The 57671-nt window shown below is 31.2% G+C and carries 53 protein-coding genes (1 of these 53 running past the window's edge); 42 read left to right on the top strand and 11 right to left on the bottom strand.

Annotation, left to right across the window (positions count from 1 at the left end; all coding sequences use genetic code 11):
* From AACQ14_RS04085 to AACQ14_RS04065, 5 genes are all read left to right on the top strand, one after another.
* Window positions 1-146 carry the final stretch of a SufB/SufD family protein gene (locus tag AACQ14_RS04085; RefSeq protein ID WP_339362298.1) on the top strand. 808 nt of this gene lie to the left of the window's left edge, so only the last 146 of its 954 coding nucleotides appear in the window; the start codon falls outside the window, past its left edge; it ends in the stop codon at window positions 144-146.
* A 74-nt stretch (window positions 147-220) separates the two neighbouring features.
* The gene (locus AACQ14_RS04080; RefSeq protein ID WP_339362297.1) at window positions 221-673 is read left to right on the top strand and encodes a Fur family transcriptional regulator; all 453 of its coding nucleotides are present in this window, start codon (window positions 221-223) and stop codon (window positions 671-673) included.
* A 145-nt stretch (window positions 674-818) separates the two neighbouring features.
* Entirely contained in the window at window positions 819-1277 is a 459-nt protein-coding gene (locus tag AACQ14_RS04075) for a hypothetical protein (protein WP_339362296.1), read from the top strand.
* Between the two features lie 85 nt (window positions 1278-1362).
* On the top strand, window positions 1363-1824 hold the full coding sequence (locus AACQ14_RS04070; RefSeq protein WP_339362295.1) for an FUSC family protein: 462 nt from the start codon (window positions 1363-1365) through the stop codon (window positions 1822-1824).
* Window positions 1825-2090: 266 nt separating this feature from the next.
* The gene (locus tag AACQ14_RS04065) at window positions 2091-3722 is read left to right on the top strand and encodes a lamin tail domain-containing protein (RefSeq protein ID WP_339362294.1); all 1632 of its coding nucleotides are present in this window, start codon (window positions 2091-2093) and stop codon (window positions 3720-3722) included.
* Between the two features lie 142 nt (window positions 3723-3864).
* Here the strand turns inward: AACQ14_RS04065 and AACQ14_RS04060 are convergent, their stop codons facing one another.
* Both AACQ14_RS04060 and AACQ14_RS04055 read right to left on the bottom strand, forming a co-directional pair.
* Window positions 3865-4218, bottom strand: a complete 354-nt coding sequence (locus tag AACQ14_RS04060) for a DUF134 domain-containing protein (RefSeq protein ID WP_339362293.1) — start codon at window positions 4216-4218, stop codon at window positions 3865-3867.
* 31 nt (window positions 4219-4249) lie between these two features.
* Window positions 4250-4450 carry a DUF5320 domain-containing protein gene (locus AACQ14_RS04055; RefSeq protein ID WP_339362292.1) on the bottom strand — a complete coding sequence of 67 codons (201 nt, stop codon included), beginning with the start codon at window positions 4448-4450 and terminating at the stop codon, window positions 4250-4252.
* Between the two features lie 179 nt (window positions 4451-4629).
* Between AACQ14_RS04055 and AACQ14_RS04050 the strand changes: the two genes are divergently transcribed.
* Together AACQ14_RS04050 and AACQ14_RS04045 are read left to right on the top strand one after the other, a co-directional pair.
* Window positions 4630-4947 (top strand): DUF6951 family protein, encoded by a 318-nt coding sequence (locus AACQ14_RS04050; protein WP_339362291.1) that lies wholly within the window; start codon window positions 4630-4632, stop codon window positions 4945-4947.
* A gap of 70 nt (window positions 4948-5017) precedes the next feature.
* Window positions 5018-5776, top strand: coding sequence for a transposase (locus AACQ14_RS04045; protein WP_339362290.1), 759 nt, complete (start codon window positions 5018-5020; stop codon window positions 5774-5776).
* A 78-nt stretch (window positions 5777-5854) separates the two neighbouring features.
* Here AACQ14_RS04045 and AACQ14_RS04040 read toward each other — a convergent pair whose 3' ends face one another.
* Window positions 5855-6760: a DUF362 domain-containing protein gene (locus tag AACQ14_RS04040; protein ID WP_339362289.1), complete on the bottom strand. Its 906-nt coding sequence runs from the start codon at window positions 6758-6760 to the stop codon at window positions 5855-5857.
* A gap of 218 nt (window positions 6761-6978) precedes the next feature.
* Window positions 6979-7971 carry a diaminopimelate dehydrogenase gene (locus tag AACQ14_RS04035; protein WP_339362288.1) on the bottom strand — a complete coding sequence of 331 codons (993 nt, stop codon included), beginning with the start codon at window positions 7969-7971 and terminating at the stop codon, window positions 6979-6981.
* 442 nt (window positions 7972-8413) lie between these two features.
* Here AACQ14_RS04035 and AACQ14_RS04030 point away from each other — a divergent pair, with 442 nt between their 5' ends.
* The 4 genes from AACQ14_RS04030 (at window position 8414) to AACQ14_RS04015 (ending at window position 12970) form a co-directional block, all read left to right on the top strand.
* Entirely contained in the window at window positions 8414-8905 is a 492-nt protein-coding gene (locus AACQ14_RS04030; RefSeq protein WP_339362287.1) for a flavin reductase family protein, read from the top strand.
* A 298-nt stretch (window positions 8906-9203) separates the two neighbouring features.
* Window positions 9204-10817, top strand: coding sequence for a hypothetical protein (locus AACQ14_RS04025; protein ID WP_339362286.1), 1614 nt, complete (start codon window positions 9204-9206; stop codon window positions 10815-10817).
* 150 nt (window positions 10818-10967) lie between these two features.
* The gene (locus AACQ14_RS04020; protein ID WP_339362285.1) at window positions 10968-11840 is read left to right on the top strand and encodes an AraC family transcriptional regulator; all 873 of its coding nucleotides are present in this window, start codon (window positions 10968-10970) and stop codon (window positions 11838-11840) included.
* 80 nt (window positions 11841-11920) lie between these two features.
* On the top strand, window positions 11921-12970 hold the full coding sequence (locus AACQ14_RS04015) for a uroporphyrinogen decarboxylase family protein (protein WP_339362284.1): 1050 nt from the start codon (window positions 11921-11923) through the stop codon (window positions 12968-12970).
* A 59-nt stretch (window positions 12971-13029) separates the two neighbouring features.
* On the opposite strand, the gene AACQ14_RS04010 is transcribed toward AACQ14_RS04015, so the two are convergent.
* Entirely contained in the window at window positions 13030-14031 is a 1002-nt protein-coding gene (locus tag AACQ14_RS04010; RefSeq protein ID WP_339362283.1) for a LacI family DNA-binding transcriptional regulator, read from the bottom strand.
* Window positions 14032-14311: 280 nt separating this feature from the next.
* Between AACQ14_RS04010 and AACQ14_RS04005 the strand changes: the two genes are divergently transcribed.
* From AACQ14_RS04005 to AACQ14_RS03975, 7 genes are read left to right on the top strand one after another with little or no spacing between them, the layout of a single operon-like run.
* Entirely contained in the window at window positions 14312-16723 is a 2412-nt protein-coding gene (locus AACQ14_RS04005) for a glycyl radical protein (protein WP_339362282.1), read from the top strand.
* 24 nt (window positions 16724-16747) lie between these two features.
* The gene (locus AACQ14_RS04000) at window positions 16748-17656 is read left to right on the top strand and encodes a glycyl-radical enzyme activating protein (RefSeq protein ID WP_339362281.1); all 909 of its coding nucleotides are present in this window, start codon (window positions 16748-16750) and stop codon (window positions 17654-17656) included.
* A gap of 24 nt (window positions 17657-17680) precedes the next feature.
* Window positions 17681-19153 (top strand): rhamnulokinase, encoded by a 1473-nt coding sequence (locus tag AACQ14_RS03995; RefSeq protein ID WP_339362280.1) that lies wholly within the window; start codon window positions 17681-17683, stop codon window positions 19151-19153.
* 15 nt (window positions 19154-19168) lie between these two features.
* Window positions 19169-20674: a sugar ABC transporter ATP-binding protein gene (locus tag AACQ14_RS03990; RefSeq protein WP_339362279.1), complete on the top strand. Its 1506-nt coding sequence runs from the start codon at window positions 19169-19171 to the stop codon at window positions 20672-20674.
* Window positions 20664-21638, top strand: a complete 975-nt coding sequence (locus tag AACQ14_RS03985) for an ABC transporter permease (protein WP_339362278.1) — start codon at window positions 20664-20666, stop codon at window positions 21636-21638. The genes AACQ14_RS03990 and AACQ14_RS03985 overlap by 11 nt, the downstream gene beginning before the upstream one ends.
* A 36-nt stretch (window positions 21639-21674) precedes the next feature.
* The gene (locus AACQ14_RS03980; RefSeq protein ID WP_339362277.1) at window positions 21675-22685 is read left to right on the top strand and encodes a sugar ABC transporter substrate-binding protein; all 1011 of its coding nucleotides are present in this window, start codon (window positions 21675-21677) and stop codon (window positions 22683-22685) included.
* 28 nt (window positions 22686-22713) lie between these two features.
* Complete coding sequence (locus AACQ14_RS03975) at window positions 22714-23361, top strand: class II aldolase/adducin family protein (RefSeq protein ID WP_339362276.1); 648 nt, start codon at window positions 22714-22716, stop codon at window positions 23359-23361.
* A gap of 23 nt (window positions 23362-23384) precedes the next feature.
* On the opposite strand, the gene AACQ14_RS03970 is transcribed toward AACQ14_RS03975, so the two are convergent.
* Window positions 23385-23846 carry a ferritin family protein gene (locus AACQ14_RS03970; protein ID WP_339362275.1) on the bottom strand — a complete coding sequence of 154 codons (462 nt, stop codon included), beginning with the start codon at window positions 23844-23846 and terminating at the stop codon, window positions 23385-23387.
* 172 nt (window positions 23847-24018) lie between these two features.
* Between AACQ14_RS03970 and hpt the strand changes: the two genes are divergently transcribed.
* The 3 genes from hpt to surE all read left to right on the top strand — a co-directional run bounded on the left by hpt (window position 24019) and on the right by surE (window position 27308).
* Window positions 24019-24555: a hypoxanthine phosphoribosyltransferase gene (hpt, locus tag AACQ14_RS03965; RefSeq protein ID WP_339362274.1), complete on the top strand. Its 537-nt coding sequence runs from the start codon at window positions 24019-24021 to the stop codon at window positions 24553-24555.
* A 122-nt stretch (window positions 24556-24677) separates the two neighbouring features.
* Window positions 24678-26465, top strand: coding sequence for a M3 family oligoendopeptidase (locus AACQ14_RS03960; RefSeq protein ID WP_339362273.1), 1788 nt, complete (start codon window positions 24678-24680; stop codon window positions 26463-26465).
* A 90-nt stretch (window positions 26466-26555) separates the two neighbouring features.
* Window positions 26556-27308, top strand: coding sequence for a 5'/3'-nucleotidase SurE (gene surE / locus AACQ14_RS03955; protein ID WP_339362272.1), 753 nt, complete (start codon window positions 26556-26558; stop codon window positions 27306-27308).
* A gap of 105 nt (window positions 27309-27413) precedes the next feature.
* Here surE and AACQ14_RS03950 read toward each other — a convergent pair whose 3' ends face one another.
* The 5 genes from AACQ14_RS03950 to AACQ14_RS03930 form a co-directional block, all read right to left on the bottom strand.
* Window positions 27414-28022 (bottom strand): DUF2680 domain-containing protein, encoded by a 609-nt coding sequence (locus AACQ14_RS03950; RefSeq protein WP_339362271.1) that lies wholly within the window; start codon window positions 28020-28022, stop codon window positions 27414-27416.
* A 156-nt stretch (window positions 28023-28178) separates the two neighbouring features.
* Entirely contained in the window at window positions 28179-29003 is an 825-nt protein-coding gene (locus tag AACQ14_RS03945; protein ID WP_339362270.1) for a sensor histidine kinase, read from the bottom strand.
* 290 nt (window positions 29004-29293) lie between these two features.
* On the bottom strand, window positions 29294-29965 hold the full coding sequence (locus AACQ14_RS03940; RefSeq protein ID WP_339362269.1) for a response regulator transcription factor: 672 nt from the start codon (window positions 29963-29965) through the stop codon (window positions 29294-29296).
* Between the two features lie 292 nt (window positions 29966-30257).
* Window positions 30258-30764 carry a DUF5698 domain-containing protein gene (locus AACQ14_RS03935; RefSeq protein WP_339362268.1) on the bottom strand — a complete coding sequence of 169 codons (507 nt, stop codon included), beginning with the start codon at window positions 30762-30764 and terminating at the stop codon, window positions 30258-30260.
* A gap of 69 nt (window positions 30765-30833) precedes the next feature.
* A complete protein-coding gene (locus AACQ14_RS03930) occupies window positions 30834-31163 on the bottom strand; it encodes a hypothetical protein (RefSeq protein WP_339362267.1) in 330 nt (109 codons plus the stop codon).
* 273 nt (window positions 31164-31436) lie between these two features.
* Here AACQ14_RS03930 and AACQ14_RS03925 point away from each other — a divergent pair, with 273 nt between their 5' ends.
* The 21 genes from AACQ14_RS03925 to AACQ14_RS03825 all read left to right on the top strand — a co-directional run bounded on the left by AACQ14_RS03925 (window position 31437) and on the right by AACQ14_RS03825 (window position 57278).
* The gene (locus AACQ14_RS03925) at window positions 31437-31802 is read left to right on the top strand and encodes a YccF domain-containing protein (protein WP_339362266.1); all 366 of its coding nucleotides are present in this window, start codon (window positions 31437-31439) and stop codon (window positions 31800-31802) included.
* Window positions 31803-31911: 109 nt separating this feature from the next.
* The gene (locus AACQ14_RS03920) at window positions 31912-32742 is read left to right on the top strand and encodes a YitT family protein (protein ID WP_339362265.1); all 831 of its coding nucleotides are present in this window, start codon (window positions 31912-31914) and stop codon (window positions 32740-32742) included.
* Between the two features lie 353 nt (window positions 32743-33095).
* Window positions 33096-34148 carry an NCS2 family permease gene (locus tag AACQ14_RS03915; protein WP_339362264.1) on the top strand — a complete coding sequence of 351 codons (1053 nt, stop codon included), beginning with the start codon at window positions 33096-33098 and terminating at the stop codon, window positions 34146-34148.
* A gap of 69 nt (window positions 34149-34217) precedes the next feature.
* Complete coding sequence (locus tag AACQ14_RS03910) at window positions 34218-34772, top strand: phosphoribosyltransferase family protein (protein ID WP_339362263.1); 555 nt, start codon at window positions 34218-34220, stop codon at window positions 34770-34772.
* A gap of 479 nt (window positions 34773-35251) precedes the next feature.
* Window positions 35252-36445: a CdaR family transcriptional regulator gene (locus tag AACQ14_RS03905; protein ID WP_339362262.1), complete on the top strand. Its 1194-nt coding sequence runs from the start codon at window positions 35252-35254 to the stop codon at window positions 36443-36445.
* A gap of 178 nt (window positions 36446-36623) precedes the next feature.
* A complete protein-coding gene (locus AACQ14_RS03900; protein WP_339362261.1) occupies window positions 36624-37763 on the top strand; it encodes a glycerate kinase family protein in 1140 nt (379 codons plus the stop codon).
* A 100-nt stretch (window positions 37764-37863) separates the two neighbouring features.
* The gene (locus AACQ14_RS03895) at window positions 37864-39222 is read left to right on the top strand and encodes a GntP family permease (RefSeq protein ID WP_339362260.1); all 1359 of its coding nucleotides are present in this window, start codon (window positions 37864-37866) and stop codon (window positions 39220-39222) included.
* A gap of 429 nt (window positions 39223-39651) precedes the next feature.
* On the top strand, window positions 39652-41379 hold the full coding sequence (gene abc-f, locus AACQ14_RS03890) for a ribosomal protection-like ABC-F family protein (protein WP_339362259.1): 1728 nt from the start codon (window positions 39652-39654) through the stop codon (window positions 41377-41379).
* A gap of 110 nt (window positions 41380-41489) precedes the next feature.
* On the top strand, window positions 41490-42248 hold the full coding sequence (locus AACQ14_RS03885; RefSeq protein WP_339362258.1) for an AzlC family ABC transporter permease: 759 nt from the start codon (window positions 41490-41492) through the stop codon (window positions 42246-42248).
* A complete protein-coding gene (locus AACQ14_RS03880) occupies window positions 42249-42557 on the top strand; it encodes an AzlD domain-containing protein (protein ID WP_339362257.1) in 309 nt (102 codons plus the stop codon).
* Window positions 42558-42634: 77 nt separating this feature from the next.
* Window positions 42635-43393 carry a nitroreductase family protein gene (locus AACQ14_RS03875; protein ID WP_339362256.1) on the top strand — a complete coding sequence of 253 codons (759 nt, stop codon included), beginning with the start codon at window positions 42635-42637 and terminating at the stop codon, window positions 43391-43393.
* Window positions 43394-43700: 307 nt separating this feature from the next.
* A complete protein-coding gene (locus tag AACQ14_RS03870) occupies window positions 43701-44237 on the top strand; it encodes a DUF5698 domain-containing protein (protein WP_339362255.1) in 537 nt (178 codons plus the stop codon).
* 256 nt (window positions 44238-44493) lie between these two features.
* Window positions 44494-45579 (top strand): aspartate-semialdehyde dehydrogenase, encoded by a 1086-nt coding sequence (gene asd, locus AACQ14_RS03865; RefSeq protein ID WP_339362254.1) that lies wholly within the window; start codon window positions 44494-44496, stop codon window positions 45577-45579.
* 234 nt (window positions 45580-45813) lie between these two features.
* Window positions 45814-46488 (top strand): SIMPL domain-containing protein, encoded by a 675-nt coding sequence (locus AACQ14_RS03860; protein WP_339362253.1) that lies wholly within the window; start codon window positions 45814-45816, stop codon window positions 46486-46488.
* Window positions 46489-46857: 369 nt separating this feature from the next.
* Window positions 46858-48750 carry a GxGYxYP domain-containing protein gene (locus tag AACQ14_RS03855; protein ID WP_339362252.1) on the top strand — a complete coding sequence of 631 codons (1893 nt, stop codon included), beginning with the start codon at window positions 46858-46860 and terminating at the stop codon, window positions 48748-48750.
* A gap of 151 nt (window positions 48751-48901) precedes the next feature.
* Window positions 48902-49903, top strand: a complete 1002-nt coding sequence (locus AACQ14_RS03850; RefSeq protein WP_339362251.1) for a LacI family DNA-binding transcriptional regulator — start codon at window positions 48902-48904, stop codon at window positions 49901-49903.
* Window positions 49904-49949: 46 nt separating this feature from the next.
* Window positions 49950-51263, top strand: coding sequence for a sugar ABC transporter substrate-binding protein (locus AACQ14_RS03845; protein ID WP_339362250.1), 1314 nt, complete (start codon window positions 49950-49952; stop codon window positions 51261-51263).
* Between the two features lie 111 nt (window positions 51264-51374).
* On the top strand, window positions 51375-52301 hold the full coding sequence (locus AACQ14_RS03840; RefSeq protein WP_339362249.1) for a carbohydrate ABC transporter permease: 927 nt from the start codon (window positions 51375-51377) through the stop codon (window positions 52299-52301).
* A complete protein-coding gene (locus AACQ14_RS03835) occupies window positions 52294-53130 on the top strand; it encodes a carbohydrate ABC transporter permease (RefSeq protein ID WP_339362248.1) in 837 nt (278 codons plus the stop codon). Before AACQ14_RS03840 ends, AACQ14_RS03835 begins: the two co-directional genes overlap by 8 nt.
* A 66-nt stretch (window positions 53131-53196) precedes the next feature.
* Complete coding sequence (locus AACQ14_RS03830; RefSeq protein WP_339362247.1) at window positions 53197-56202, top strand: alpha-mannosidase; 3006 nt, start codon at window positions 53197-53199, stop codon at window positions 56200-56202.
* Between the two features lie 269 nt (window positions 56203-56471).
* Window positions 56472-57278 (top strand): VanW family protein, encoded by an 807-nt coding sequence (locus tag AACQ14_RS03825; protein ID WP_339362246.1) that lies wholly within the window; start codon window positions 56472-56474, stop codon window positions 57276-57278.
* The last annotated feature ends 393 nt before the right edge of the window (window positions 57279-57671 follow it).

Here is a 57671-nt window from a genome sequence, read left to right as displayed (position 1 = left end):
AAATATCAGAAGATATTCTTAACTATCTAAGAAGTAGAGGATTAACAGAAGATCAAGCTATAGATTTAGTTGTAACAGGTTTCTTAGGTGAGGAAGAAGAAATAGTTATTGATGGAAGTAATATTCAATCAAAACAGTATATGTAATAGATTAAAATAACCATATATAAGGTTGATTTAACATAAAATAAAATAGTGATAATGAAAATGGAGGGGTTTATATGAGTACTGAAGTAAATCCTATTATGAATAATTTAATAGAAAAAATGGATATAAGATTGACATATCAGAGAAAAATAATATTGAATACTCTGATTGACAATGTAGGAAAACATCTTTCCGCAAATGAAATCTATACTTTAATAAAAGATAAAGAAAACATAATAGGAATGGCTACAATATATAGGACTATTGATATGTTATTAAAAAAAGGTGTTGTGATAAAACACGATTTCGGAGATAGTGCGGCTAAATACGAAATAGAGATAGAGAACACTAGAAATCATCATCATCTCATATGTAAAAAATGCGGTAAAGTTATTGAAGCTTCAGGATTGATAAAGGACGACTTTTATGAGAGATTATTGAAAGAGAAGGGTTTTCAGTGTACAGAATACAAATTAAAAATATTTGGCTATTGTGATAAATGCAGAGTTAGTGCAAAAGCTAATTAATAATATCCTAGGAGATTATTCAATCATAGAATTATCTCCTTTTTTTATCTTGTTTTCTTATGTTAATTTTTATGGGTAATATTAAAAGCCAATGTAAATATGTCGATATATTACATATAAATATTTATTGAGGGAGTGTTAGATAATGGGTGTAGAGGCTATCAATGGAATAAAGGACAGAAAGTTTGCAAAAGCAGGTTATGAGCGTAGAATACAAGCCATAAAAAGGGTAAATAGAGTACGCAATGAGAAATTTAAAACAACTGTGGAAAATGAAATAAAAAGAATAATTCCTAATGTTAATGTTCATATCGGTAATATACCATATGGTAATAAAGCTCTAAAATGTTTTGCTCTTGGATGTGTGGCACAAGGTAATATAAAAAATATATCAGTTGAACAATGTGTCTTAGATAAGATGGAGGATAATAAGGAGTTTAAATATAGAGTCTTCAAAAACCTAACTAAGCAATTTGATGAATTTGTACCTAGTGCTGGGGATATAAAAGTATTAGCACAGGGTACAATAATAAACGAAGATGGGAGTGTTGATGGCTGGATATTAGGTAGCCCTAACATATTATATGTAAATTTATTGACGTAATACATAATAAAATATATAATAACAAAAGATTGAGATTTTGTTAGTGAGAATTATTTTTTATGTTTGACGGAAAGGTTATCTAGATATGATGAAAATAGGTTCACGCAATATAAAAACTGCTATATCGGTTTTTATATGCATAAGTATCTTTCAATTATTAAACAGGCCATATCCCTTTTATGCATGTATAGCTGCAGTTATATGTATGAAAAATTCTATTCAGAATTCTTTTGTTGTAGGGAAGAATAGAATGATTGGTACGACTATTGGTGGAGTCATTGGGCTTATTCTGTCTCTTGTTTTTGGAAACTATTCAATAGTAGTTGGTCTGGGAGTTGTAGTAGTCATCTACCTATGTAATCTTTGTAAGCAAAGTGATTCTATAGTTATCGCTTGTATAGTATTTATAGCAATTATGACTAATCTAAAAGGTACTCCATCTCATATATATGCAGTTAATAGAGTGATTGATACCTTCATAGGTATAATAGTATCCATAATTGTAAATGTATTTCCCAAAATAAAAGATATCAGGAAAAAGGCATAAACTTATGTCAAATAATTATCAAAATTGACAGAAAATATTCTCTGTGATATTATTAAGATATAAATTAGAAACATCTAATTATATCTTTTTTTGCTTTTCATATACATATTTCTATACTGAATATTTTCTGAATTAATATTCTAAAGTACCCCTATTAGTCACATTTTATTATTAAAATTATATACTTACTTTAACATCTATGGACATACTATCTTTAGTAGATAACAGAATAAATATTATATGTTTATAACTAAGGAGGTTATTTTATGATGAAAAAAAGTATCAGACTAATGCTTATATTGGTATTTACTATGCCCCTTTTACTATTCAATACCGATAATTATGCTGCAACAAGTGGAGAGATAGTCATTAATGAAATCTGCTGGATGGGAACAACAACCAGTGCTTATGATGAATGGATTGAACTCTATAACAATACAAACACAAACATTAATCTCAATGGATGGACACTAAATGCAGTTGATGGAACTCCTTCCATTAACTTATCAGGTACTATTCCTGCAAAATCCTATTATTTATTAGAAAGGACAGACAATACTTCAATTCCTAATATCAACGCTGATTTAATCTATACTGGTTCATTAGAGAATACAAGTGAAACTCTACAATTAAAAGATAATAATGGAAATGTAATTGATAGTGTTAACAGCTGGTATGCAGGCAATAATGGCACAAAAGCTACAATGGAAAGAATAAACTCCAATATAGGTGGTACGGTCTCAACTAATTGGAATAGTTCAACTCTTGCATATCAATGTGGATATGGTACTCCAAAAGCTTTGAATTCCAATTCTTCTAGTGGTTCAGGCTCTTGGACTCCTGGCAACTTGGAAATACATCATATAAATATAGGACAAGGAAATGCAACACTGATAGTAGGACCTACTGGAAGGTCAATGTTAGTTGATGTAGGGGAATCCTATTGGAATAGTAATGCGGATGCTTCGGTTGTGGGTCCATATGTAGAGAGTGTGTTAGGTACAAAATACATAGACTATATTTTGATAACTCATTTTCATTGTGACCATATAGGTTATATTGGTTACGGTGGATTATGGAACCTAGTAGAACAGCAGGATTTTGTTATTGGTCAAATGATACATAGAGACTATAACAATTATCTGGGTCAAACAAGCAATACATTCAGAAATTGGAAAACTTATTTAGAGGGAACAGGTAAGAACAAATTAAATCCTGTTATAGCAGTGGAAGGAACTAATTTAATTGATTTGGGTAGTGGAGTAACAGTTGATATAATAACATGTGATGGTAATGGAGCAATACTGCAAGGAGACTTCAGTAATGATGCATATCCACCTTCTGAAAATGATTATAGTATTGGACTTAAACTAAGCTACGGAGATTTTGATGAATGGATAGGTGGAGATTTAGATGGAGAGTTTTGTACCAGTAATTATGGATACTCATATCATGACATTGAACTAAGTGTGGCAAAAGAAGTAGGGGATGTTGATGTATATTTGGTTAATCATCATGGTAGTGACCATTCAAGTAATGCTACTTTTGTTAATCAGCTTGACCCAGAAGTTTCTATTGTTTCAGTAGGGGATAGTAATACATATGGTCATCCTAGACAATGTGTCATGGACCTTATATTAGCAACTAGTGATGTCTATTTAACAGAAAGAGGAGATGTCAATACTAATATTGGAAATGGTATTGTAAGTGGAAATGTAGTCATTAAGACTTCAGACGGTATTAATTATACTGTTAACAATAGTAATTATGTAGCTACTAATCCTAATAGAGTGGATAGTGATGGAGATGGATACTATAATGAAGTTGACCCTGATGATGGCGATAATACAATAATGCCACAACCTAAGGGAGGATTAGATCCAGTATATCAACCATAGTTTAAGTAAAAATTACTTACATAATAAGAAGTTTTTTAACTTTAATATAAAGGAAGATAGACTATGTTTAGATATATGTACCTAGTCTATCTTCCAAAACTTGTAGTCATTCCCAAAATGTATTATCCAGATTCCTTTAAAATTAATTATCTTGATTATTATCTTGGAAATGTCTATGGCAGTGACCTTTTCCGCCTGGGTGGTCAAAATCTTCAGTTTCAATAATTATACGTTTTCCATTAACAATACTATCAGCTATTTTTCCTCTAGCTTCTTTGTATATTCTCTGAAAAGTTGAACGTCCAATACCCATTAGTTCTGCACATGCAGATTGATCAAGATTTTTTAAATCCATCAATCTAATACTTTCATATTCTTCAATTTTAAGATTGATGATTTCCTTATTGCAGTTAGGACCATGAGGTCCAAAACTCTGAAACTGTGGTCTACAGCCTATTCTTCTTCTTTTTCTTGGTCTAGGAATATTAATCACCACCTAATAAGTTATTTCTAGAAAACATAGACTACTAATTATTATCGTTATCTGTTGAATTGTTAAAGAAACGTCCTCTGTTTCTTCTTCTTAAGAATAGTCTATCACATCTTTTTCTATTAAAACCTATTCCGTTACCACCAATATTCTTACTTTTACCATCGTTGCATCTTCCTAAACCTCTTCCAGTTAGTGGTCCATTACCTTGTGGACCTGTTCCATCCATTCTTGGCATAATTATCGCTCCTTTCATTTTGTAATGGGCATATGCTCATAATCAAATTATAACACGTTTTGGGCATATGTCAATAACTAAATTAAAATAATTATATAAATAACAAATATTTGATAGAAATATATCTGTATAGAAACTATAATTAATGAATAACCATAAAAGCAGAGGAGGATAATATATTGGCAAATGTAAGAGTAAAACCAGGAATATGTGGCTTTGATACAACTATCCACATCAAATCAGAAGATATGCAGAATGTAAATATTATTATTGAAACAGAATGTCCTAATTTTAAAAATGTGAGTGAAGAGCTTATGGGAGTAGATGGTTTTGGTGAAGTTTTTGGAACATTTGGTGAATCTAAGGTATTTGACCTGTCTAAAAAATACTGTAAGCATCCATCATGTCCAATACCAACTGCAATATTAAAAGGTATTGAAGTTGAATGTGGGTTAGCTTTGCCCCAAAAAGTAGAAATGGATATTACTAAGGAGTAAGTATATGACTAGGGGACGTTTCTTTTGACACATTACAGTAAATATGATATATTTGTTATGGTGATGTCAAATGGCGAGACAAAGAAGAGAAAGAAGCAAGTCAGGTATATATCACATTATGTTACGTGGAATAGACAAGCGTAATATCTTTTTAGATGATGAAGACAGAGAGAAATTCTTATATACGTTACTGAAAGCCAAACAATCAGGAGGATTTTCTTTATACGCTTATTGTCTTATGGATAATCATGTACATCTATTAATCAAAGAGAATGAAGAGATAGGTAATAGTATTAAAAGAATAACAGTAAGTTATGTCCAGTGGCATAACAATAAGTATGGTAGATCAGGACATTTATTTGAAAACAGGTATAAAAGTGAGGTAGTAGAAAGTGAAAATTATCTCTTGAAGGTTGCGAGATACATACATCAAAATCCTGTGAAAGCAAATATTATAAAATCGCCTTCTGTATATATTTGGAGCAGTTACAACAAATATATTGATAAGTATTACGGTGATAATGTACAATTAGATACAGACAACATACTTAATTACTTTAATAACATAGAAAAATTTGAAGAATATATGATTAAACCTAATACTGATGAATGTCTTGAGTATTATAACAAAACAAAGTTAACTGATAATGAATTAAAGGACCAGTTAGAAGTAAAATATGATATAAAAGACATTAATAATATATCTAAAAGTAATCGAGATAAGATGATATTTCAGATTAGAAAAGAAACTGGTGCCAGTATCAGGCAGTTAAGCAGAGTATTAGGATTAGGCAGAGGAATAATTGAAAATGCAACAAAGATAGGATAATTAAAAAGGACTAGTACAAGATAGCTGAAGCTATTAGGTGTAAGTCCTTTATTTTTTTCACAGTATGGTTTAATCCTTTTATTTGCTATCTATAGCTATTGTTTCGCCATAAACAGTCTTGCTGAAGTGCTGCTCAGCACTAACTAAATCCAGGCCAGTCATATTCATTTGTTTTAGATCAGTCACTCCAATTTTTAGTCTATCGCATTTATCTAAGTACTGAACTGCCTCAGTTTTAAAACCTAAGAATCTAGCACCGATAGTATCTACAGAAACAGGATCTGTTCCACAGACAACAAGCTCAGTATGTCTAGGAACTCCACCAGTTGGACCTGTTCCAATCATTGTAGGGTTACAGCTTAAGATTGATATATCTATAGGAACAGCTTCTGCCATGGCTGTTATGAAGCTGTGAATATTATCATGTATTCCAAGAGCTTTTTTAGGGTAACCATGGATTTCTGCTGGGGGCCATGCTAGTGCAATGTTTTTTATACATGCTGACATTGTAGCTGATTCATGATGCTTAAGCTGTGTGAAAGAAATAAGAACTGTAGCTTCATTTATTATTTGATTAATTTTTGTTGAGGAAGGTCTTTCATTATTAAGACTTATAGTAGTATATGGACCATAATTCAAATCAACAAACTCTACACCTTCGCTTTGGATTATTTGATCATAGCCAACCTTTTTCATCACATCCCCAGTAGCTTGACCACCAGAGCCTGTTGCAATAATAATTTTTTTTGGATTAGAGCCTTTGACATATTGTATAATAGTTCTAAGACTTTCTCCTCCAACAACAACTCCTGATGCAGGATTAGGTTTATCTAGGTTAACCCAATTAGGTGTTATAACAACAACATCATTATTATTAATCAATTGATTGGCAGTAATATTATTAAGCCCTTCTGTTATAGCCTGACTTTCATTTGCATTACGAGTTATTGAAACATCTGAAGACATTCTTTTTCTTTGACGCATATAATCACCCTTTTACATAAAGTTTAGATTATTATTTGCGCCTTTGATGGTATTTATTCACAAGTATACAAGTTATTGTAAATAAATGTATTTTATTCATAATAAAATATATGATAGTAAAAAAAATACTGTAATCAATTAATGAAGATTACAGTATTTCTATAAAAAGACATTATTATATAATATTAAAACAAGTACTATTTTTATGCTCTATAGAATTATAGTAGTTGTTTTCTTAATTCTTCACCAGATTTAGGTGATAAGTAAGCTAGTGGAATATCAAAAACAGTTTTTGCTCCAATAGCCCCTTCGTTACTCAATCTATGAATAGCACGTGCATAAGCAACTAAAACGCTTCCAGTAAGTTCAGGATTACTATCTAATTTTAATGAGAATTCAATGATTTGATTATGCTTGTTATCTTCTCCAGTTTTACCACTGCGTATTACAAATCCACCATGAGGCATTTCTGAATGGTTAGCTTTCAATTCTTCTTCACTAATGAAAGTAACATTAGTATCATAATCAGAAAAATAGTTGGGCATTGTTTTAATCTCATTTTCTATCTTAGCTTTGTCAGCACCTTCTTTTGCTACAACATAGCAGTCTCTAATATGTTTTTCACGAGTAGTAAGTTCAGGATTCTCACCAGATCGAACTTTCTCTAAAGCACTATCAATAGGAATAGTGTATTGAACTGCACCTTGTACACCGTCTATTCTTCTGATTGCATCAGAATGACCTTGGCTAACACCACGACCCCAAAAAGTATAATCATTACCTTCAGGTAGAACACACTGGGATAATAATCTGTTCATTGAGAATAAACCTGGATCCCATCCAACAGAAATAATACTTAAATTATTATTTGATTTTGCGGCTTCATCAACTGCTTCAAAGTATTCAGGAATCTTAGCATGAGTGTCAAAACTATCAACTGTATTGAATATCTTTGCAAACTGAGGACCTTGTACAGGAAGATCTGTAGCTGAACCACCACAAAGAATTAATACATCAATATCATTTTTATATTGCTCTGCATCAGCAATAGATAATACTTTTACACTACTATCAGCAACTTCTATAGTTTTTGGGTCTCTTCTTGTAAAAATAGCAGCCAATTGCATATCTGGATTCTGTTTAATTGCAAATTCAACGCCTCTTCCTAGATTTCCGTATCCAACAATACCAATTTTAATTATGTTTTTCATATGTACCTCCTTGATTTATGTAAATTATTTATATAAACGTAGCAGACTTGATTGCTTGTGACATATGATGCTTCACTAAAAAAATGCAACATAGTCATTTTTCTTCTATAAAAAATTATACAATGATAAACTATAAAAGTAAATAAAAAATTTTATTTCCTGCAATTATTTCAATTATCAAATTAGTAAAATTTAAATAATGACATCCAATATCAATTATTAATTGGTATTATTTAACTAGTAAATCTGCCAAAAATATAATAATATTGTAACTAATATAACGAAGTTAAATAACTAGCTACCTATTTGAATAAATCTAGCTTATATAATATGAGAAATTATGGATAAAATACAAATTGACAATAAATATCTTAAGGAGTAACATTATAGTTAAAGTAAAATAATATTTACGCATTTTAATTAGAAAAGGAGTTATTATAATATGAAGAAAAAACAATTCATAACAAAATCCAGTTTACAACCTGCACCTAAGGTATTAGTATCTTGTAGAGATAAAGATGGTAAAGATAATGCTCTTGCTGTTGCTTATTGTGGTAATTGCAGCTATGATCCACCAATGGTTATGGTTGGAATTGTTCCATCAAGATATTCATACCAAATGGTAAAAGATACTAAATGTTTTGTTGTAAACTTACCAACAAAAGATTATCAGAAAGAATTTGATTATTTAGGCAGCGTAAGTGCAAGAGACGAAGATAAATTAGCTAAGATGAATATAAAAACAGCTGATGCCAGCAAAGTTAATGCACCTATATTAGTAGATTGTCCAGTAAATATTGAATGTACTGTTGTTGATTCAATAATGACAGGTTCACATGAAATGTTCATAGGAAAAATTGAAAATATTAATGCAGATGAAAACATTGTAAATGAAGATGGAAGTATAGACTATTCCAAGTTGGATTTAATTTAATACATATTCTATAAAAAAAGCACCTATAAGTTTGGATAAGATTATTATGATATTTTACCAAATTGGTGCTTTTTTATTTTAGGTAAATATTGTTAATATATAAAAATTATATTATTAATTTAAAGTAATTTATAAAAATAATCTTAGAAAATGTTTTGTTTTGTATATAAATGACACAATATTAATAAAATATTGTAATTATCTAACTGTTATGCTAAAATCAATTAAAGAGATCTCTTTATAATTTAAAAATTGAAACCTTTCACAGGTTATTTTTATGGAATAAAAGGAGGAAATAATGAAAAACTTACAAAAGATTGCTTCAACTGTATTATGTATTATATTAGTATTAGCACCTTTTAGTAACATAGCGTTCGCAGAGAGTGATAACGAGCCAATATACTTTACACTAGACCAAGCAAGTAATCAATTTATTGAAAAAAGTAGTTACAATGCACCAAAAAGTATAGCGTTACCTGGTACATATGAAACATTTTATATTGATAATAAAGCTAACAAATTAAAGATAATCAGTGCTACTTTGAATGAAGAAGAAACTAATAGTTTGCCATACACTGGATTGAAAAGAATAAAATCCATGGCAAATGGGCAGACAAGCACTACAACTCAAAATAGTATATACCAAAAAACTGTTGCTATGTCTAAAGCTAAATCATCAAATAATGCTTTTTCTTTTGGATTAGGTCTAAGTTCCGCAAATAATGATAAAATCACTAGTGCTATACAAAATGTATTAAAGTCCTTTACAGCTTTTAGTTTTTCAGCAGATTTCTCATTTGATAGAAGATATACTATAACTAATAAGAATACACGTGTGAATAAAGTAGAAAGTCAATATACAAAAAGTTACACTGTTCCTAATCTGCCTAATTTCAAAGGCTGTAACTCAGCCGATTTCTACACTTTCACTAATTATTATGTATACGATGTAGTAGCAGAAATTATTGTAGATGGAGCAACAAGTAATGAACATATAGGATATACCTCAGTATATAACACATATAAACATAAACGACCACATAGTTCAATTTATACTTGTGGATACTGTGGTAAAGAGATTCGTGGATGTGATATGCGTTTACCTTTTATAGAAGACCCTCCAGAAGAATATGATAATGAAATAGTACATGTTAATCTTGCAAATGGACATTCAGGACATTGTGGAAGAAATATGTGGGATTTAGTAGTTAGAGATGGTTATTATAAAAAATATGATCCTAATTGCAATACCATTGTTAATTACAAGTTCTATTGGCCTGTAGTAGAGGGAGTAGTTGTTCCTTGGAAAGTTGACGGTCCAAACGATTTTATTCTTAATAAGCCTGTTCATCTAGTTCCAAGTGGTATTGAAGAAATAATATATCAGGATAATAAATATTATAAATTCGTTGTAACTGAAAGTCCTCTTAAAAATGCTTATGATTCAATTTCATTACCAGGAGAACAGTTGGGAGACCCAGTATTACCAGGATCCACTCAAACTGTAAAAATAGCAAGAGATGTGACTGTAAGTTCAACAACGGAAAAGACGAAAATAACTAATAAGAAAATGTCCACTTCTTTGCTAGCAAAATTCAAGAACTTCATATCATTAAGTGCTGGTTATAAGAGAAATAAACAGTATATTGACACTTCAAGTGTTAATGAAACAGAGATAGAATCTTATAGTGAAACCAATAAATATGTGTTGCCAAGTTGGTTTTCAGAAAATGGTTATGAAGGAACAAGGATACATCTTACAAAAGATACCATGTCATATGAAGTCACTGGAGAAATAATTCCTATTAACTCAGATGGTACACTAGATACTGCTAATAAAGGTATATTGACATATACACAAAAGAAAGAATTCCCAAGAATATACGCTAATCCCTTTGATGTTGCACCATAATAATTGTGAAAAGAGTAAAATCCAGCTTATGGCTGGATTTTACTCTTTTCAGATTAGCTGGCATAATGTATCATATTAATAGAAACCATTTCACAAGGAAGTTGGAAAGTATTAAAAATAATATATATATTGTTTGAGGAGAATCATATCATGAAACCTTACAAAGAAAATTTGATTTCACCAGAATTACCTTTTCCAGTAGAAATATTTATCCAAGACAATGAAAAATCAAATATTATTGTTAAGCCTCATTGGCATGATTGTATTGAAATACTATACATGATTCAAGGTACAGCATTGCAACAGATAAATGATAGGGTTTTAAAAGTTAATGTTAATGATATAATTCTATTAAATAATGGAGATATTCATGGTACATGGTGTGCTGCGGAGGATAAGACTAAAATATTAGTTGTAAAGTTCTTACCTGAAATGATAAGTAACATATCTAATATTTACGAATCCAAATATATAATTACCTTTTTACAAAGCTCGAATAAGTATAAAGATGATTCTACAAGAGTATTTCAAAGTACGGATGAATTAATTGATTTATTTATGGGGGCATATAACGAATTCATTAATAAAAAAATCGGATATGAGATATTTATAAAGGGATATATTTATCAAATGATTGCCATATTGATAAGAAATGATAATATAAGATTATTCCAACCAACTATCAAAGAAAATGAATTAATAGAAATTAATCCTTTGCTCAAATATATTGAACTCCATTACAAAGAGAATATAACGTTGGAAGAAGCCGCATCTATGGTTAATAAAAGTTATTATCATTTCTCTCGATTCTTCAAAAAAGCTACTGGGAGGAATTATAAAGAATACATTGATTTTGTTAGGGTATGTGAGGCTGAGAAGCTTTTGCTTTCGAAAGATATGAATATATCTCAAATCGCTTATGAAGTAGGGTATAATAATGTATCTAGTTTCAACCGTGTATATAAACGGATTAGAGGATATTCACCTAGTAAAATAAAAAAAGCAAAAACTGCAAAGAATTAAGCAAAAAGTAGATATATTTTAATCGCCTGTTGAGTTAATCTATAGTTAGGAACTATAGATTAAAATGGGAGGTAATCAATATGAGTAAGTTCGTTCCAGATTATAATAATATATTGAATGCAGCAAATAATGTTAAGCCTGCAAGAATGCCACTATATGAGCATATTATTTCAGATGAAAGAATGGAAAAGATTCTTAATAAAGAATTTGTTGAATTACTAAATGGAAATATAGCTGATAAAAGAGAATATATGAGAAACTACACAAATTTCTTCAAAGAAATGGGATATGATACAGTATCCATGGAAAGATGTATAGGACAGATAATGCCTGGTAGTGGTGCATTAGGAAACCACCAGCCTGGTGTTATTAAGACAAGAGATGATTTTAATAAATATCCTTGGGGAGAAATACCAGATTTATTTTTTGATGCTTTTTCAGATGATTTTAAGTTGTTGAGAGAAGAAATGCCACAAGGTATGAAAGCAATAGGGGGACCAGGTAACGGAGTTTTTGAATGTGTTCAAGATCTAGTGGGATATACTGAATTATGTTATATCTCAATTGACGACCCAGAACTCTATAAGGACTTGTTTAGTACAGTTGGTAAGACTATGTTTGCCATATGGGAAAGATTTTTGAAAGAGTTTGGAGATATCTATGCTGTATGTAGATTTGGTGATGATTTAGGATTCAAAAGTCAAACTTTAATATCTGCAGATGATATCAGAAATAATATAATACCTCAATATCAAAAGATAATTGCAGCAGTTCATTCTTATAATAAACCTTTTTTACTACATTCATGTGGACAAATCTTTGACGTTATGGATGATCTTATTAATGTAGCAAAAATCAATGCTAAACATTCCAATGAAGATCAGATAGCTCCATTCTCAGTTTGGGTAGAGAAATATGGAGATATAATTGGTAATTTTGGCGGGGTAGATACAGATGTCTTATGCCGCTGTAGTGAACAAGAAATAAGAAAGTATGTTAAAAATGTTATCAATTATTCAGTAGACCATAAAGGATTTGCTCTAGGTTCTGGAAACTCAATTCCAAGCTACGTACCTATTGAAGGGTATTTGGCAATGGTAGAGACTGCAAGAGTATGCAGAGGAGAATAAGATTAATATAAATAGAATCTGTTTAGCTGTAAGTGAAGTATAGCTAAACAGATTCTATTTTATTCTAAATCAATCTTCTTACAAGATTCTCCGATTACAATTGAAACATCAATTATATCATGAACCGGACTAGATGGTTTTGAAGTTATAGCTTTGAATAATGACTTAGCTATTTTTTTTATGTTTTGTTCAATGGTTGTAATTCTTGGATAGAAATATGGTGAAACAATCCCGTCAAAACCAACAACTGATAAATCATCTGGAACAGAAATATTTAGTTTATAGGCTTCCATAATAAGTCCTTTTGCTATTTGGTCATTAGCACATACAATTGCGGTTGGCTTTTCATTAAGTGACCAAAAATAATTAAGTGCTTTAACTCCAGTTTCATAATTGAAGTGACCAGTAAAGATATAATCTTCATTAATATGTATATCATGAGATTCTAATGATTTGATATAACTGTTCTTACGCTCCGTTGCTGTCTGAAATTCATCCATAGCACCAGCAAAAGCAATTTTTCTATGATTAAGATTATATAAATAATCAATTAACATCCTAATACCCTTCACATTATCTGAACGTACAGTTGAAAATTTGGTATCTGCTGATCTATCCAAACATGCAATAGTCTGCTGACTGTCAGATGAATAAAGATCATAATTAACTCCTTCAGTAAGTATTATTCCTGAAGTGCGTATGCTTTTACAATAATTCAGATACTCTCGTTCTTTATCAATATTATTCTCAGTATCACAGATTAATAGAGTATATTTGTTTTTGAAGGCAATATTATTAAGTTTTTTTACTAAAGATGTAAAAAAAGGATTTTCCATATCATATACAAAAATGGCTATTGAATTTGAAGTTTTGGAAAATAGATTTTTTGCCATCTGATTTGGAACATAATTATATTCTTCAATAACTGCCATTACTTTTTTCCTAACTGCTTCAGATGTAGAATCAGGCGAATTGATAACCCTTGAAACAGTTGCTGTTGAAACACCTGCTATTTTTGCTATGTCTCTAATACCGAAATATTTCTTTTCATTACTACTCAATTTAATCATCATCCCTATTAATTTCTTGTTATGTAACAAGTTTACTATAAAAATAGTGATAATGCAAGTCGATTTGAGGAATTTTGAATTATTGATAATAATTACAATTAAAATAGAATTATTCAGTATATCATTAGTCTAAATGCATAAAATATTTAGGTGTCAATAAAATAATATGTGATAATACACAATAAACTGTTGACAATACATTTGAATGAGCATATAATAATAATTGTAACAAGTTACATTAACACAAAATACATATTAAGGTGCTGATTATATGAATGATAGAATAACAAAGTTGAGAAAAAGATTATTTGACACTCAGCCAAAGATTTGTTCTGAGCGATGTGTTATTTTTACTGATTCAATGAAACAATCTGAAGGATTGCCTATTGCCATAAGAAGAGCAGATGCATTCTATGAGGTATTGGATAAGATGTCAATTGTTATATCAGATGATGAAATCATTGTAGGTAATCAAGCCAAATGGCCCAAATCATCACCAATCTATCCAGAATATTCATATGAATGGTTGATAGAAGAGTTTAGTGGTAATCCATATTATTTTAATGAAAGACCTGGAGACAAATTCTATTATGAAGAGAAAACAAAACAAGAGATTCTTACATGTATTGATTATTGGAAAGGTAAATCATTATATGAGAATTTGAGGAAAACTCTTCATAGGGAGATAAATGAAGCTTGGGATGCAGGTATAATTGATGACACTTGGGTATCGGCGGCAGGATTAGGTAATGTCATTGTAGATTATAATTTGGTTTTGAAAAAAGGTCTAAAAGATGTGATAGCAAGGATTGAGAAAAGAATATCTGAGTTAGACCTGAAAGAACCTGGAAATGTAAAGAAAAAGTGGTTTTTGGAAGGGGCTTTAAAAGGAAACCAAGCAGTAGTTAATTTTTCTAATCGAATTGCTGATCAATGTGAGATGAAAGCAAATAAGATAGAAGATGACAATCGGAAAAAAGAATTATTAAAATTAGCAAATATATGTAGAAATGTTCCTTTAAATCCAGCAAAAACTTTTCATGAAGCAGTTCAAAGTATTTATTTAATATTACTGGCAGTACATCTAGAATCAAATGGTCATGCTATTTCCTTAGGCAGATTCGATCAATATGTTTATCCGTTTTATAAAAATGATATAGAAAAAGGTACATTGACAAGAGAAGAAGGATTAGAAATTATTGAAGCATTTTTTATCAAATGTAATGAGCTTAATAAACTTCGTTCATGGCCAGACTCAGAATTTTTTCTAGGATATCAAATGTTCATTAATTTAGCTATAGGAGGTCAGACAGTAGATGGCGAAGATGCAGTAAATGACGTTTCATATCTATGTGTTGAGGCATGTCAAGATGTGAAATTATTTACACCTTCTATTTCAGTAAAATGGTTTGATAAGACCAGTGACGAATTTATGCTAAAAGCTTTGGAAGCGGTTATGGTACATCAAGGAGGTCAGCCAGCATTTTACAATGATAAGGCATTTATGAGGACATTAGAAAATATGGGTATAGCAAAAGAAGATTTGGTAGATTGGTCGCCAGATGGTTGTATCGAAGCTTCAATACCTGGTAAATGGGATTTTGCTGCAAAAGGACCTTGGTTAAATGTTGAAAAAATATTAGAAATAACATTGAACAATGGTGTTGATCCAAAAACAGGAAAATTGTTTAAGAAAACTACTAAGGACATTAGAGACTGTGAATCAGCAGAAGAAATATTTAATGAATATATACAAATGCTTAAGTTTTTTATGGACCTTCAGGTAATTACTGAACATATCAACGATGAGATTCACGTACTTAATGATATTAACGCATTCAGAGCTTCTCTAGTTGAAGATTGTATTGGCAGGGGATTAGATCTTGTTGAAGGTGGTTCACTATATTCGGCAGATGGAGGACCAACAGCAGGAACCATTAGTGCTGGTGATGCCTTAGCAGCAATTGATACTATTGTTTTTGACAAAAAATTAATTACTATAGAACAGTTATTATATGCACTTAAAACTAATTTTGAAGATAATGACACTACACCAAAAGGAGAAGAAATAAGATTAATGTTAAAAAATAAAGCTCCTAAATTCGGTAATGATGATGATATTGTTGACAATTGGGTAGTTAAATTAGAAGACTTCATAGGCTCTTCATACAGAAATGATTATAAAAGTTCAAAATATGGAAAAGGACCTGTACCTTGCTGTTATTCATATAGTCAGAGTCCTGTTACTGGAAACATTGCTTTTGGAAGGTGTATAGGAGCAACTCCTGATGGAAGGAAGAGCGGAGAACCAGTCAATAATGGAATATCTCCTGCTAATGGTTCTGAAAAAAATGGTGCAACAGCAGCATGTAATTCAATAGCTAAGCTGCCTAGTATATGGTTCCAAAAAGGTGCAATATTCAATATGAGACTTACCAAATCAGCACTTGCAACAAAAGAAAATAGACAACGAATCATTGATATGGTAAAAGTACTATTTAATAACTACGGACAGCAGATTCAATTTAATGTGGTTAATGGTGAGATATACAAAGAAGCAATGAAAAATCCAGAAAAATATAATGACCTAATGGTAAGAGTATCTGGTTATAGTGCGCTGTTTACTACATTAGTACCGGAAGTTCAGTTGGATGTTATTAATAGAACGGAATTAGAAATATAATGTTAAGTTATGGAGCTGAAATATATGGAGACGGCAAGAGTTTTTAATATTGAAAGATTTGCAACAGAAGATGGTAAAGGTATTAGAACAGTAGTCTTTCTAAAAGGCTGTGAGTTAAGGTGTAAATGGTGTGCTAATCCTGAATCCCAAGAATTTAGAAGAGAAATATTGTTTAAAAAAGCTCCATGTACTAATTGTGGCAAATGCATAGAAATATGTAATCAAAAAGCTATAGATTTGAGAGAAGGGTTTGGTTTCATAACTAATGCTAGTCTATGCAATTACTGTGAAAGATGCGTTGATTATTGTGTCAATAATGCAAGATGTGTAGTTGGTTTAGATATGAGTGTTGATGAAGTAATTAAGGAAGTTCTAAAAGATATAGAGTACTATAAGATGTCAGGTGGTGGTATTACTTTCAGCGGAGGAGAACCATTATTCTATAGTAGATTCATAAAAGAGTGCAGCAAAATATTAAAAGAATATAATATCACCACTTTAGTAGAAACTTGTGGATATATAGATAACAAGAATATAAGAGAAATATGTAATTATGCTGATTACATTTTCTATGATATCAAACATATGAATAGTGAGAAACATAAGGAATTAACAGGTAAAGATAATAAGCTTATCATAAATAATCTAATATGGCTATCAAATAATTATAAAGGCAAATTATCTGTAAGATATCCTTATATTCCAGGATGTAATGATGATACTGATTCAATAAAACAGTTTTTAGATTTTATCAGGACATTAGATAATATTGAAGAAGTTGTTTTCTTACCTTATCACAGATTAGGAATGCCAAAGTATGAAGGATTAGGAAGAAAATACGAAATGGGTGATATGAAGTCATTAACCACAAGTGATCTACAGTGTATTAGTTATATGTTCGAAGATTATGATTTCCGTGTTAAAATCTTATAACATAAAAATACAAGGGAGGTTAATATGAATACTATCAAAAATATTATTTCGTTAGATTGTGGTAATTCTTCTTATAGAGTTGTTCTTGGTAAATACGATGGTAATAAAATTACAACTGAAGTTATTGCACAAGAGTCCAATGGTATGAACAAAGTACAGGATTATTATTATTGGGATTTACATAAAATATTCGATTTTTTTATAAAAAGTTTAAAAGAAGTGCTTAAAAAAGTAGATAAAATTGATTCTATTGGCGTTTGTACTTGGGGTGTAGATTTTGCATTGTACGATAAAGATAGAAATATGCTAAGTAATCCATTAAGTTATAGAAATACCATCGGTGAAAAATCATTGAACAATCTTTCTCAAGATGAAAAGGATAAAATGTTTTATGACACTGGTATACTATGTGACAAAATTAATTCCGTATTCATGCTAAGTGGAATAAAAGAAAAAATGCCAGATATTTTTGAGAAAGCTGATAAACTGCTTATGATACCAGATATTCTTAACTATATGTTGACAGGAGTAATGATAAATGAACCTAGCGAGTTAAGTACAACACAATTATTTAGTTCTATTACAAAAGATATCAGCTTGGAAGTATGTAATAAATTCGGTATCCCAAAAGAGTTGTTTAATAAAATAGGTGTACATGGTGATACTATAGGTAATTTACTTCCTTCAATTAGGGATGAGTTAGGTATTGATTATGATATTCCAGTTATTCTTGTACCTTCCCATGATACTGCTTCTGCAGTTGTTGCAATACCGTCAATGGAAGATAATTTTGCATTCATAAGTTCAGGTACTTGGTCATTGATAGGTGCAGAATTAGATGAACCGGTAGTTGCAAAAGAAGTGTTGGAAAGTAACTTGACCAATGAATTAGGCGCATTCAATAAGATTACCATATTGAAGAATAGTGCAGGAATGTTTATTATTCAGAGAATAAAAAAAGAATATGATGAAATTACAAAAAGAGATAATTCTTGGGAAGAAATAAATAACATTGCGGATATGTACAAAGGTGAAGTGCCACTTATTAATATTAATAATATCAGATTCTTTAATCCAGAGCATATGGGTAATGAAATACATAATTATTTGGTAGAAACAAACCAGTATAATGGTGAGTTAAATTGGAGTGTTGTAATAAAAGCAGTTCAGGAATCAATGGCTTGTTGTTATGCTCACACGATAGATAGTCTTGAAAAAGTAATAGGAAAAGAGTTCAAAGAGATATTTATTGTAGGAGGCGGCTCCAAAAATAATGTGGTAAATGAATTAACTGCAAAAAGAACTGGTAAAATAATTATTGCTTGTAGTAAAGAAAGTACATCTCTTGGCAATATTGTTGTTCAAATCAAGCATTTTGAAAAAGAAATATCTTTAAAGGATATGAGAGATATTGTTAAAAAATCTATTGATTTAGAAGAATATCAAGTTGAGATTGAAGATAACAGTATAGTGGATAGGTATTCTAAATTAGTATAAAGTGAGGAGTATGGTATGAACGAGAATATACTTGAAATGAAAAGTATCTCAAAAAGCTTTTATGGTGTAAAAGTATTAAACGATGCCAGGCTTGAAGTAAGACCAGGTGAAGTTCATGTTTTATTGGGAGAGAATGGAGCAGGGAAATCTACTCTTATCAAGATATTATCAGCTGCCTACAAAAAAGAATGTGGAATAATTAAATTAAACGGGGAATGTGTTGAATTTCGTTCTCCCAAAGAGGCAATTGATAATGGGATAAGTGTTATTTATCAAGAATTTAATTTGAATCCTTGCGTACCTATTTACGAGAACATATATATTGGTAAAGAATTTACCAAGAATGGGTTAATTGATAAGAAAAAAGCAATAAAAGAATCAAAAAAATATATGGATTTGATAGGATTGAAAGTTGATCCCACCACATTAGTATCTGAACTAAGTGTAGCACAAAAACAAATGGTTGAGATTGCAAAAGCTATATCCAATGACGTTAAGATTCTTGTCCTTGATGAACCTACTGCTGCAATTACTGATAAAGAGACTGCTAAGTTATTTGAAATCATAAATGAATTAAAAGCAGAAGGTGTTGGAATCGTTTATATATCCCATAGGATGAGTGAACTGTTTGAAATAGGTGATAGATGTACAGTTATGCGTGATGGTGAATATGTTTCAACTGTTAATCTTAAAGAAACTGACTGTGATGAATTAACAAAATTGATGGTAGGTAGAAAAGTAAGTTTTGAAAAGATTGAAAATAAACACCTTAAAGAAGATGAAGTTGTTTTGGAAGTGAAAAATCTTTATTACAAAGATTTGATAAAAGATGTTAGTTTGACACTTAGAAAAGGCGAAATCTTAGGAATTGCTGGGCTTGTTGGTGCAGGGCGAACCGAACTAGCCAAATGTATTATTGGGGCTTACAAAACTAAAAGAGGAAGTATAACTTTGAAGGGTAAAACCTTGAAAGGGAACAGCATAAAAGAATCCATAGATAGTGGAATGGTTTATCTTAGTGAAGATAGAAAAGACGAGGGATTAATTCTAATGCATACAGTATTAGATAATGTAGCATTACCTAATCTTAAAAAAGTAGGTGGAGTTCTATTAAGTAACGACAAAATGAAACAAGTTACAAAAGAATTTATCAGCAGATTGAAGATAAAAACTAATGGTCCTTTCAGTAAAGTAGAAAATTTATCAGGAGGGAATCAACAGAAGGTAGTAATAGCGAAATGGTTATATTCCGATTCTGATATATATATTTTTGATGAACCTACAAGAGGAATTGATGTTGGTGCACGTGATGAAATATATGAAATAATGAGACAGTTACTTGAAAAAGGTGCTTCAATAATCATGATCTCATCAGACCTAGTAGAAGTTTTGAAAATGTGTGACTCTGTAGCGGTAATGAGAGAAGGAGAGATTGCTGCTGTTTTACCAAATGAAGATAATCTAACACAAGAAGACATATTATCTTGTGCTTTGTATGGAGGGAATAATAATGAAGAATAATGTATTAGAAAAAGATAGTATGAAAAAAATAGACTTGCAATCTTTAACGCTGTACATTGGTGCTATAGCTATTTTGATAATTTTTACTGTTGTATGTAGGTTGGCTGGAAAGAATTTTCTAACCTTTGGTAACATTCAAAATGTAATAACACAGTCTTCAGTTATTGCTGTCATCGCTATAGGACAATCTGTTGTAATTCTTACTGGTGGAATAGATTTATCAGTGGGTTCGACAGTTGGATTTGTTGGTATATTAGGTGGATTATTAATAAAATCGGGTATGCCTATTGGAGTTGTCTGTATCCTGCTGATTGTTATGGGTATACTTGTTGGAGCTTGTAATGGTGCTTTGATAAGTTATGGAAAGATACCTGCATTTATTGTTACATTAGGTTCTCTCCAAATAATAAGAGGGGTAACCATGGTTGTTAATTCCGGTAAACCTATCTCTGGTTTTCCAGAAGGATTAAGAGCAATCATGAATACCAAAATATTAGGAATGCCTATATCTGTCCTATATGTTTTTATCCTCTATGCCATAATGATGACAATAATGACTAAAACTAGATTAGGAAGATGGATATACTCTATTGGTGGAAATGCAAAGGCAGCAAAATTAGCAGGAGTCAAGACTAAAAAGATAGAGGTTTATTCATATGTCATTTCTGGAATCTTCGCAGCTGTAGGAGGAATCCTATTGCTTTCAAGATTATCTTATGCAGATCCTAATGCAGGTTCAGGATATGAACTTGATTCAATCGCTGCCGTTGTTATTGGTGGTATAGCAATGTCAGGTGGTAAAGGTAATTTGGGTAATACATTAGTTGGTGCATTAATACTGGGAATGTTAAAATGTGGTCTTCAAATATTGAATGTTCCAGTATATTACCAAACTATAATTATTGGTTTAGCGATTATTACAGCTGTTTTCTTTGACAAAGCAAAAGAGAGAAGAGCTGAATAATATATAAGCTTTAAATAATTTTAAGGAGGATTATCAATGAAAAGAAAATTATCAACTTTAATTATTTCAATTTTTTTGGTAACATTTATTTTAGCGGGGTGCAAAGATACAACTAAAGATGAATCAAAGCCATCAACAGATAATGGTACTACTGATAAACAAAAAGAGATTACTATAGGTTTTGTTCCTATGACATTAAACAATGAATACTTTATTACAATGGTAAATGGTGCAAAACAAAAGGCAGAAGAATTAGGAATAAAGCTAGATGTACAAGCAGCTGATCAACATGCAAGTGCAGCAGCACAGTTAACAATTGTAGAGAATATGATTACATCAGGTGTAGATGGAATATGTATTGTACCAAGTTCTTCAGAAGGATTATCTACTGCTTTGACAAAATGTAAAGAGGCAGGAATACCTGTTATTAATCTTGATACCAAGATTGACCAAAGTATTTTGGATGAAGCAGGATTAAAAGTACCTTTTTATGGTACAGATAATTATGCTGGTGCAGAATTTGCTGGAGCATACGTAGTTGAAAACTTTGAAAAGGGTATTGAAACTGCTATCTTAACAGGGATTGAGGGACAGCAAAATGCAGCTGATAGACGAAATGGTTTCTTTGATGCAGCTGGTTCACATGTGAATGTTGTTGCAGAACAATCAGCAAACTGGGAAGTTGACCAAGGATATACAGCTACTCAGAACATATTAAGTGCTAATCCTAATATTGGCTTGATATTTGCTTCCAACGATGGAATGGCTATAGGTGCTTTACGTGCAGTAGAAGAAGCAGGAAAGAAAGAAGATATCAAGATTATAGGTTTCGATGCTATCAGCGAAGCATTGAATCTAGTTGAAAAAGGAGACATGTATGGAACAGTTGCTCAGTATCCAGCAGAAATGGGTATTCTAGGAGTTGAAAATATGGTGAAAATCATTAATGATGAAGATACCCAAGAATATATTGATACAGGTGCAAAATTAATAACAAAAGAAAATGTTGAAGAACACAAAAAATATTGTGAACAATTTGCAGATTAAATAGTTAAAAAATGAAAGGATAAAACAAATGGATTATAAAAAACTAATTATTGATTCAGGGAAAAAATTAATTGATTCGGGCTTTACAATTGAGACTTGGGGGAATATAAGTGTAAAAGATGAAGAAACAGGACTTGTTTATTTAACACCAAGTGGAATGGACTATTGTAATTGTACTACAGATGATGTTGTTGTGTGCAATTTGGATGGTCAGATTGTTGAAGGACATAGAAAGCCAACAATCGAGACAGAATTACATCTTAGTGTTTATAGAAATAGACCAGAAGTAAAAGCTGTTGTACATACCCATCCTATATACTCAACTGTATTTTCTTGTATGGGAGAAGGTATACCATTGTTGATTGATGAAGCGGCTCAAGCATTAGGAGCTCCGGTTAAAACTGCTAATTATGCTTTACCTGGTACTAAAGAACTTGCAGAAGAATGTATAAAAGCCCTAGGAAAAGAAGCGAATGCTTGTTTACTTCAATCTCATGGAGCAGTATGCGTAGGTGAAAGTATGGAAGCAGCTTTCAAAGTTGCAAATGTTCTAGAAGTAACTGCACAAATATATCAGCTGATAAGATCAACTGGAAAAGATTTTGTACCTTTGTCAGAAGAAAATATTAAGGCAATGGCGGAATTTGCAAAATATAAATATGGACAAGGTAAATAAATAAAAGCAAAAAACTGATGAACTTAATTAGGTTCATCAGTTTTTTTAAGATAATCTTCTAAAACAAGACGATGTTTAGTTTCTTCTTCAACTAGAGTTTTTAATATACCTACTACCTTATTATCTGATGTCTTTGGTATAAGTCCTTGGTAGAATTCAGTAGTGATTTTTTCAGTTTCAATAGCTACTTCAAGAACTTCGCTTATACTTGTCAATTTTTGATTTCTACGATTAAAAGCAATATGGTTAGCATAAGAACGAAAATATTCATCGACTTCTTCTGTAAAATAATAATTGTCAGTATTTACCTTATTTAGCATTTTACGAAATTGATCTGCATGACTTTCTTCATCTGAAGCTAGTTTAAGTAATAAAGCCTTTATTTCTCCTTTGGCTAACTTACTATATTCATTGTAGAATCTTATTCCTTCTTCTTCTATAGATACAGCAAAATTAATTATCTCAAGAGCATTAGCTTTTTCCATGATATATACCCTCCTTTTTCTTACAGTATATCAAATATAGTTATGTTTTTAAATAGAAAAACTTAATAAATAATAATATCGAACATTAGAATTAAAATCAAAAAATATGTTCACATTTTACTTGATAGATGTTATAATATCATTGACCAGATTGAGAAAGAGAGGAAAAATCATGTTAAACGATGTGAAAGAAGTACTTGTATCAGAAGAAAATTTAGACAAAAAAGTTACTGAACTTGCTGATAAAATTACTAAGGATTTCGCTGGAAAGAACTTAGTTGTAATAGGTGTATTAAAAGGAGCAAACGTATTTGTAGCAGATTTAATTAGAAAGATTAATATTCCCATAGCACTAGACTTTATGGCAATCTCTAGTTACGGAAGTTCTACAGAAAGCTCCGGAGTTGTTAAGATATTAAAAGATCTAGATGAAGATATTGAAGGTAGACATGTTTTAGTAGTAGAGGATATAATTGATACAGGACTTACATTAAGTTATTTAACTGAAAATCTAAAATCAAGAGGTGCCAAAAGTATAGATATCTGTACTTTATTAGATAAACCAGATAGAAGAAAGGCACATATTGATGTAAAATATAAAGGCTTTGATATACCAGATGAATTTGTAGTTGGATATGGTATTGATTTCAATGAAAAATATAGGAATCTACCTTTTGTAGGAATTTTAAAAAGAGAAGCATACGAATAAGAAGGAAGAGGCTATCATAATTGATAGTCTTTTTTATTAATAATAACAATTCGCTATAGATAAATTGTTTTATATAATCTATAATAGGGATATAAAGATAATAGGGTGAAAGGAGTTATATAATGAGTACACATTGGGATTTGACATCTCTATATGCATCTTTTGATGATCCTAAGATGGATAAGGATTTACAAGATGTAAAGGATGAGATACAATCATTAAAAAAATGGTTTTATGAAGAATTAACTAATAATAAACTAAATGATACTGATAAAATAACATATATACTTAGACAAATAACATCAATAGATTATAAAATGGATAGATATGCTGCTTATGCACGTTTGCAATCTGCTACAGATACAACTAACCAGACAGCATTGGAGAAACTTAATATAATAGAAGCATTATATCCGGATTTTACACAATTGGAAGTTATGTTTGGTGATTATATAAGTAAAATTGATGAATTGGATAAGATAATATCTTCTTCATCATATCTACAAGAACATGGGTACATATTGCATGAAATGGTAGAAATCAATAAACATAGCTTGGATAGTGAGACAGAGAGTATTATAGCAAGAATGAAAAATACAGGTTCCTCAGCTTGGACTAAGCTGCATCAGCAGTTACTATCTACACTGCAAGTTGAATTACTAGCTAAATATGGTCTGGAAGAAGAAATAAAGCCTATTAGCGCTGTAAGAAACATGGCTTTTTCACAAGATAAAAATGTACGTAAACGTGCTTATGAAAGTGAGTTAGAAGCTTACAAGAAGATTACCCTTCCTATGTCAGCGTGTCTAAATGGTATCAAAGGTGAGGCTATTACACAAACAGAGCTTAGAGGTTTTCCGTCTCCATTAGATATGACACTCTTCTATTCTAGGATGGATAGTAAGATATTGGATGTGTTATTAAAAGCCATAGAAGAAGGATTACCTCTAGTTCGTAAATATCTTAAGAAAAAAGCTCAGGTCTTAGGATACAATAACGGACTTCCATGGTATGAATTGTATGCACCATTGGGAAAAGAAGTTTCTAAGATTACATATGATGAAGCAAAATATATTGTATATGATAATTTCAGATCATTTAATCCTGATCTTGCTGATTTTGCTCAAATGGCATTTGATAAGAACTGGATTGATGTGGAGCCAAGAGCTGGTAAAAGAGGGGGAGCGTTTTGTTCCAATCTTCCAATAGGCGAGAGCAGAGTATTATTAAACTTTGATGGTGTTCTTACTAATGTTATTACTCTTGCTCATGAACTTGGACACGGGTATCATGGACATTGTTTGAAAGATGAAGAGTTATTGAATAGAAGTTATACTATGCCAATAGCAGAAACAGCATCAACTTTCTGTGAAACAATCATCATAAAATCTGCATTAGCCAATTGGGATGATAAGAAGCGTTTTGAAATACTTAATGATCAGGTTACAAGATATGTAGGTATCATTATGGATATCTATAGCAGATTCATATTTGAAAAAGCATTATTTGAAAAACGTGAAAATACTACATTATCAGTTGAACAATTATGTGACCTTATGGCTGATGCTCAGGAAAAAGCATATGGTGATACCTTAGACCATAGGTTTAATCATCCATATATGTGGGTTAATAAAGTACATTATTATTATGCAAACAGAAACTACTATAATTTCCCTTATGCATTTGGACTATTGTTGGCAAAAGGATTATATGCTATGTATGAAAATGAAGGAGATAGTTTCTTGTCAAAGTATGATACATTACTTAGAGAAACAGGTAAAAATTCAATCTATGGTATAGGTCAGAGTGTTGGAATTGACTTGACTGATGTTCAGTTCTTTAGAGGCGGTCTGAGAATGATTGAAGAGGATATTGATATGTTGATAGATTTAATTGATAGAAATGATTAGATAATATGGCTAGTCCTAATAATATAATTAGGACTAGCTAAAATTTTAATATAATTACAGGTAATAAATAAAGTTAGAAGGAGGAAATATATGAGATTATTAATTACTAATGACGATGGAGTTCATGCAAAAGGGATTCATGCACTATGCAAAGAATTGGAAAAATATCATGATATTATTATTGTGGCACCTGATGATCAGAGAAGTGCTACAAGCCACTCTATAACAATATCAAAACCGTTGATTGTTAAAGAAGTAGAACTGCCTGATATAAAATCGAAAGCATATTCTGTTAGTGGGACACCTGCGGATTGTGTTCGTGTGGCTACAGACCAGATTATTAAAGATAAAGTTGATATGGTTGTTTCGGGCATAAATATAGGGTATAATTTGGGAACTGATATATTGTATTCAGGGACGGTATCAGCTGCTGTTGAAGCTACATTGTGTAATATACCGGCCATAGCGGTTTCAACGGAGTCTAGTGCAGAAGCTTATGTATATGATAATGCGGCTAGATATATTAAAAAAGTGATAGAAATTGCAGCAAGTAATAAAATGAAAGATGATATAGTTTTGAATGTGAATGTACCACCGATTAAAGATGAAGAGATAAAAGGGATAAAGGTTTGTAAGATAGGTAAGTTACAGTTTCATCATTATTATAAGAAGAGTGGGAAACAGGAAGAAAACCTAGTTTACAAATTAGAGGGAGAAAGAGTGGTAAATCATGCGGAGGAGACGGATTCTTATTATGTGGATAATGGGTATGTGACTGTTACGCCTTTGCATTATGATTTGACTAATTTTAATATACTGACTGATGTTGGTAAGTGGTTTTGAATGAGTGATAGGAATTATTTAGTGGGTAGTTCAATTGTAAAGAGGGATAACGCTTAATAATCTGTCTGCTGTATAACGGCTTTTGTTATACAGCAAACTTACAATTTACTCGTATTTCTTGAGTAAATCGTTAGCATCAGATTGTGACATAATTCCAGAAGTAACTTGACCGTCAGAATACTCTTTAAGAGCATTATAAAAATCTTCCTTTGTTTCAAAGGGGCCAAAGTTCTTAAATGTGTCACCGTTATAAACAACGGTACGATAACCCGTTGTGTGCATACCCTCTGGCAAGCTGAACAAAACTTGATCTTGGTTAAAATTCTTTCTCTTGCTTACTATTAAGCCATCCTTTATTTGGCTTAGTACCTCATTATAGTGGGAAATAACCTCATCGGCCTGTTTCTGTGTCCATTCCCCGGCTTCTACCAGCTTCTGAATAGCTTCTTTCTCTGTTTTTACCCATTCAGCATATTCATCATAGTTGAAAAACTCGTTAGCCTCCTTGTAAGTGTAGTTCTCCCATGTTACGCCATTGTCATAGCTCTGCTCAATGGCGTTGCCGTTCTGTCGAACAATAACGGAAGATAGGGGTGTGGCATCGTTAGAAAACGGCTTTTGCTGTACAATATTTTGTGGCGCAGCCAAAGCAGAAACACCTCCGAAGGCTACTGCTACACTCATGGCTATGCCTAAAAATAATTTAAACTTCATAGACAATTTCTCCTTTCAGTTATTGAGTTTATGGTTGCGCTATCCCTCTTTCATTATAAGGATACTACATCCATGTTGAAACAATATAAAATCAATGTTGAGTAAATGTTGAATAAGAAAAATCCCCGCCTTTTTAGCGAAAAGGTGGGGATTTTTTTAGAATTGAACGGTGAAACTCATTCCGTCGTTGTTTTCAAGAGGTATAAACTTGTAGTCTAATTTCAATTTTTTAAATATAGTTTCAACAATATAAAGACCAAAACCATTTCCAACTGTATTTTGATTTTTGGAATAATCTAGTCGATAGAATGGTTCAAAAATATTTTGAAGCTGTTCATCAGATAGGGGCGTACATTCATTATTTACTGTTAAGAAATCGGAATGGATTGTAACAAAAATATTCTTTCCTACACTTGTGTAATTGACTGCATTTGACAAGATATTTGAAATAGCTTTTTTTAATAATTGTACTGGAGCAAACATAACAGTTTTGCCACTTATAATAGTATGAAATCGAATACCTCTTATTTGCGCAATCAATTTGTATGGCTCACATATTTCTAAGAGTAACTCTTGCAATACAAATTCCTCTGATTTCTCATTGCTTGCCTCCATTTGCAACCGTGATGTATTCAGAATATCTTTAATCATAATGCCAAGTTGTTCTGTCACCTCCTTGCATTTGGGAAGATATGTTTCATAATCGCTATAATCCCCGATACAAAGTATCATATTTTCCAATGTTGCATTCAGTTCTGTGACAGGTGTTTTTAACTCATGGGAAGCTGCTCGAAGAAAATTCAGTTTTTCTCTTTCGGCAAGGCTGACCTTTTCTTTCTCTTGCTCCAAATTATGTATCGTTGTCAATAAAGATTGATAAAGAGCATTTATATTAGTAGCTAAAAATCCTATTTCATCTGGTGATTTAACTCTGCATTGTGCTTTTATATCCATATTCGCCATTTGTTTAACATCGTTCACAGTTAAGAGGATAGGCGTTGTTATTCTTTTTGAGAATATATAGGAGAATACCAACGAAATCATAATACAGCCAATTAAGGATATTGGAAAGGTTTTGATAATCGTATTTGTAATTAGTTGGGGCATATCTATTTCAGATAAGGCTATTGCTCCAACATTTGTGACAGACATATTCGTAATCAATACATTTTGATATGGTGCTATGAAAAAAAGTAAAAGGTGTGCTAATATTGAAATGAGCAACATCATATTAAAAGTATATAAAAATATTCTGGGAAACAGTTTCATCTTCATTTGCTCACCTCCATTTCAAACTTATATCCTATTCCTTTTACCGTAGTAATGCAATCTAATTTTAACTTTTTGCGCAGATTGCGGATATAAGCGTCGATTGTGCGGTCTATAATTGCGCAATCGTCACCCCACACATCATCAAGAATTTGGTTGCGTGACAGGACAAGCCCCTTGTTTTCAATGAACAATTTAAGTATTTCTAACTCTTTCGGCGTTATATCAATTTTTCCGTTATCATCAAATGCTGTATAGCCAGGAAAATCAACGATAACATCACCAATTTTGAAGGTGTTCAATGCTAACTTTTTCCCGCTTCTACGTAATAGAGCTGTAATTCTCTTACCTAAAAGGAGCATAGAAAACGGTTTAGTAATATAATCGTCTGCCAATTCATCAAAACTGTTAGCTTGAGTATATTCATCATCTACCGCTGTTAGCATTAGTATTGGTATATCACTACTTTTTCTGATTTCGTGCAAAACAGCTACTCCAGATATTTGGGGCAGCATAATGTCCAACACGATTAAATCTATTTCTTCTTCCCTAAACATTTTTAAAGCTTCTGCTCCATCATGTGCTGGAATTAGAATGTGTCGGGCTGTTTTCATATATTCACAAATTGCCTTATTGGTTCCTTTGTTATCCTCAACCACCATTATAGTTGCCATAGCAGTCACCTCCATTAGTAGATTATAAAATATCAACGTTGAGCCTTTATGAAATCTATTGAATTTCTTTTTTTCTACGCAAAGATCATCTCTATGTAACGCTCCATTTTTTAGCAGCCTTTCGAACAGTCATATAATTCATCTTGTTACATCCTTTCAGGGTATATCGTATATTGTACCCTTGGTGGCAGAATAACAGGTTCTGCTTGTTCCCACGGTTTTTCAGATATCGGTACGCCACCACGGCATGGTTAGAGACATCAAAAGTATACACGAATACCCTTGACTACGATTATTTTAGAAGTTGGCTGTGTCTTCTTTTGAATTTTCGTGGTTCGTAGGATGTTATGAAAGAGTCGGGTTCATAGGTTTTGACTAATTTCCATAATTCGTCTTCGAGATGTCTGTCTATGAGGATTTCTAATTTGTAGCGTTTGCATTCTTTTCCTATACCTTCAAAGATGGTCACTCTGAATCCTTGTTCTCGGAGTTTGTCAATAAATTGTTGGTTTTTGTGTTTTAAGCTTATATTGTAGGTAATATGTCCGATAGCCAGTTTTTTTTCTATCAGGTTACCGATGTATATTCCAACGCCAAAACTAAGAGCATAAATGAACATGGTTAAAAATGTTTGATTGCCACTGATAACAAGGGATAGACCAAAGATATATACAACGGCTTCAAAAAAACCAAACGCTGAGGCTATAAAACTATTGTTTTTGACCATAAAAATAGTTCTCATAGTAAGTAGGGGAACGTATAGTAGTTGTAAAATAATAATAAATATAATTGTTTTCATGAAATCTTCCTTAGGTATGATTAATTATCAATATTATTATTTAATATGTGTATATGGATTTTTTTTATTCTAATAATCTTTGTCTTGTAATTCAAAATATGTGAAGAATTTTAATAGTAGTTCACAGATTAATTTCCATAGAATTAGGATTACAATAAAATATATTATAAATCCAAGTACCGCTAACGGTGCATTATTCACGGTTGTAGAAGTATATGAATACGTATTCCTGCCTTCAATATGACGAACCATTTTTTCATATGTACAAGTAATATAAATCACTCTTGCAAACATAAATGATTTATAGGCTACTATTAATGCTCCTATATAAAATATTTTATGGATTACATTAGAGACTGTCATTTTTCCCAATGACAAAAAATTTTGTAGATATTTCATTATTTATCACCCCTATATATTGTAACTTTTAGATGAGATAAAAGCAAGGAATTTAATTATTTGACATATGTTCGACAAAAGTTTAATGTAATTATGTCCAGCAAAAGTGAGGTAAATCTATTATACTTGTTTAAGATAGTAATTCTAATAGAAGGTATAATTTTATGGAATAGGTTTAATTGAATTCTAATTATTTTAACATTTACAAAGAAACGTTAATACTTTATACTAATAAAGAAATGTACCAGTTTATTTGTAAGGGGGACGACATCAATGAGCTTTCTTGGTAACTTGATATGGATAGTATTTGGTGGATTAATCAGTTCTATTTTATGGTTTATAGCTGGGCTGATATTATGTATTACCATTGTTCTTATACCATTCGGCAGGCAATGCTTCAAGATTTCTAATTTTGTATTATGGCCCTTTGGGTCAGATGTAAACATAGGTAATTTTGGCATATTTGGTCTTGCTGGTAATATACTATGGATTATGTTGTTTGGCTGGGAATTATGTATACTACACTTAATTGTGGGATTGATTTTTTGTATTACTGTTGTTGGTATTCCATTTGGGTTACAGCATTTTAAGTTCGCTAGACTTGCACTTATTCCATTTGGAGCAAAAATAAATAGATAAATAGCTTTATTTAGTGGCAAATGTTGATTATAGTAAATAATAGCATTTGCTTTTCATTGCATTATAGGGTGAAAAGGGATATGAAATACTACAATAAAGGAGCACAAAAATGCTAAAGATGATTAAACATTACTTGATTATTATTATTGGACAATTAATTTCGGCAATAGCCTTTCATCAGATATTATTGCCTAATGATTTGATAGGTGGAGGATTTGGTGGTTTAGCCACTGTAATTAATAATTTGACAAATGTAAATATTCAATTGATATTAATAGGGTTATGTTGTCCTGTTATCATCTGGGCTTTCTTTAAGTATAATAGAAAGTTGGTGTTCTATGCAGCTTTTTGTTTTGGATTGTTTACATTTTTTATAGGAATCGTTGGAAATTTTGTTCCTGAGTTTTATACAGACCCCATTGTAGCAGCTATTGTATCTGGAGTACTGTTTGGGGTGTCAGGAGGAATGATAATCAGGGAAGGTGCGGCAAATGGTCCAGAAGCAATAGTTGGTATGTATCTAAAAGAGAAAAAAGGTATCACTATAGGAACCTTCTTTACCGTACTTAACTTTTGCATTTTGACTTCATCACTTACTTATGGTGATATTACATGTATTATTTATTCTCTTATAAGTATTTATATTGCAGGTAAAGTTACTGATTATATTATTCTTGGTACAAGACGAGAGTATTGTGTGAACATTATATCAGATAATTTTCTTGAAATTACAGAGTTCATACATAAAAAACTAAATAGAGGAGTTACTTTTGTACCCTGCGTAGGAACATATAAAGTTAGAAAAAAAATGATGATTAAGGCAGTAGTGACTAATCAAGAATTGATAACTCTAAAAAAATATGTTTCCCAACTAGATGATAATAGTTTTGTTTATGTGACTGAGAGTATTGAGGTATTTGGTGGAGGATTCAGTGATTAGTAAAGGTTTTTTCCGCCTGACATTAAATCATCTACCTATAGATATTTAGCAGTAACAGCTAATGGTATGGTTGGTGCCCTTAGTATTATCAGTTTTAGAAGTTATATCAAACATATTCATACCTTATCGGTAAAATTTTTTACTGATAAGGTTTTTTAATGCTTTAGTATAATTAACAAGTAATTTTGTTAAGAGTTACAGAAATATAATAATTTAAAATAAATTTATGTTGAAAAAAATATGAATATGCCATATAATAACCTTTAGAACATTATTTTGTAATTTGATTAAAATGTTCGGAAATAAAATAACGTTATAATATTAGAAGTAGACATTATAAAGGAGACAAAATTATGGATTTTATTAAAGATTTATTAGCCGTTTTCAGTGTTATTTTGAATGGATTACCTCAAGGACTTTTAGCGTTAACGTTCGGTTTTGCGTCAATACCCACTGCTTTTGCATTTTTAACAGGGGCAGTAGGTAATAGTATAGTTGGTTCTGTAGCTCCAATATCTTTTCAAGCTGAGACAATTACAATAGCCGGTACTATGGGTAAGAATATGAGAGAAAGATTATCCATGATATTTTATGGTGGTGTTATTATGGCACTTATTGGAGTTTTTGGATTCCTAGGAACTATTGTAGATTTTATTGGACCAGTAATTACTAGTGGTATGATGGCTGGTGTAGGTATTATGTTAGCTCGTGTTTCTATTGATATGTGTAGAAAAAATAGAATAATTGGTATTGTTTCTATAGCTTCTGCATTTCTTACATATTTATTAACAAAAGATTTAGTTTATACCATTGCTATTTCTGTAATTTTATCAAGTGTAGCTTCTAGAGTGATGAAACAAGATACTGGAATAATGGCTAATGAAAATGATAAAATTAAGTTTCAAAAACCAATACTGAATACTTCCATCATAAGAGGAGCATTATCAATGGTTTGTCTTAATATTGGTGCTAATATAGCTTTTGGTAATATAACTGGAAGTATTGCTGGTAAAAGTGTTAATCTCGATCAACTAGCAGTAATAAGTAGTTTGGCTGATATGTCATCTTCACTTTTTGGCGGAGGTCCAGTTGAGTCAATAATCTCTGCTACAGCTAGTGCACCTCATGCTGTTTGGGCAGGAGTTGGAATGATGGTACTTATGGCTGTAATATTACTATCAGGTCTATTACCTAAAATCGGAAAATATGTACCAAGTGAATCCATTGCAGGTTTCCTTTTTGTACTAGGTGCTTGGGTAACGGTTCCAGTTAATGCTGCCGTATCTCTAGGACAAGATTCTTTAGTAGGTGGTATCACAATGACAGTAACTGCAATAACTGACCCATTTTTTGGTATGGTTGCAGGATTGATTATGAAAATGTTATCGGGTATTATAGGATTATAATACTTAAGAATTATAAAATATAAATTACAGTATTTTGAGTAATGTTTTGTGGAAAGGATGTACGATAATATGGGAAATACATATACATTAGAGGTATGTGGTCTGAAAAGGAATTTGCCAATAATGCAAATCAATGAAAACTTGAAAATAGCAAGTTTTGTAATACTTGGTGATACTGAAATAGTGGAGACAGCAGGGAAACATTTAGCAGAAAAACTGCCTGAAGCAGATATTTTAATTACTGCAGAAGCTAAAGGAATTCCGTTGATATATGAAATAGCTAAGCAAAAGAATATGAAAAAATATATTGTAGCAAGAAAAAGTCTTAAACCTTATATGAAAGATCCTTTAGTAACAAAAGTAGTATCAATAACAACTCAAAAAGAACAATTATTATGTCTTGACAAAGACGAAGTTAAGTTATTAAAAGATAAGAGAGTTGTAATCATAGATGATGTAATCAGTACAGGAGAATCCATTATGGCTATAGAAGATTTGGTCAATAAAGCAGGAGGACAAGTAGTTGGAAAAGCTGCAATATTGGCTGAAGGAGATGCCGCTAACCGTGATGACATAATTTTCTTAGGAAAACTACCATTATTTAAGAATGGTGAAACTCAATAAATGAATGATAAATGCATTATAAACTGTTATGCTAATTGATTAAAATAAATATGCTATAATCTAATTACTGTAAGTTGGAAAAATTCAACTTGCAGTTTTTTGCTTTGTAGCAATTTGACCTGATTTACCACATATTCTTATAATAAAATATGAAGTAGCCAATAGTTAAGCTAACTTAGAAGAAAAAGTGTTGTGATTATATTGAAGGGGAATACAAGCAAAATAGCATATGTATATGTGAAGTAGTGAGGCAGGACGCCGAACCCAGCTTTTTGCTCAGGACGAGCAAGTAGCTGGCGAAACATATACATATGCTATTTTGCAATAACCAAGTCAGAACAAATCACTTTTACTGACTTACTAGCAATATAATTATATTTCAATAAAATAGAGTAACTTAAATCCTTGACTACACATTAATTAATAGATAACATTAGTACAAGATATAAATCCTAATAGTCAAAGGAGCATTAACCAATATGTTATTAAATCACGAGTTAGCACAAAAATTAGTAGATAACATCATGAAGAATCTTGGATATAACATAAATATTATGAATGAATCAGGTGTCATCATTGCAAGTGGGAACAAAGAAAGGATTGGCACTTTTCATAAGGTAGCTGAAGAAGTAATAAATAAAAAGTTGAGAATAGACATATATGAAAATGATGAAAACAAATATGAAGGTGTCAAACAAGGGATTAACATGCCTTTTTATTATAATAATGAAGTTGCTGGTGTAATAGGTATAACAGGAGCACCAAAAGAAATTGAGAATGCGGCAGAAATAGTAAGGATGTCAACAGAATTGATGCTAGAACAACAAGCTTTGAAGGAAAGAGTATATTTTCATCAAAGTCAAAAGACATTTTTCATAAATAAACTATTGACCATGAATACAGATGAAGAATGGTCGTCTACTGTTCATTGGGGTTCTAAATTAGGTTATGATTTGAATATACCTAGAGTTGTATGTCTAATCCAGATTCAGAATTTGGATTCTATTGTTAAAAAGAATCCATTACTCAATAAGGAAAAAGTTAAGGAGTATGTGTTGAATAATATTAAAGGTACAAAAAAACATAATAAGCAGGATATATCATCCTATGTAACCATTAATAAGATAATAATATTTAAAACCCTTAATAAAACAGATTCTGAAAATGTAAAAAAAGAACTTATGGAGTATATTGATAACATAAAATCAAGTTTTGGTAATATAGAAGTTGAATTATTATTTGGGGTGGGTACGTATCATCCTTCTATGTATGGTTATAATAAAAGTTATGAAGAAGCAAAAGCAATGATTAATTATGGTAACTTGATGAATAAAAAAAATGAAACCATATTTGCTAGAGATCATGTTTTCGAACTTCTTTTTGCTAGTATAGATAAAGAGAAGATGGATTATTTTTTGGGACCTTTCGTTAAGAAGGTCAATAATAATGATGAAATGCTTCTGACAATGCAGGCTCTAATAAAAAACAATATGAATTTGATAAAAGCATCACAGGATCTATTTGTGCATAGGAATACAATTGTATTCAGATTGAATAAATTGAAAGAACTGTTTAATATCAATCCACTGCATAATGAATCAGATAGGTTATTGCTGCATTTAATATATCTATATGTAAAATACTATCAAACAAAAGATACGGATAATGTATGATGATATAACATAAAAAGTAAAGATAGATAAAATTTGTACCCAAGAAACAAATTTTATGTGCTTTTTTATAGTGAGTGTATAAAGAGGTATTGGTGAAAATGTATTATAATATTAGAGAGCAAAGGACAGTTTTGTTAATTATTTTTACAAAACTATAATTAAGTAAAGGAGGTGCAAAATGGATATTCTTATTGCTCCTGATTCATTTAAAGGTAGTTTGTCAGCAGAGAAATATTGTGACGTAGCTAAAAAAGCGGTTACCAATGTTTTTCCTAAAGCCAATGTTGTTACATGTCCTATGGCAGATGGTGGTGAAGGTACAGTTGAAGCACTGGTCTATAATACAAAAGGAAGTATATTATACGAAACAGTTACTGATCCCATCGGAAAGCCAGTAAAAGCTAAATACGGATTATTAGGTGACGATAAAACGGCAGTTATAGAAATGGCAAGTGCTTCAGGTTTACCACTGGTACCTGTAGACAAAAAGAATCCATTATACACAACTACTTATGGAACAGGAGAATTAGTTAAAAAAGTTATTGATAAAGGTTGTACTACAATAATATTAGGTATTGGTGGTAGTGCTACTAATGATGGCGGAGCAGGAATGATGGAAGCTCTTGGCTTCAAGCTATTGGACGAAGAAGGTAATAAGATTCAAAGAGGTGCTATAGGTTTAAAGGATTTACACCATATTGATACAAGTAATAAGGATAAGAGACTTGATGAGGTCAATTTTCTTGTAGCTTGTGATGTTAATAATCCTTTGTGTGGACCTAATGGTGCAAGTTACATCTATGGACCTCAAAAAGGTGCATCTAAGGAGCAATTACCATTACTAGATGATGTATTGGCTAATTTTGCTTCAATTATCAAAAATGATTTCGGTAAAGATGTAAAGGATATTGAAGGTTCAGGAGCAGCTGGTGGATTAGGTGCAGGACTTCTAGCTTTCTTTGATGCAACATTAAAACCAGGATTTGAAATAATTAAGGATATAATCAATCTAGAAAAGTATTTTAATGATTTCACATTTGATTTAGTAATTACAGGTGAAGGAGAAATCAATTATCAGACTGTCAATGGTAAATTACCTGTTGGTGTTGCAAAAACAGCAAAAAAATATGATGTACCAGTTATTGCTGTAGTAGGTTCAATTGGTAAGGATGCAGATAGAGTCTATGAATATGGTATTGATTCTATTTTTACAATTATGGACGGACCACATAATCTGGATTATGCAATAAAAAATGCAGATATATTATTACTTCAAGCAATAGAACGAATAATGAAGGTGATAAAATTATATAATTGAACAAACAAACTTTACGGCTTTAACTTATTACAGTATATAAGAATGAGTTTAATTGTTTATTATCTAAATAAAAATATATTAATAATTAGGAGGGTTTTGAATGGTTCAAGGACCAGTATTAATTCTAATCTTATTACTAGGTATTGCTTTTATTGTATTGGCTACCTCTAAGCTTAAAATTCACCCATTTATCGCATTATTAATTACTTCTTATGGAATTGCTTTAGCAGCAGGAATGCCAGTGCTAGAAATCGGTTCTACAATTAGAAGCGGATTTGGCGGAATACTTAATTATATTGGTATTGTTATTATATTAGGAACTATTATTGGTACAATATTAGAAAAATCTGGAGCTGCTATAACTATGGCAGATACAGTGCTAAAAGTAGTTGGTGAAAAACGACCTGGACTTGCAATGAGTATCATCGGATATATTGTATCTATTCCAGTATTTTGTGACTCTGGTTTTGTTATTCTATCTTCTCTTAAAAAATCACTTGCGAAAAGAACAAAGGCATCATCGGTTATGATGACTGTTGCATTGGCAACAGGATTATATGCTACACATACATTTGTGCCTCCAACTCCTGGACCAATAGCAGCCGCAGGAAATTTAGGACTTGAAGATAAACTTGGTCTAGTTATACTAATAGGTATATTTATAGCGTTGATAGGTATGCTTGCAGGTTATTTTTGGGCTAAGATTGCTGGTAAAAAATATCGTTCAAAAGAAGATGAAGAAAAATTACAATTTTCATATGAAGAAATCAAAGAAAAATATGGTAAATTGCCAAGTGCATGGAAAGCTTTTGCACCTATAGTAATTCCTATTATCTTAATCACTCTTGGATCAATAGCTAATTTCCCAACTCAGCCATTTGGTCAAGGTTCAGCGTATACTTTCTTTGCTTTTCTTGGTAAACCAATAAATGCATTAGTTATAGGATTCTTCTTCTCATTACTATTATTACCTAAGTTAAATGAAGAAACTTTAACAGGATGGGTTGGAGAAGGTCTTAAAAGTGCTGCTATAATTATTATGGTAACTGGAGCAGGTGGAGCACTTGGAGCTGTTCTTAAAGCTACTCCTATTGGGAGTTATTTAGGCGAAACATTAGCAACATATAATCTAGGAATTTTATTACCATTTATAATAGCAGCTGCATTAAAAACAGCACAAGGTTCTTCGACTGTTGCACTTGTAACTACATCCGCTCTTGTAGCACCACTATTAGGGGCATTAGGACTTCAATCAACAATGGGAAGTGTATTAACAGTTATGGCTATTGGTGCTGGTGCTATGACAGTATCTCATGCCAACGATAGTTTCTTCTGGGTCGTAACAGAATTCAGCGGAATGGATGTATCTACAGCATATAAATCCCATACAATGGCAACACTGATTCAAGGACTTGTAACATTTGCTGTAGTAGTGATATTATCATTTATTTTAATTTAAAGTTATTGACAAATTAATTATAGGTTGATAATATAATAATAAATAAAAGAATGAAAAGGAGACAAAAATGAATATTATGTTTTTAGCTAGATAAGAAATAATTTAATAGATGTGTAATAAGATTTGTTTAGATTTATATAATAATTTGAATCTATGGAATACAATATCTTTGTGCATTTTTAGCTAAGAACTAGTTTGAAATTATATATATAGTGTGACTATTATATGACTGCTTTACATTCTAATAAGTTGGATACTGCTCTCTATGACTTTATTTTAGAGATTATAGGTATGATATAGAATTATTGCTGTAAGTTGAACTAATTCAACTTACAGCTTTTTATATTGTTGGGATAGTTCTGCTTAAATGCTAGAAATAAATAAGATATTAGATTTCCTGTAGAGCAAAGTTGGACAGGAGGAAATTATATGTTGTTGTTATTAAAATGTATTAACATAAAAAAGGAATTCAAAGATAGAATCATATTAGAGAATATTAATTTTCATGTTGAAATGGGTGATAGAATAGCCATTGTAGGTAATAACGGAGCAGGGAAGACTACCCTTGCTAATATCATTACCGGTAACTTGAACCAAGATAGTGGACAATTAATATGGCATAAAAAGAATATAAAAATAGGGTATTTGCATCAGTCCACCTATTATACCCAAGGTGAATTCAATCATATGGTTATAACTAGTGATAAAATAGGCATCAGTGATTTTTTTCATACATCAAGAGAATTAGGCGTAGATAATATAGAAGATTATAATACCTTAAGATTAGAAAATCTAAGTGGTGGAGAAAAAACAAAATTGGCGCTTGCAAAAATATGGGCACAAAAGCCAGAATTTCTAATATTAGATGAACCAACTAATCATATGGATTATGAAGGTGTTAGGTGGTTGATAACTAATATTAAAAAATATGAAGGAACAATAGTAATTATATCCCATGATAGATATTTTATGGATCAAGTTTGTAATAGAGTCATAGAAATTGAAGGTGGTATAGCTAATTGTTATAAAGGTAATTATTCAGCATATTACACCGAGAAGAAAAAAAGATATGAAAGTCAATTACATCAATATCAGGTTCAAGAAAAAAACAAAGAAGCTATTAAAAAAGAAATAATCAGATTAAAACAATGGTCTTCGAAAGGGCATAGAGATTCAACTAAAAAAGATGGCTATAAAGAAAAGTATAGAGTCAGAGCCAAGAAAAAGGATAAACAAGTTAAGTCTAAGATCAAGAAGATTGAAAAACTACGCTACGAAGGAATAGAGAAGCCACAAGAAGAACAAAAGATAACATTTCAGTTCAATAACAATTCAAAAAGCAATAAGGTACTTGAGGCGAATAATATAGGTAAGAGATTTGATGATAAATCTTTGTTTGAAAACAGTTCATTTTACATTAAATCCAAAGAGAAAATTGGATTATATGGTAGAAATGGTTGTGGTAAAACAACCCTCATAAAAGCTATACTCAATGAAATAAAATTAGACGATGGAGAGATTTATCTTAGCCCTTCAACAAAAATAGCATATCTAAGTCAAGATGTAGGCGAAATGAATATAGATAAAACAGTGATACAGTTCTTTGATATAGATGATTATCAAGTAAGAGGTACTCTTCAAACACTATTAGCCAATATGGGTTTCACAAAAAAGATGGTTAATACTAAAATTAAAAATCTTAGCGTAGGGGAGAAAACAAGAGTTAAAATAGCTTATATGATAATGATGGAAAACAATGTTCTTATATTAGATGAGCCTACCAACCATTTAGACCTCAATAGTCGTGAGATGCTGGAAAAAACTCTGGGAGACTATCAAGGAACAATAATCATCGTTTCACATGATAGATACCTGTTAGAAAAGTTATGTGATAAAGTATTGATTTTTGAAGATGGTAAGATATATAGGAAAGAAGATTCATTCAAGGAGCATATGCTAAAGCTAGAAAATAGAGATAAAAGATGTAATAAAAAAGTTAATCAAGAAAAATTAATCATTGTTGAAAATCGTATTGCCAAGATACTAGGAGAGCTTAGTCTATTAAATGTACAAGATGAACGCTATACAATTCTTGATGAAGAATTCAAATTACTGATTCAAGAAAAGAAGGATTTGATGCAATTAATAAACAAATAAATTAATAATTATGCATAAATTTCTCTTAAAAACTTGACAAATTTAATCCATCCATTATTATATATATTGTTACAATATATACAGCAAAATGACAGTATTTTAATTAGTGGGTGAGAAAACTGAAAGATTATGCAGCAGCAAGACAGTATAATGAGATACGCAACAAAGACCTAACGGATAATGAATTTTATAGTGGATTGAAAAAGGGAATGCCTATAGCGTTAGGTTATATACCTGTTTCATTTACATTTGGATTGATGGCAGTAACTGGTGGAATACCTATATGGCTGACTATTTTTATATCCTTATCAAATCTTACTTCAGCTGGACAATTTGCTGGAACTGGATTAATAATAGCAGGAGCATCGTATTTGGAAATAGGAGTAACAACATTAGTTATAAATATACGTTATATGCTTATGTCGTTAGCTCTATCTCAAAAGATTAAGAAACCTATGAGTTTTTTCAGAAGGTGTTTATTAGCATTTGGAATTACAGATGAAACATTTACTTTAGCAGCTATGGAAGATGGAGAAATTTCTTTTCGCTATATGTTAGGTCTGATTACAGGTCCTTTTTTGGGATGGGGACTAGGAACGGCATTAGGAGCTTTATCATGTTCTGTATTATCAGAAAATGTTCAAAATTCTATGGGGATAGCACTATACGCTATGTTTATTGCATTGATAGTCCCTGCTTCCAAAAAATCCAAGTCAGCTTTGATAGTAGTTATTATAGCTGTAGCAATTAATTGTGTTTTGACATGGCTTCCTGTATTTAATCATATATCATCAGGTTGGAGAATTATTATAGCAACTATAATCGCATCATCTTTTGGTGCTCTTCTGTTTCCAAAGGAGGATGATTAGATGACGGTTACCAAACAATTCATAGCAGTAATGGTTATGGCTTTTGTTACATATATACCAAGGGTAGCACCTTTAGTGATTTTCAAACGTAAGATAAAATCTAGATTCATTCGATCTTTTTTAAGTTATGTGCCTTATGCAGTATTGGGAGCTATGACATTCCCAAGCATTCTGTACTCAACACAACATTTGTATTCTGCAATTGCAGGGTTGGTAGTAGCATTGGTAGTAGCTTATTTTGATAAAAGCTTAATAAAAGTAGCTGTAAGTGCAATTTTAACGGTGTATATATTTGAATTACTTATCTAAATTATTACCATATATTGATAATTAGTTTTACTTAACGTATACTTAATTATATAATTATTTAGGTGGTGATAGTTTATATGGATATGATATATGATAGGTACTCTGTTAGGAAATATCTAAAACAAGATTTGAACGATAAACAAAAGGAATACTTAGATAATATTACTAAATATGAGCAACAAGGTATATTGGGAAACAAAGTTAATGTTAAGTTGATTAAACCAAATACTAAACATCTGAAGTTCAGTTATGGAATGATTAGAGGAATGGCAGGTTACATGTATGGTTATGTAGATTATTCCACAAATGGTTATATAGACTATGGCTATATTATGGAAAAAAATATTCTTGGTATGACTAGAATGAATATAGGAACTTGCTGGCTTGGGGGAACATTCAATAAGAAGTTCTTTTGCGGTGAAAGTAAAATGGGAAACAAAATAGTGCCAGCTGTCATTGCATATGGAGCATATGAGAGTAAAAGAAAAGATAAGGCTAGAAAAAGAAAAGGTTTTGAAGAAATAATTTTTGATAAAGAACTTGGTAATTCCTTATCAATTTCAAGAGACGATGTGTTATATGATGCATATGAAGCTGTTAGATTAGCTCCTTCAGCTCTAAACAAGCAACCATGGAGACTAGTAAAAAAAGATAATATAATACGGTTTTATCAAAATACAAAATCCGTGGAAATGAATTTGGGTAATATTGATATGGGTATAGGAATGGCTCATTTTGAGTATGGGTTGAATATTAACAAAATAAATTATTCATGGATAAAAGAAGATATAGAGGAAATAAAAGACTATATTTATTGCATGAGCATAAAGATATAAATAGGATTATCTAAAAAATACTTGCATTATATATTTTTTTATGGTATAATACAAAAAGTTATTAAGGTTATGTAAATATCAAATTGCAACAAGATGTATTTGTTTATATAAAATTTTAATATGTGATTATTAAAGACTAATAGCGATATTAGTCTTTTTATATTAAAAGAAAATTAACTTGTAAACTATGTGCTTTAATTTATAGAATCCGCGGCTGGTATAATACTTACATATTTTGCAATAGGCATTTAACAATTTAGTAACTCAAAATCTCATTTGATGAGAAAGTATATAAGGAGGTGGCAATATGACAAAAGAACTCATATTGACTTTAGTTGGATTATTCATAATCACCTCTCTTACTAATATTTTAGCTACACTTAAAACAATATTGATTTCAAAGAAAATCATGAACCCAGTATATATTCTAGTATTTATAGATGCAATAATTTTCGCATCAGTACTTACGAAAGTTACTAGTTCAGGAGGATTTCATTATACAATAGCATATGCATGTGGTAGAACATTTGGTGTGTTTATAGGTGGAAAGATTGAAGAGCGATTAGCTCTAGGGATTATTGAAGTGGATTTATTTTTAAGTAACAGAGAAAAAATGATTAAAGTCGCAGAAAAACTTAGAAGAGAAGGATATACAGTCAATAATTTCCTTGCTCGTGGTATGAATGGCGATAGACGACATAAAGTTGAAATAGTAATGAAGAGGAACGAATTTAAGATATTAGAAAAGATCTTAGATGAATATGAAGTGAAAAATCCTACACTAAAGATTAAGAACTTAAGTAAAGTAGAAGGTAAAATTACAACTACAAGTGTTCATGTTTAATTAATAAAAAATCACTGATATCAGTGATTTTTTGCTGTTTGAGAATATATATATATTATAAGATACAAAAATACTTTACTAAAATACAGAGATAAATTATTAAAAAGCTTGATTTTTTCTTAAAATCGTGATAAAATCTACGCATAACAAAAACAAATGTTTACGTCAGAAAGACAATTGATTATTTGTGTTTATTTATTATATAAGATATATTTAATTAATTCAATAAAAACATTAAAAAGTGAGGTAATAAAAAATGGAAAGTAAATTACGTGTTGGTATAATCGGAGCTACTGGTATGGTAGGTCAAAGATTCATTTCATTATTGCATGATCATCCTTGGTATGATGTAGTATGTCTAGCTGCAAGTCCAAGATCAGCAGGAAAGTCATATAATGAAGCAGTAAAAGGTCGTTGGGCACAATCAATAGAAATACCTGAAAAAATCGGTAAAATGACTATGATGGATGCATCTAATGTTGAAGAGATAAGTGCAATGGTTGATTTTGTTTTCTGTGCTGTAGATATGGATAAGAAGACTATTCGTGAATTAGAGGAAGCTTATGCAAAAGCTGAAGTACCTGTTGTATCTAATAATTCAGCTAATCGTTGGACTGAAGATGTACCTATGGTAATACCAGAGATTAATGATGAGCATTTAAAAATAATTGATGCTCAAAGAAAAAGACTTGGAACAAAAAGAGGATTTATTGCAGTAAAACCTAACTGTTCAATTCAAAGTTATGTTCCAGTTGTCAATGCATTAAAGAAATATAAACCTACAAAAGTTAATGTGTGTACTTATCAAGCAATATCTGGAGCTGGTAAAACATTTGACAGTTGGCCAGAAATGGTTGATAATGTAATACCATATATTGGTGGAGAAGAAGAAAAAAGTGAACAAGAGCCAATGAAAATATGGGGAAAAATCGAAAATGATAAGATTGTTTCAGCTACAGAGCCTGTAATTTCTGCACAATGTATTAGAGTTGCAGCAGCTGATGGCCACTTAGCAGCAGTTTCTATAAGTTTTGAGGAAAAACCTGAAGTTAATGAAGTTATTAGTATATTAAATAGTTATTCAGGTAAACCACAAGAATTGAAACTTCCATCAGCGCCGAAACAATTTATGAAATACATGGAAGAAGACAATCGTCCACAAACAAAAATCGACCGTAATTATGAAAATGGAATGGGCGTAACAGTTGGTAGATTTAGAGAAGATAACTTATATGATTACAAATTTGTATGTCTATCTCATAATACTCTAAGAGGTGCAGCTGGTGGAGCAGTTTTAATTGCTGAATTGTTGACAGCTGAAGGATATATTACAGCAAAATAAAATTATTTACTCAACTTTCCCACTTCAATATTGAAACCAAATCAATAACCCTTAATTTACCTGCATTAACTTAAAGGTAGGAAAGTTGAGTTATTTATAATTATAATTGCATATATTAATATGAAAGGTTGCCTGATGGCAATCTTTTATATTGCCAGAATACATAAATCAATAAGTACATTTCATAACGACATAACATACTATATATAAGAATAATATTATTGAGGAGAAAATATGGTACCAAATATGTGTTACGATAGATATCCTCCCTCCTATCAAGAAAAGATAAACTGTGAAGACAGGAGATTAATAACTGTAGTAGGCATCGGTAAGGTTGAATTGGAACCAGATACAGCAATTCTTAAATTAGGTGTTATAACAAAAAATGAAGATGTAGTGATGGCACAAGATGAAAATAAAAATATCATGGATCAAGTAATCAAAGGGCTTGTAGATGATGGTGTAAACAAAACAGAGATTAAGACCATCCAATACACAGTTGTACCACAATATGATTATATAGAGGGTAAACAAGATTTTAGAGGTTATGAAGTAAGGCATGTAATTGAAATAACAGTTACTGATATTGATACAGTAGGTATGATTATACAAAATGCAGTTAAGAATGGTGTGAATTATCAACAAGGATTAAATTTTACAGTGGATGAACCAGATAAATACTATGAAGATGCATTAGAATTGTCAGTAATAAATGCTAGGGATAAAGCTGAAAATATAGGAATGACACTTAGAACAAGGATTAATCCACGACCCATAAAAGTCATAGAAAAGACAAAGCGTGATCAAATTAAACCTTATGAAACTGCTATTTATAGAGATGGTGGAATACCTGTTCAATCAGGTAAACTGAGTATAGTAGCTATGGTAGAAGCTACATTTGAATATTAAAGGAGAGTTGTATTATAAACATTTTTATGGTTATACCATGAAATTTAAATTAATGTTTATGATACAATCTCCTTTTCTGTCTTAAGGAAAGACTTTATTAACGTTAAAATTCCTTTTGAAAGCTACGCGTAACTTCTTTTGTTTGTATAAAAAGTTAAAATGACTATAAAATGGTTATATTTTTATAAAAAAGTATTGACTTTTTACAAAATATATATTACTATGATTACAGAAAACCGGTTTACTGAATAACTAATTTATATATCTTGCAAGATATAAATAACTAACTTCATTGTATACTAATCTTAAATTCATAAAGTAACAAACAACTAAATACAGGAAATATAATAGAATTTAGGAGGAATTTTTGTGAAAAGAAAGGTGTTAAGTTTTTTATTGAGTCTATGCATAATTTTTACATTGACGACTTTTAATGCTAATAATGTCCATGCTTATTCTAATGGTTCATATTATACAAAACCAGCATATACGGCAACTGATCTATATGTTATTGATATTCAGAATATGACCCATGCAGAAAGAACTATGATAGCAACTTTACAAGGAATTGTTGCTAATAAGACATCATCACAGATATACATAATTGATTCAGATCCATACTTTACAGAAGATGCATACTCAAGATATCTTAATGATCTGGTAAGCAAAAAAGGGATAACTTATCAACAAGTCAATAGTGCATGGGATTTAATTAATACATTCAGTCAGTATATTGATGGATACATATTGTATCAAGGGGGTACTGATTCTATGAATGCAGCTAATTCATTAGCAGGAGTATTGGATGCTGTTGCAGTAGAAGCAAGTATTGAAATAACAGCACAGAATAATGGATTAACTCTAGTGCAGGATGTTACTGGTAAAAACGAATCATGGGTAGTAGATAACTATTGGAACCAGTTGAATCACAGTATTGTCATAGAAGCAAAAGAAGATGATGAACATTCAACCCACTTAAGAGATTTTGCAGCAATGAACAAGGCTCTTGTCTTTTATGATGGCAATTCAAGTTTTAGAACATCAATAATGCAAAAATTAGATCCTGATTCAGTTGTTTTTGGATGGGGAGATACCAGCGGTGGTTCAGAAGAAGCGTTTATTTCAAACAGTTCCTATAATGGTGTAATGAGCATTCCTTCTGATTGGGCACTTAATTTATCAGTTCTAAGCGGATTTTCTGCAGGAACATATTCTCAAAATACTGCACAAGCTACTAATGAGGAAAATGTCCATTATGTAACATTCTATGTATCAGATGGAGATAACCTACAATGGACTCTTAACAGAGGAAATGAAGATGATTGGTGGGGAAGTCAATCAAGAGGTAATTTTGCATTAGGTTGGACAATGCCTCCTGGAATGATAGATATATCACCATCTGTATTAGACTGGTATTATGAATCAGCAACTCCTAATGATAACTTTATCGTAGGACCTTCTGGAAGTGGATTCATTTATCCAAAATCTTATCCAGCAAGTGAGCTTGATTTACATACTCAGAGATTAAATGATTATATGGGTAAATTGGATATGGGTATTGTAGCTGTAATTGGAAGGAATTCCTTCAATGATACTTCGATATGGGATAAATATACTATGCAGTCTAATATCGACGGTTTATTCTATTATGAGTGGACACAATACTTTGGTAGTCCTTACAATGGAGATATTTTATGGTCCAATGGAAAACCTGTAATATCAACTAGTATGAAATTAGCAGATGGACTTTCATACGCTTATAAAAAAGATCAAGTAGTGAACTACCTTAATAGTCAACCTACAGATACTCACAGTGAAAGCGGATACTCAATGATAGCAGTTGATGCATGGAACAATTATGATCTGCCAGCAACTATACAATATATTGTTGATAGATTAGATTCTGATGTGAGAGTAGTTGCACCTGATGAATTTGTTAGATTAATAAAAGAAAACATCAGCCAGACTGCTGAAACTTTTAAATTATTAACTCCTTCAAATAATAGTACTTGGGTTTCTAAAACAAATACAGCTTTTGATTGGGAAGATTCTGTAGGAGCAGACAGTTATAGAATCATTGTAGATAACAATAGTGATTTTTCCAGTCCTGAGATAGATGTTTCAGGTATTACAACTAGTAATTATACTTCAACCATCACACTAGACACATGGACAAATTATTATTGGAAAGTTATTGCGGTAGATGATAATATTACTACTCAATGCAATGATATATTTACTTTTACAACAAGTTTCTTTTAGTCAAGTTAATGCATAACACCTTTTGCCCTTGTAGATATTATAATTGTTAATTACCATTTACATATATTAATAATTATGATATTATGGAGTAGAAAACCGGTTCACTATTACGGTCTGAAGCAGTATTTTAAGGTAAAAAGGTGGTTATAGAATGAGTACAATTAATGATGTATCAAAATTAGCTGGAGTTTCAAAATCTACTGTATCCAACGTATTTAATAATACTAAATATGTAAGTGAAGAAATTACTGATAGAGTTTTAAAGGCTGCGCAAGAATTGAATTATTATCCTAATAAACTAGCTACGGGTCTAGCCAACAAAAAAACTTATATGATTGGTTTGTTTTTAGAAAATCTAGGTGAGTTTAGAAGTATGCATCATCAAATCATTGAAGGTGTTGCTATGAAGTTGAATGAGTTTAATTATAACGTTATCTTATATATTGATAGAGATAATGAAAAGATACCTAAAGGTGCTAAGTTAAGGATAGAACCTATAGATGGAGCGATTATCTTAGATCCCGAAATTGAAGATATACGTATTAAAGACTTTGTTAGTTCAGGTACGCCCATTGTCTTGGTTGGAAAAGCTCCAAAATCATATGAGAACTTAAGCAGTTTAGATGTGGATAATATTGAAATAGCTTATAGTGCAACAAAAATGCTAATACAAAATGGTCATAAAAAGATTGCATTCATAAACAGTAAACCTAATTTAACTATTACATCTGACCGTTTAAAAGGATATATAAAAGCTCTATCAGAGAACCAGATTGATTTTGAACCTTCTTATATATATAACTGTGATAATACAATAATAAAAGCAAAGAAATTAGCGAGTAGTATTTTGGAAAAAGGAGAATTCAGTGCAATTATTACTGAATCAGATGTAGTGGCACTTGGGGTATATGAAGAAGCAAAAACTAAAGGTATTAACATACCAGGCGATATTTCCGTTTTTGCACTAGGTGGTATGGATTATTTCTTGACTCCTGAAGTCAGCAGGGTAGTAGTAGATTATAAAAAATTGGGTGAGGCCGCTGCAAAACAAATAACTATGATCATAGATAATAAGCAGCAATCATCAAATCTCATTCTAAACAAATACAAAATTATTAAAACAGGTTCTGTAGGACAAGTTTCAATAAGATAAACAACAAAAAAATATCATAAGTCTAAGGTTTTAGGGAGGATATAATATGGTTAACATAAAAAAATGGTTTACTCTTGTTATGAGTATATTAATGGTAATGAGTTTATTTACTGGATGTGGTTCAAAAGAAACAGTTTCCAATGGAGATTCTCAGAAAATGGATGGTAAAGTGAACGAGCAACAAGGAGATAGTAAGAAACAAGTTAAGCTCAGTATTTGGTGGGCAAGTCAAGATGAATTTAAGCAACCACTGTTAGATGCCATAGCAGAATATGAGGCTGAACATCCTAACGTTAAGATTGAACCAGAATGGTTAGCTAATTTTGATTACTATGATAATTATAAAGTTGCTCTAGCAGGAAAGACAGCTCCTGATATTGTAAAGATAGATCATGTATTTGTTCAAACTTTAGGTTATAATGACCAAATTCTAGAGTTAAGTGAATTTGGTGCAAATGATATCAAAGACAAATTTGTGGAATCAGCATGGAAAGCAAATATGTATCAAGATAATGTTTATGCATTACCATTTGACGCTAATACATTAGCATTGATGTATAATGAAGATTTATTGACTAAAGCAGGTAAAGAAGTTCCTGCTACATACGAAGAATTAAAAGATGTTGCGTTAGCAATAAATGATTTAGGAGAAGAAGGTGTATATGGATATACTGTTCCAGTTAATCCAAAGGGAAGTGGATTCCTATCTTTCCAATTTAGTTCATGGGTTGCTAGAAACGGTGGTTCTATTCTAAATGACGATTGGAGTGCAAGTACATTAGACAGTAAAGAAGCTGTTAATGCATTACAGCAAGTAGATGATTTACTTAGTTGTGGAGCAATACCACCAAATGTATACCTTGAAAATGAATTTTATGAAGGTAAAATTGGGTTATTAGAAATGGGATGTTGGAATATAAATAGACTTACTGCTGATGAAACAGCCAATTTGAATGTTGCACCATTAGTATCATTGAAAGACGGTGTTACAGGATATGCACCATTAGGATTATATAGTCTTGCAATAACAAAAGCAACAAAACATCAACAAGAAGCATATGATTTCTGTAAGTTCCTAGCAACCAATAAAGATCTACAGTTATCCTATGCAAAACAAACTAATCTAATGCCTTCATTAAAAGATTCATTAGAGGATGAAATGTTTAATACTCCAGAGTGGAAAGTATTTGTTGAACAATTTAAAAATACTGTATCAAGACCAGGAAGTCCAGCATGGCCTTCAATTGATAAGCATCTTTCAAATGCAATTCAAAAAGTTCTGACTGGTGTTGCAGAGCCAGAAGAAGCATTAAAGGAAGCAAAAGAATTATGTGACGAAGAGATAAAGAATATTAAATAGAATCCTAGTCAACAATTGCATAAATAAAATAGGGCATCTAATAATATAGGCTAAATAATCTATTAGCTGTTAGTATTATTAGACAGCCCTTATTTTGAAAGAAGGTTAATGATGAAAAGTAAGGCTGTTAAAGAAAATAAGAAAAGCTATAAGAGGATTAGAGTCAAATATAAAAATGAAATAATAGCATATAGAATGCTTGCAATACCATTAATTCTTTGGGGAATATTTTTTCTGTTTGCACTGTTTAGAGTAATATATCTTAGTTTTACTGATTGGAATATATTCAAAGCTCCAGATTTTGTTGGATTAGATAATTATATTCGTATATTTACTAATGATGGAGGTCTATGGAAAGCTTTTAACAATACCTTCATATGGACTGTATTCACTGTGATAGGACATAATCTAATTGGACTTGGTACAGCTTACATGATTACTTGTATTTCAAGGGGAGAAAAGTTCTTCAGGGCGGCGTTATTCTGGCCTATACTTGTTTCACAGGTTGTAGGAGCCACAATGATAGAATGGATTTTCGATCCAAGTCCTTATGGTTTCTTGAATACAATATTAGGTCATTTCGGAATTAAATCTGTAGCCTGGCTGTCAGACCCAGATATGGCGTTGATATCATTGATGCTTTATCCACTATTTTTAGGTTTTGGAATAAGAATGCTTATTTATTTAGCTGGATTAAAACAAATCCCTAAGACATTCTATGAAGCTGCTAAGATTGATGGAGCAAGTAACTGGACTATCTTCAAAAAAGTTACAATTCCTTTATTAAAACCAATTATTTTATTAAATATAGTATACACAACAATTGAAAGTTTTAAGGTAATAGGTCCAATGCAGCTTGTTACTAAAGGGGGACCTATCGGCAGTACTATGTCAGTGGTTCTTAGAATATACCAGGACGGTTTTGTTGAGAATAAAATGGGATATGCATCATCTATTGCAGTTGTATTTTTCATATTTATTCTAATTGTTACTATTATACAATTTAGATTTGAAGGGGAGAAGGTAACTTATGAATAAGGGTAAAAATAAAATCAGAAACACAATATTTTATATCATCTTGAGTATCTTTGCATTTGTTCAGCTATTCCCTTTTTATCTAAGGATAGTTTACTCACTGCAACCAAAAGATTTCTTGCCTGAAATGGGGAAAATATATTTATTGCCCAAAGGATTCCATTTTGAAAATTATGTTCAGGCTTGGAAAATGTCAAATTTAGGAATAGGATACAAAAACAGTTTGATTTATGTTACAATATTTACTTTGGTAAGTGCATTCATTGCAATTTTAGTAGGTTATGTAATTGCAAAGAAGAAGTTTAGAGGCAGAAAAATAATATTTGTCATGTTACTATCAACATTGATGGTACCAGCAGAAGTATTATTAATACCTAACTATATTTTAGTTAGAGATTTAAACATTCTAAATACTTTGGCTGCACTTATTATACCAGGATTAGTCAATATTGTAGGGATATTTCTTGCAAAACAGTTTTTAGAAACCCTTCCTGATTCAATAATTGAATCTGCATACATAGATGGTGCTGGTGAAATGAAAATTTTCTTTAAGGTTGTATTGCCATTATCAGGACCTGTGATAGCTACATATTTCATAATAACATATACTCAGATGTGGAATGATTATCTATGGCCTATGATAGTTACCAACAAAGCAGAAGTATTTACAGTTCAGCTTAGTTTAATGGGATTTCAGACTAATTTCCAGACTGGGTATGATATGATTCTAGAATCGGCAGCATTGATTACGACTTTAGCACCAATAGTAATTGTATTTTTAATATTCCAGAAAAAATTTGTTGAAGGAATCAGTATGACAGGAATTAAATAATTGTTTTAGTGAGAAAATATTAGCAGAAATTAAGCAAAGTTAGATAAGATGGGAGTAAGTATAATTATGCCATATAATAAAAAAAAGATGTATGTCTATATTCAAAACGTGATTGATAAAGTTAATAAAGCTATGTATGAAAAAGTGGCAGAATTAGATGCTGTTGCATGGGTTACCAAAGAACCAGTTCCATTCCATGAACGATGTAATGGAGAGAAAAAGCAAGTTCACATAGGAGAAACTTGGGGACAATTATGGGATTGTGGATGGTTTAATTTTACAGGTGAAGTTCCTAAGACACAAAAAGGGCAAAAAATCGTTCTGTTAATCGACGTTAATGGTGAGGGTTGTGTTTTTGATAAAGAAGGTTGTCCTATTAGAGGATTAACAAATATAAGTTCTTCTTTCGATTTTTCCTTGGGAAAACCTGGTAAAAAGGTTGTACAGTTCCTTGAAAACTCTGAAGGTGGAGAAAAAATTGATATATGGATAGAAACAGGTTGTAATGACCTATTTGGTAGATATAGTAAAGAGGGTACTCTGGAAGAGGTTTGTGTTGCTGTATGCAACCAAGAGATGAGAGCTCTATATTATGATTTTCAAGTATTATATGAATTGATGTCTCAGTTACCTGATAGTGAATCAAGGCATATGAGTATACTTTATAAATTAGATGAAGCTACAAAAGTCTTGAAAGACTATACAGAAGAAGAGGCAGTCAAGGCAAGAAAAATATTGATGAGTGAGTTGAATAAAAAAGGTGGCGACCCATCTTTAACAGTAAGCGCTATTGGTCATGCTCACATTGACCTTGCATGGTTATGGCCTATTAGAGAAACTATTAGAAAAGGAGCTAGAACCTTTTCAACAGTACTGGAGATGATGGAACGTTATCCAGATTATATTTTTGGAGCTAGTCAACCTCAACTCTATGTATGGATGAAGGAACGTTATCCTAGTCTATATAAAAAAATTGAACAAAGAATCAAGGAAGAGCGATGGGAAGTACAAGGTGCTATGTGGGTAGAACCTGATACCAATATTTCTGGCGGAGAAGCATTGATTAGACAAGTCGTATATGGTAAAAGATTTTTCAGAGAAGAATTCGGTAAAGATATGAAGATATTATGGCTCCCAGATGTCTTTGGATATACTGGTTCATTGCCCCAAATCTTAAAAAAATCAGGTGTTGATTATTTTATGACCATAAAATTGTCATGGAGTGAGATTAATCAATTCCCTCACCATACATTCAATTGGCAAGGTATAGATGGTACAAAAATATTATGCCATATGCCTCCAGAAGGAACATATAATAGTTCAGCCAGTCCTCAAGCAATTAAAAAGACAGAGGCACAATACTTGGATAAAGGAGTCTCTGACAACTGTCTAATGCTGTTTGGAATAGGCGATGGAGGTGGAGGACCTGGAGCAGAACATTTGGAAAGACTGGGGAGAGTTAAAAATCTGAATGGATTGTCACCTGTAGTTCAAGAATCTTCACTTGATTTCTTCAAAAGAATAGACAAAGATTCTGATAAGTATAAAACTTGGAATGGTGAGTTATATCTTGAAAAGCACCAAGGTACTTTTACTTCACAGGCAAAAAATAAAAAATACAATAGAAAAATGGAAATAATGTTGAGAGAATTAGAACTTTCATCCATGTTAGCACAGATAAATGCTCAGATGGTATATCCACAAGAAGAAATTGAAGAAATATGGAAAGAAGTTTTACTCTATCAATTTCATGATATTCTACCTGGTTCATCTATTAAACGTGTATATGATGAAAGTCTTGATAGATACCAAGTATTAATGAACAAAACTAAAGAAATGATTCAAAAATCTCTCGAAGCAATAGCTGATAATATTAATACCCATGGAATAGATAATCCACATATGGTATTTAATTCACTCTCATGGGAACGTAAAGAGTGGATAAAAGTAAAAGATGATTGGCAATATTTATCAGTACCACCAATGGGATATTTAGTGGTAGACGAAAAAGAAATTGATGATACTAGTGAGAAACTAGTAGTAAAAGAAGATTGTTTAGAAAATGAACTAATTAGATTACAGTTCAATGATGATGGAACAATAAAGTCAATATATGATAAAAAATTCCAACGAGAGGTTATACAAGATGGTGTAGAAGCTAATGTATTAGCTGTTTATGATGACCAGGGAGATGCATGGGATTTTGATATAAATTATGACCAAAGACCATTTGACAGTTTTCAATTAGAATCAAGAGAAAACTATATAGATGGACCAAAAGCAATTATGAAGCAAGTCTATATCTTCGGAGAATCAAAACTGATACAAAAAGTTATTCTAACAAAAGATAGTAGAAGAATTGATTTCAAAACCGAAGTTCAGTGGCAAGAAAGTAATAAAATGTTACGAACTTCTTTCCCAGTGGACATTTATGCTACAGAAGCAATATGTGATATCCAATTTGGTACTATAAAACGCCCGCTTTATAGAAATACAAGCTGGGAATCTGCCAAATACGAGATATGTGCTCATAAATGGGTAGATATTTCCCAAAGGGATTATGGAGTAGCATTGATGAATAATTGCAAGTATGGATATAAGGTTCTAGAAAATACTATAGATCTGAATTTATTGAGAAGTACTAATTATCCTGGTATTAATGCTGATAGAGGTAAACATGAATTTACTTACTCTCTATATCCTCATAATGGAGATTATGTAACGGGAGAAGTTGCTAAAAGAGCAGATGAACTTAATATTCCACTGAATTGCATAGAAGTCAATTCAAGTAAAGAGCAATTACCAATGACAAAGTCATTCATTGAGATATTAGATGGAGATGTAGTGGTTGAATCAGTTAAAAAAGCAGAAGATGATAATGATATTATAGTTAGATTGTATGAAAACAACAGTTCAAGTGTTAATTCTCAGATATTCTTTAACTTTGATGTGAAATCTGTTAAATTGGTTGATATGATGGAGGAAAATTCTAGTGATATACCAATTGAGAAAGGTATAGTTAATCTAAAATTCAAACCTTTTGAGATACACACATTGAAAGTTAATATCTAATTAGATAGGCTTAGAATGTATAATTGAATTAAATATATTTATTTGAAATATAATAATAAAATTTGGTTAAAGTTAAATATTAACCAAATTTTTTATTGTCTTAATAAGTGAAACAAACTATTAGGCAAACAAATATTTATTAATATCTGAGTAAATAAAAATTAATATTGTTTTAATAACATTTAATTATTATGAAATACTAAAAAAGACTAATTATTGTATAATAAATAAGTTGAGACATATTAATAATGCTATTAGGAGGAGATATTGTGTTTGGTAAACGAAAAAATGGGATGAAATTTCTTAGGACAAGGTTATTCTTGGATAACTTGAAAAGTTTTATAAAAGGTTGGCTACTTAAGTTTACTAATATGAAAATCGGGAATGAAGAAAATATTAGTAGATGGCATCTGATATCTGAATACAAAATAGATATTAATTGGAGAGAGGAATTAGGAGAGGTAAATCATAGCAGAATACATAACATGAGTCTAGGAGCAGATACAATCAATGGAACACTGCTCAAGCCTAGTCAGGTATTTTCCTTAAGGAAGATTCTAGGAGAGGCGACTATACAGAAAGGATATGCACAAGGACCTGTTTTCAGAAATGGTAAAACTACTTATACTACAGGTGGGGGGCTTTGTCTAGATAGTTCAGTTTTGTTTAATGCTGTATTATATGGCAATCTGAAAATATTAGAAAAATATAATCATAGTACAGACTTATGGGGAGAAGACAGATTTGTAGATCTTGGCAGAGACGCAACCTATGTATACGGAAGAAAAGATTTGAAGTTTCAAAATAACACTAATTCAGATATAGTAATTAACATGGGTGTATCAAAAGAAGATTTGTATATATGGTGTAAGATACTATCTAGAGATGAAGTTGCAACCAATGTCAGGGTTGAAAAGAATATAGTGAATGAACTTCTTCCTGAAGATAGTAAAAAAGTTGAATTTGTTAAAGGATGGGAAGTCATAACCAATAGATATAGTCAATTAGATAATGAGGAAGTGCTTACTTATTCTAAGAAAGAGATATATAAACCTTTTGTGAAGGGGATAAGTTAATAAGTGCTTTAAAGATACATGTAGAATTTTAATAGTTCTGGTGTATCTTTTTTTATATATTAAGGTGAGTCAGAAAAAAGAGTTTTGTTCTGACGTGGCTTTTGCAAAATAGTATATGTATATGTTACGCCAGCTACTTGCTCGTCCATGAGCAAAGAGCTGGGTTCGGCGTCCTGCCTCACTACTCCACATATACATATACTATTTTGCTTTAAGTTATCTTCAATTATAATTACAAAAAACTTATTCTTCTATAGTGGCAGTATTATTACAGGCTATTGGTGAAATATATTGAGTTTATTAATTCATTAAAATGATGGGTATCAATCTAATTAAGGGGGATTATATGAAAAAAGTATTTGTGTGGTGTAATATCATAATTATAACAATAAC

The sequence above is a fragment of the Vallitalea maricola genome, from assembly GCF_036985595.1.
GTDB lineage: Bacteria > Bacillota > Clostridia > Lachnospirales > Vallitaleaceae > Vallitalea > Vallitalea maricola.
The sequence above is the reverse complement of the archived record's forward strand: the minus strand, read 5'-3'. Positions and strand labels throughout refer to the sequence as shown.

What these genes read in the sequence shown, in the direction of transcription:
- AACQ14_RS04070 (WP_339362295.1), top strand. Translation starts at nt 1,363, where the DNA reads ATGATGAAAATAGGTTCACGCAATATAAAAACTGCTATATCGGTTTTT.
- AACQ14_RS03995 (WP_339362280.1), top strand. Translation starts at nt 17,681, where the DNA reads ATGAATACTATCAAAAATATTATTTCGTTAGATTGTGGTAATTCTTCT.
- AACQ14_RS03845 (WP_339362250.1), top strand. Translation starts at nt 49,950, where the DNA reads ATGGTTAACATAAAAAAATGGTTTACTCTTGTTATGAGTATATTAATG.
- AACQ14_RS03870 (WP_339362255.1), top strand. Translation starts at nt 43,701, where the DNA reads ATGACAAAAGAACTCATATTGACTTTAGTTGGATTATTCATAATCACC.
- AACQ14_RS03915 (WP_339362264.1), top strand. Translation starts at nt 33,096, where the DNA reads ATGGATTTTATTAAAGATTTATTAGCCGTTTTCAGTGTTATTTTGAAT.
- AACQ14_RS03985 (WP_339362278.1), top strand. Translation starts at nt 20,664, where the DNA reads ATGAAGAATAATGTATTAGAAAAAGATAGTATGAAAAAAATAGACTTG.
- AACQ14_RS03875 (WP_339362256.1), top strand. Translation starts at nt 42,635, where the DNA reads ATGGATATGATATATGATAGGTACTCTGTTAGGAAATATCTAAAACAA.
- AACQ14_RS04015 (WP_339362284.1), top strand. Translation starts at nt 11,921, where the DNA reads ATGAGTAAGTTCGTTCCAGATTATAATAATATATTGAATGCAGCAAAT.
- AACQ14_RS03980 (WP_339362277.1), top strand. Translation starts at nt 21,675, where the DNA reads ATGAAAAGAAAATTATCAACTTTAATTATTTCAATTTTTTTGGTAACA.
- AACQ14_RS04000 (WP_339362281.1), top strand. Translation starts at nt 16,748, where the DNA reads ATGGAGACGGCAAGAGTTTTTAATATTGAAAGATTTGCAACAGAAGAT.
- AACQ14_RS04075 (WP_339362296.1), top strand. Translation starts at nt 819, where the DNA reads ATGGGTGTAGAGGCTATCAATGGAATAAAGGACAGAAAGTTTGCAAAA.
- AACQ14_RS03970 (WP_339362275.1), bottom strand. Translation starts at nt 23,846, where the DNA reads ATGGAAAAAGCTAATGCTCTTGAGATAATTAATTTTGCTGTATCTATA.
- hpt (WP_339362274.1), top strand. Translation starts at nt 24,019, where the DNA reads ATGTTAAACGATGTGAAAGAAGTACTTGTATCAGAAGAAAATTTAGAC.
- AACQ14_RS04005 (WP_339362282.1), top strand. Translation starts at nt 14,312, where the DNA reads ATGAATGATAGAATAACAAAGTTGAGAAAAAGATTATTTGACACTCAG.
- AACQ14_RS04065 (WP_339362294.1), top strand. Translation starts at nt 2,091, where the DNA reads ATGATGAAAAAAAGTATCAGACTAATGCTTATATTGGTATTTACTATG.
- AACQ14_RS04035 (WP_339362288.1), bottom strand. Translation starts at nt 7,971, where the DNA reads ATGAAAAACATAATTAAAATTGGTATTGTTGGATACGGAAATCTAGGA.
- AACQ14_RS03860 (WP_339362253.1), top strand. Translation starts at nt 45,814, where the DNA reads ATGGTACCAAATATGTGTTACGATAGATATCCTCCCTCCTATCAAGAA.
- AACQ14_RS03920 (WP_339362265.1), top strand. Translation starts at nt 31,912, where the DNA reads ATGCTAAAGATGATTAAACATTACTTGATTATTATTATTGGACAATTA.
- AACQ14_RS03925 (WP_339362266.1), top strand. Translation starts at nt 31,437, where the DNA reads ATGAGCTTTCTTGGTAACTTGATATGGATAGTATTTGGTGGATTAATC.
- AACQ14_RS03835 (WP_339362248.1), top strand. Translation starts at nt 52,294, where the DNA reads ATGAATAAGGGTAAAAATAAAATCAGAAACACAATATTTTATATCATC.
- AACQ14_RS03895 (WP_339362260.1), top strand. Translation starts at nt 37,864, where the DNA reads ATGGTTCAAGGACCAGTATTAATTCTAATCTTATTACTAGGTATTGCT.
- AACQ14_RS04080 (WP_339362297.1), top strand. Translation starts at nt 221, where the DNA reads ATGAGTACTGAAGTAAATCCTATTATGAATAATTTAATAGAAAAAATG.
- AACQ14_RS03830 (WP_339362247.1), top strand. Translation starts at nt 53,197, where the DNA reads ATGCCATATAATAAAAAAAAGATGTATGTCTATATTCAAAACGTGATT.
- AACQ14_RS03840 (WP_339362249.1), top strand. Translation starts at nt 51,375, where the DNA reads ATGAAAAGTAAGGCTGTTAAAGAAAATAAGAAAAGCTATAAGAGGATT.
- AACQ14_RS03935 (WP_339362268.1), bottom strand. Translation starts at nt 30,764, where the DNA reads ATGAAAACAATTATATTTATTATTATTTTACAACTACTATACGTTCCC.
- abc-f (WP_339362259.1), top strand. Translation starts at nt 39,652, where the DNA reads ATGTTGTTGTTATTAAAATGTATTAACATAAAAAAGGAATTCAAAGAT.
- AACQ14_RS03960 (WP_339362273.1), top strand. Translation starts at nt 24,678, where the DNA reads ATGAGTACACATTGGGATTTGACATCTCTATATGCATCTTTTGATGAT.
- AACQ14_RS03905 (WP_339362262.1), top strand. Translation starts at nt 35,252, where the DNA reads ATGTTATTAAATCACGAGTTAGCACAAAAATTAGTAGATAACATCATG.
- AACQ14_RS04040 (WP_339362289.1), bottom strand. Translation starts at nt 6,760, where the DNA reads ATGCGTCAAAGAAAAAGAATGTCTTCAGATGTTTCAATAACTCGTAAT.
- asd (WP_339362254.1), top strand. Translation starts at nt 44,494, where the DNA reads ATGGAAAGTAAATTACGTGTTGGTATAATCGGAGCTACTGGTATGGTA.
- AACQ14_RS04045 (WP_339362290.1), top strand. Translation starts at nt 5,018, where the DNA reads ATGGCGAGACAAAGAAGAGAAAGAAGCAAGTCAGGTATATATCACATT.
- AACQ14_RS03975 (WP_339362276.1), top strand. Translation starts at nt 22,714, where the DNA reads ATGGATTATAAAAAACTAATTATTGATTCAGGGAAAAAATTAATTGAT.
- AACQ14_RS03940 (WP_339362269.1), bottom strand. Translation starts at nt 29,965, where the DNA reads ATGGCAACTATAATGGTGGTTGAGGATAACAAAGGAACCAATAAGGCA.
- AACQ14_RS03950 (WP_339362271.1), bottom strand. Translation starts at nt 28,022, where the DNA reads ATGAAGTTTAAATTATTTTTAGGCATAGCCATGAGTGTAGCAGTAGCC.
- AACQ14_RS03910 (WP_339362263.1), top strand. Translation starts at nt 34,218, where the DNA reads ATGGGAAATACATATACATTAGAGGTATGTGGTCTGAAAAGGAATTTG.
- AACQ14_RS03880 (WP_339362257.1), top strand. Translation starts at nt 42,249, where the DNA reads ATGACGGTTACCAAACAATTCATAGCAGTAATGGTTATGGCTTTTGTT.
- AACQ14_RS03850 (WP_339362251.1), top strand. Translation starts at nt 48,902, where the DNA reads ATGAGTACAATTAATGATGTATCAAAATTAGCTGGAGTTTCAAAATCT.
- AACQ14_RS04025 (WP_339362286.1), top strand. Translation starts at nt 9,204, where the DNA reads ATGAAAAACTTACAAAAGATTGCTTCAACTGTATTATGTATTATATTA.
- AACQ14_RS04055 (WP_339362292.1), bottom strand. Translation starts at nt 4,450, where the DNA reads ATGCCAAGAATGGATGGAACAGGTCCACAAGGTAATGGACCACTAACT.
- AACQ14_RS03990 (WP_339362279.1), top strand. Translation starts at nt 19,169, where the DNA reads ATGAACGAGAATATACTTGAAATGAAAAGTATCTCAAAAAGCTTTTAT.
- AACQ14_RS04030 (WP_339362287.1), top strand. Translation starts at nt 8,414, where the DNA reads ATGAAGAAAAAACAATTCATAACAAAATCCAGTTTACAACCTGCACCT.
- AACQ14_RS03930 (WP_339362267.1), bottom strand. Translation starts at nt 31,163, where the DNA reads ATGAAATATCTACAAAATTTTTTGTCATTGGGAAAAATGACAGTCTCT.
- surE (WP_339362272.1), top strand. Translation starts at nt 26,556, where the DNA reads ATGAGATTATTAATTACTAATGACGATGGAGTTCATGCAAAAGGGATT.
- AACQ14_RS03900 (WP_339362261.1), top strand. Translation starts at nt 36,624, where the DNA reads ATGGATATTCTTATTGCTCCTGATTCATTTAAAGGTAGTTTGTCAGCA.
- AACQ14_RS04020 (WP_339362285.1), top strand. Translation starts at nt 10,968, where the DNA reads ATGAAACCTTACAAAGAAAATTTGATTTCACCAGAATTACCTTTTCCA.